This window comes from Pseudoalteromonas sp. McH1-7, assembly GCF_013366255.1.
Lineage (GTDB): Bacteria > Pseudomonadota > Gammaproteobacteria > Enterobacterales > Alteromonadaceae > Pseudoalteromonas > Pseudoalteromonas peptidolytica.
Map to the genome: position 1 here is coordinate 1 of NZ_JABWPQ010000001.1, position 57,671 is coordinate 57,671.

The 57,671-nt window shown below is 41.8% G+C and carries 49 protein-coding genes (1 of these 49 running past the window's edge); 26 read left to right on the plus strand and 23 right to left on the minus strand.

All coding sequences use genetic code 11. The annotated features are described in order from the left end of the window. The coding region (locus HUZ36_RS00005; RefSeq protein ID WP_176031674.1) for a hypothetical protein at window positions 1-219 on the plus strand (219 nt) is incomplete at its 5' end. A 125-nt stretch (window positions 220-344) separates the two neighbouring features. Here the strand turns inward: HUZ36_RS00005 and infA are convergent. The 4 genes from infA to trxB form a co-directional block, all read right to left on the minus strand. Further along, window positions 345-563 (minus strand): translation initiation factor IF-1, encoded by a 219-nt coding sequence (gene infA / locus HUZ36_RS00010; protein ID WP_058029687.1) that lies wholly within the window; start codon window positions 561-563, stop codon window positions 345-347. Window positions 564-872: 309 nt separating this feature from the next. Then, on the minus strand, window positions 873-1,583 hold the full coding sequence (locus HUZ36_RS00015) for an arginyltransferase (protein ID WP_125251470.1): 711 nt from the start codon (window positions 1,581-1,583) through the stop codon (window positions 873-875). Next, window positions 1,576-2,292 (minus strand): leucyl/phenylalanyl-tRNA--protein transferase, encoded by a 717-nt coding sequence (gene aat, locus HUZ36_RS00020; protein WP_125251469.1) that lies wholly within the window; start codon window positions 2,290-2,292, stop codon window positions 1,576-1,578. The genes HUZ36_RS00015 and aat overlap by 8 nt, the downstream gene beginning before the upstream one ends. Window positions 2,293-2,594: 302 nt before the next feature. Then, the gene (trxB, locus tag HUZ36_RS00025) at window positions 2,595-3,548 is read right to left on the minus strand and encodes a thioredoxin-disulfide reductase (protein WP_128730270.1); all 954 of its coding nucleotides are present in this window, start codon (window positions 3,546-3,548) and stop codon (window positions 2,595-2,597) included. A gap of 290 nt (window positions 3,549-3,838) precedes the next feature. On the opposite strand from trxB, the gene pssA reads away from it, so the two are divergent. Beyond that, window positions 3,839-5,164: a CDP-diacylglycerol--serine O-phosphatidyltransferase gene (gene pssA / locus HUZ36_RS00030; protein ID WP_147389747.1), complete on the plus strand. Its 1,326-nt coding sequence runs from the start codon at window positions 3,839-3,841 to the stop codon at window positions 5,162-5,164. A gap of 83 nt (window positions 5,165-5,247) precedes the next feature. On the opposite strand, the gene asnB is transcribed toward pssA, so the two are convergent. The 8 genes from asnB to HUZ36_RS00070 form a co-directional block, all read right to left on the minus strand. Further along, window positions 5,248-6,918, minus strand: coding sequence for an asparagine synthase B (asnB, locus tag HUZ36_RS00035; RefSeq protein ID WP_176031675.1), 1,671 nt, complete (start codon window positions 6,916-6,918; stop codon window positions 5,248-5,250). 186 nt (window positions 6,919-7,104) lie between these two features. Next, window positions 7,105-7,767, minus strand: coding sequence for a pyroglutamyl-peptidase I (gene pcp / locus HUZ36_RS00040; RefSeq protein WP_176031676.1), 663 nt, complete (start codon window positions 7,765-7,767; stop codon window positions 7,105-7,107). Next, entirely contained in the window at window positions 7,767-8,777 is a 1,011-nt protein-coding gene (locus HUZ36_RS00045) for a DUF979 domain-containing protein (RefSeq protein ID WP_176031677.1), read from the minus strand. Before HUZ36_RS00045 ends, pcp begins: the two co-directional genes overlap by 1 nt. Further along, window positions 8,774-9,529, minus strand: coding sequence for a DUF969 domain-containing protein (locus HUZ36_RS00050; RefSeq protein ID WP_176031678.1), 756 nt, complete (start codon window positions 9,527-9,529; stop codon window positions 8,774-8,776). Before HUZ36_RS00050 ends, HUZ36_RS00045 begins: the two co-directional genes overlap by 4 nt. Window positions 9,530-9,533: 4 nt before the next feature. Further along, the gene (locus HUZ36_RS00055; RefSeq protein WP_176031679.1) at window positions 9,534-10,460 is read right to left on the minus strand and encodes a biotin-dependent carboxyltransferase family protein; all 927 of its coding nucleotides are present in this window, start codon (window positions 10,458-10,460) and stop codon (window positions 9,534-9,536) included. Continuing rightward, window positions 10,454-11,104: a 5-oxoprolinase subunit PxpB gene (gene pxpB / locus HUZ36_RS00060; RefSeq protein ID WP_176031680.1), complete on the minus strand. Its 651-nt coding sequence runs from the start codon at window positions 11,102-11,104 to the stop codon at window positions 10,454-10,456. Before pxpB ends, HUZ36_RS00055 begins: the two co-directional genes overlap by 7 nt. Before the next feature lie 338 nt (window positions 11,105-11,442). Beyond that, a complete protein-coding gene (locus HUZ36_RS00065; protein WP_176031681.1) occupies window positions 11,443-12,957 on the minus strand; it encodes a leucyl aminopeptidase in 1,515 nt (504 codons plus the stop codon). Between the two features lie 86 nt (window positions 12,958-13,043). Continuing rightward, complete coding sequence (locus HUZ36_RS00070; RefSeq protein WP_176031682.1) at window positions 13,044-14,354, minus strand: MFS transporter; 1,311 nt, start codon at window positions 14,352-14,354, stop codon at window positions 13,044-13,046. Between the two features lie 223 nt (window positions 14,355-14,577). On the opposite strand from HUZ36_RS00070, the gene msrA reads away from it, so the two are divergent. From msrA to HUZ36_RS00100, 6 genes are all read left to right on the plus strand, one after another. Then, a complete protein-coding gene (gene msrA, locus HUZ36_RS00075) occupies window positions 14,578-15,870 on the plus strand; it encodes a peptide-methionine (S)-S-oxide reductase MsrA (RefSeq protein WP_444428299.1) in 1,293 nt (430 codons plus the stop codon). Between the two features lie 137 nt (window positions 15,871-16,007). Further along, window positions 16,008-17,312 carry a hemolysin family protein gene (locus HUZ36_RS00080; protein ID WP_176031684.1) on the plus strand — a complete coding sequence of 435 codons (1,305 nt, stop codon included), beginning with the start codon at window positions 16,008-16,010 and terminating at the stop codon, window positions 17,310-17,312. A 254-nt stretch (window positions 17,313-17,566) separates the two neighbouring features. Next, window positions 17,567-17,881 carry a hypothetical protein gene (locus tag HUZ36_RS00085; RefSeq protein WP_125251457.1) on the plus strand — a complete coding sequence of 105 codons (315 nt, stop codon included), beginning with the start codon at window positions 17,567-17,569 and terminating at the stop codon, window positions 17,879-17,881. Window positions 17,882-18,271: 390 nt separating this feature from the next. After that, complete coding sequence (locus HUZ36_RS00090) at window positions 18,272-19,471, plus strand: lipoprotein-releasing ABC transporter permease subunit (RefSeq protein ID WP_176031685.1); 1,200 nt, start codon at window positions 18,272-18,274, stop codon at window positions 19,469-19,471. Beyond that, window positions 19,464-20,153 (plus strand): lipoprotein-releasing ABC transporter ATP-binding protein LolD, encoded by a 690-nt coding sequence (gene lolD, locus HUZ36_RS00095; RefSeq protein ID WP_128730253.1) that lies wholly within the window; start codon window positions 19,464-19,466, stop codon window positions 20,151-20,153. Before HUZ36_RS00090 ends, lolD begins: the two co-directional genes overlap by 8 nt. Continuing rightward, window positions 20,146-21,375: a lipoprotein-releasing ABC transporter permease subunit gene (locus tag HUZ36_RS00100; protein ID WP_125251454.1), complete on the plus strand. Its 1,230-nt coding sequence runs from the start codon at window positions 20,146-20,148 to the stop codon at window positions 21,373-21,375. Before lolD ends, HUZ36_RS00100 begins: the two co-directional genes overlap by 8 nt. A gap of 41 nt (window positions 21,376-21,416) precedes the next feature. On the opposite strand, the gene sbcB is transcribed toward HUZ36_RS00100, so the two are convergent. Next, the gene (sbcB, locus tag HUZ36_RS00105; RefSeq protein ID WP_176031686.1) at window positions 21,417-22,886 is read right to left on the minus strand and encodes an exodeoxyribonuclease I; all 1,470 of its coding nucleotides are present in this window, start codon (window positions 22,884-22,886) and stop codon (window positions 21,417-21,419) included. Window positions 22,887-23,212: 326 nt separating this feature from the next. Beyond that, on the minus strand, window positions 23,213-24,445 hold the full coding sequence (locus HUZ36_RS00110) for an MFS transporter (RefSeq protein WP_176031687.1): 1,233 nt from the start codon (window positions 24,443-24,445) through the stop codon (window positions 23,213-23,215). Between the two features lie 107 nt (window positions 24,446-24,552). On the opposite strand from HUZ36_RS00110, the gene HUZ36_RS00115 reads away from it, so the two are divergent. After that, window positions 24,553-25,440: a LysR family transcriptional regulator gene (locus HUZ36_RS00115; RefSeq protein WP_176031688.1), complete on the plus strand. Its 888-nt coding sequence runs from the start codon at window positions 24,553-24,555 to the stop codon at window positions 25,438-25,440. A gap of 143 nt (window positions 25,441-25,583) precedes the next feature. Here the strand turns inward: HUZ36_RS00115 and HUZ36_RS00120 are convergent, their stop codons facing one another. Continuing rightward, entirely contained in the window at window positions 25,584-26,024 is a 441-nt protein-coding gene (locus HUZ36_RS00120; protein ID WP_176031689.1) for a MarR family winged helix-turn-helix transcriptional regulator, read from the minus strand. Between the two features lie 193 nt (window positions 26,025-26,217). On the opposite strand from HUZ36_RS00120, the gene HUZ36_RS00125 reads away from it, so the two are divergent. Continuing rightward, window positions 26,218-26,646: an organic hydroperoxide resistance protein gene (locus HUZ36_RS00125; RefSeq protein WP_147389721.1), complete on the plus strand. Its 429-nt coding sequence runs from the start codon at window positions 26,218-26,220 to the stop codon at window positions 26,644-26,646. Window positions 26,647-26,686: 40 nt separating this feature from the next. On the opposite strand, the gene HUZ36_RS00130 is transcribed toward HUZ36_RS00125, so the two are convergent. The 3 genes from HUZ36_RS00130 to HUZ36_RS00140 all read right to left on the minus strand — a co-directional run bounded on the left by HUZ36_RS00130 (window position 26,687) and on the right by HUZ36_RS00140 (window position 30,729). Then, the gene (locus HUZ36_RS00130) at window positions 26,687-27,130 is read right to left on the minus strand and encodes a hypothetical protein (protein WP_128730243.1); all 444 of its coding nucleotides are present in this window, start codon (window positions 27,128-27,130) and stop codon (window positions 26,687-26,689) included. Window positions 27,131-27,422: 292 nt separating this feature from the next. Further along, on the minus strand, window positions 27,423-29,573 hold the full coding sequence (locus HUZ36_RS00135; protein WP_176031690.1) for an ATP-binding protein: 2,151 nt from the start codon (window positions 29,571-29,573) through the stop codon (window positions 27,423-27,425). Continuing rightward, window positions 29,548-30,729 carry a sugar ABC transporter substrate-binding protein gene (locus HUZ36_RS00140; RefSeq protein WP_176031691.1) on the minus strand — a complete coding sequence of 394 codons (1,182 nt, stop codon included), beginning with the start codon at window positions 30,727-30,729 and terminating at the stop codon, window positions 29,548-29,550. Before HUZ36_RS00140 ends, HUZ36_RS00135 begins: the two co-directional genes overlap by 26 nt. 484 nt (window positions 30,730-31,213) lie before the next feature. Between HUZ36_RS00140 and tmk the strand changes: the two genes are divergently transcribed. From tmk to HUZ36_RS00190, 10 genes are all read left to right on the plus strand, one after another. Next, window positions 31,214-31,867 (plus strand): dTMP kinase, encoded by a 654-nt coding sequence (tmk, locus tag HUZ36_RS00145; RefSeq protein ID WP_176031692.1) that lies wholly within the window; start codon window positions 31,214-31,216, stop codon window positions 31,865-31,867. A gap of 1 nt (window position 31,868) precedes the next feature. Next, entirely contained in the window at window positions 31,869-32,768 is a 900-nt protein-coding gene (gene holB / locus HUZ36_RS00150) for a DNA polymerase III subunit delta' (RefSeq protein ID WP_176031693.1), read from the plus strand. A gap of 11 nt (window positions 32,769-32,779) precedes the next feature. Beyond that, window positions 32,780-33,103 carry a PilZ domain-containing protein gene (locus tag HUZ36_RS00155; protein ID WP_125251442.1) on the plus strand — a complete coding sequence of 108 codons (324 nt, stop codon included), beginning with the start codon at window positions 32,780-32,782 and terminating at the stop codon, window positions 33,101-33,103. A gap of 7 nt (window positions 33,104-33,110) precedes the next feature. Continuing rightward, on the plus strand, window positions 33,111-33,905 hold the full coding sequence (locus HUZ36_RS00160; protein WP_147391392.1) for a TatD family hydrolase: 795 nt from the start codon (window positions 33,111-33,113) through the stop codon (window positions 33,903-33,905). After that, a complete protein-coding gene (locus HUZ36_RS00165) occupies window positions 33,889-35,727 on the plus strand; it encodes an alkaline phosphatase D family protein (protein WP_176031694.1) in 1,839 nt (612 codons plus the stop codon). The genes HUZ36_RS00160 and HUZ36_RS00165 overlap by 17 nt, the downstream gene beginning before the upstream one ends. A 521-nt stretch (window positions 35,728-36,248) precedes the next feature. Next, window positions 36,249-39,887 carry a sensor histidine kinase gene (locus HUZ36_RS00170; protein WP_176031797.1) on the plus strand — a complete coding sequence of 1,213 codons (3,639 nt, stop codon included), beginning with the start codon at window positions 36,249-36,251 and terminating at the stop codon, window positions 39,885-39,887. Between the two features lie 159 nt (window positions 39,888-40,046). Continuing rightward, on the plus strand, window positions 40,047-43,031 hold the full coding sequence (locus HUZ36_RS00175) for a TonB-dependent receptor (RefSeq protein WP_176031695.1): 2,985 nt from the start codon (window positions 40,047-40,049) through the stop codon (window positions 43,029-43,031). Window positions 43,032-43,185: 154 nt separating this feature from the next. Beyond that, entirely contained in the window at window positions 43,186-44,274 is a 1,089-nt protein-coding gene (locus HUZ36_RS00180; RefSeq protein WP_176031696.1) for a M24 family metallopeptidase, read from the plus strand. 9 nt (window positions 44,275-44,283) lie between these two features. Beyond that, entirely contained in the window at window positions 44,284-45,228 is a 945-nt protein-coding gene (locus HUZ36_RS00185) for an ornithine cyclodeaminase family protein (RefSeq protein WP_176031697.1), read from the plus strand. Further along, window positions 45,209-45,469: a hypothetical protein gene (locus HUZ36_RS00190; RefSeq protein ID WP_147391029.1), complete on the plus strand. Its 261-nt coding sequence runs from the start codon at window positions 45,209-45,211 to the stop codon at window positions 45,467-45,469. Before HUZ36_RS00185 ends, HUZ36_RS00190 begins: the two co-directional genes overlap by 20 nt. Here HUZ36_RS00190 and HUZ36_RS00195 read toward each other — a convergent pair. Both HUZ36_RS00195 and HUZ36_RS00200 read right to left on the minus strand, forming a co-directional pair. Continuing rightward, window positions 45,451-46,617 (minus strand): putative manganese transporter, encoded by a 1,167-nt coding sequence (locus HUZ36_RS00195; RefSeq protein WP_128730224.1) that lies wholly within the window; start codon window positions 46,615-46,617, stop codon window positions 45,451-45,453. The two genes, HUZ36_RS00190 and HUZ36_RS00195, sit on opposite strands and share 19 nt — an antisense overlap. 70 nt (window positions 46,618-46,687) lie before the next feature. Next, window positions 46,688-48,313, minus strand: a complete 1,626-nt coding sequence (locus HUZ36_RS00200) for a M28 family metallopeptidase (RefSeq protein WP_176031698.1) — start codon at window positions 48,311-48,313, stop codon at window positions 46,688-46,690. Between the two features lie 464 nt (window positions 48,314-48,777). Between HUZ36_RS00200 and HUZ36_RS00205 the strand changes: the two genes are divergently transcribed. The 5 genes from HUZ36_RS00205 to HUZ36_RS00225 all read left to right on the plus strand — a co-directional run bounded on the left by HUZ36_RS00205 (window position 48,778) and on the right by HUZ36_RS00225 (window position 53,354). Continuing rightward, a complete protein-coding gene (locus tag HUZ36_RS00205) occupies window positions 48,778-49,578 on the plus strand; it encodes a DUF3025 domain-containing protein (protein ID WP_128729686.1) in 801 nt (266 codons plus the stop codon). 1 nt (window position 49,579) lies between these two features. Further along, complete coding sequence (locus tag HUZ36_RS00210; RefSeq protein ID WP_125251432.1) at window positions 49,580-50,365, plus strand: ABC transporter ATP-binding protein; 786 nt, start codon at window positions 49,580-49,582, stop codon at window positions 50,363-50,365. Further along, window positions 50,358-51,566 (plus strand): ABC transporter permease, encoded by a 1,209-nt coding sequence (locus HUZ36_RS00215; RefSeq protein ID WP_176031699.1) that lies wholly within the window; start codon window positions 50,358-50,360, stop codon window positions 51,564-51,566. The genes HUZ36_RS00210 and HUZ36_RS00215 overlap by 8 nt, the downstream gene beginning before the upstream one ends. 181 nt (window positions 51,567-51,747) lie before the next feature. Next, on the plus strand, window positions 51,748-52,908 hold the full coding sequence (locus tag HUZ36_RS00220; RefSeq protein ID WP_176031700.1) for a hypothetical protein: 1,161 nt from the start codon (window positions 51,748-51,750) through the stop codon (window positions 52,906-52,908). A 152-nt stretch (window positions 52,909-53,060) separates the two neighbouring features. Next, window positions 53,061-53,354: a hypothetical protein gene (locus HUZ36_RS00225; protein ID WP_176031701.1), complete on the plus strand. Its 294-nt coding sequence runs from the start codon at window positions 53,061-53,063 to the stop codon at window positions 53,352-53,354. 218 nt (window positions 53,355-53,572) lie between these two features. Here HUZ36_RS00225 and HUZ36_RS00230 read toward each other — a convergent pair whose 3' ends face one another. From HUZ36_RS00230 to tsaA, 3 genes are all read right to left on the minus strand, one after another. Next, window positions 53,573-54,373 carry a UDP-2,3-diacylglucosamine diphosphatase gene (locus tag HUZ36_RS00230; RefSeq protein ID WP_128729682.1) on the minus strand — a complete coding sequence of 267 codons (801 nt, stop codon included), beginning with the start codon at window positions 54,371-54,373 and terminating at the stop codon, window positions 53,573-53,575. A 129-nt stretch (window positions 54,374-54,502) separates the two neighbouring features. After that, on the minus strand, window positions 54,503-56,230 hold the full coding sequence (locus HUZ36_RS00235) for a proline--tRNA ligase (protein WP_176031702.1): 1,728 nt from the start codon (window positions 56,228-56,230) through the stop codon (window positions 54,503-54,505). A gap of 131 nt (window positions 56,231-56,361) precedes the next feature. Then, window positions 56,362-57,069 (minus strand): tRNA (N6-threonylcarbamoyladenosine(37)-N6)-methyltransferase TrmO, encoded by a 708-nt coding sequence (gene tsaA, locus HUZ36_RS00240; protein ID WP_128729680.1) that lies wholly within the window; start codon window positions 57,067-57,069, stop codon window positions 56,362-56,364. 327 nt (window positions 57,070-57,396) lie between these two features. On the opposite strand from tsaA, the gene HUZ36_RS00245 reads away from it, so the two are divergent. Further along, a protein-coding gene (locus tag HUZ36_RS00245; protein WP_125251425.1) for a hypothetical protein crosses the window boundary here: on the plus strand, window positions 57,397-57,671 show its 5' portion. Its footprint extends 13 nt past the window's final position; 275 of the gene's 288 nt are visible here — the first part of the coding sequence; the start codon lies at window positions 57,397-57,399; its stop codon lies off the right edge, out of view.

Below are 57,671 nucleotides of genomic sequence, written 5' to 3' on the forward strand. Positions count from 1 at the left end.
CAGAATTTGAAGTTTCTTGGGTATCAGCGAGTTTACGGCTTCAGCTTAGTACAAATCTACACACGCAGATTAACGAGTGGGGAAGACCATGATGCTGCTTTTGATGGGGAAGTGACAATGGAAGTAGGCGCTTCAGACGACAAAAAACCCAGAAAAACTGGGCTTTTTGTTACCATCGAGCTTAATTTACGATGTCATCATCAGATAAGCTCAATGTAAGTCGTTCGTGTGTACTAATGATATGAATGAACTTGGCTATACCTAAATAACATCAACAGGATTTGAAGTTTCTTGGGTATCAGCGAGTTTACGGCTTCAGCTTAGTACAAATCTACACACGCAGATTAACGAGCACGGAAGACAATACGTCCTTTTGTTAGGTCGTAAGGCGTCATTTCAACAGTAACTTTGTCACCTGTTAAAATACGGATGTAGTTTTTGCGCATTTTTCCAGAAATATGTGCAACAACCACGTGACCATTTTCTAGTTCAACACGGAACATTGTGTTTGGTAGCGTATCAAGGACAGTGCCTTGCATTTCAATTACGTCTTCTTTCGCCATGTGTAGCGTATCACCTCTTGGTTAAATTAAACGATGCAGATTTTGCCCAAAAGCGGGGAATAAGTAAAGTTACAAGACAATTTTTTGTTAATTTGTTCTTGTTTTAAGCCAGTACACTTCAATTTTCTGCTTGGATGCTACTACACAAAGCAACAATATGGATGAGTGGTAGCGATAAGGTGTGGATTCTACCACAACTATTTCGACTAGTAACGAGTGAATATTAGACTCTTTACGCTTTGGCTTACGTTTTTTGGCTATGATACGTTGAACAGCAGGCTTAAATGTATTGCAATACATAGTAAGGTATTAAGGTTCAATATCTAACCAAATATCTTTCACGAGTTTTTGAGCAGGCAAAAACTGTGTTTTATAACGCATTTTTTTACACTCATCAATTTGGTAACCCAAATACAGATAGGGCTTCCCCTGTTTTGCCGCCTGTTCAATTTGAGCCATAATCATAATCGATCCAATACTTAGTGATTCATAATCAGGGTCGAAAAACGTGTAAATGGCCGATAACGAATTAGGCATTGAGTCAGTGACTGCAACAGCGATAAGTTTATCGTGATGCCATAGCTCAACGAAAACAATATTCATCCACCTGCAAAACAAAAAACTCTCGTATTGTAAATGATTAGGAGGATACATTGAGCCGTCACTATGCCTCAGTGTAATGTACTTTTCATATAGTGGGTAGTATTCGGGGCGCTCTTGGTGACTTATAACAATCTGATAGTCTTGGTTAAGCTTTTTACGTTTACGGCGTTGAGACTTACTGGCTGTAAACTTCGCAGTTAACACTCTAACAGACTGACAAGCGGAGCATGAAGGGCAGTGAGGTCGATAAATTTGATCGCCACTGCGACGAAATCCCAACGCAAGTAGCTGTTCAAACCTATCTGGGCTGTAACAATTTGGGTCGAGAATAACCAGTAACTGTTCCTTCTGTTCAGGTAAATAACTACAACTAAATTGTTGGCTTAGTCCAATTTTAGAGGGAAAGTGTTCATTCATAGATAGCTTTCAGCTCCTGAGGCTGCCACATAGATGATGGGACCTGAAATTGTCCCGCCAATTTAAGTCTAGTCAAAAACTCAGGCCTTGGTATAACTTTTAACCCTAAACTTGTCAGATAAGGGTTTTCTAATTGGCAATCAATAAATGAAGCCTTATGCGCCTTTAGCCAATTAACCAGTGCCCACATCGCCATTTTTGATGTGTTGGGAACGGTATGAAACATAGATTCACCACAAAAAACACCAGACTGCATGATCCCGTATAAACCACCGACTAGCTTTTCCTCATGCCAGACTTCAACGCTGTGTGCGATCCCTTGAATGTGGGCTTGTTGATACGCAGATAGCATGGCATTGGTGATCCAAGTACCTTCAGCAGCCATTCTTTGATCACGGCATGCTTCTATCACTTGATTAAAGGCGGTATTGACTGTAACGGTCGGCTTCAATTTTCGCTGGGCTTTTTTTAATGTTTTACCACAATGAAACTCGTCAAGCTCGAGAATACCACGCTCACTTGGCGTCCACCACATAATAGGTTCTCCCTCGTTAAACCAAGGAAATACGCCATTCGCATAGGCTTGTTTTAATCGCTCAACGCGTAGACACCCACCAACTGCTAACAGTCCGTCAGGTTCTAATAAAGCGTAATGATTGGGTGGAAATCTGAAGTCATTTTTAGACAGGTGAAATAGCTGTTGGACCATCAAGCAAACTACGAATTTGTTATTTACGACAATATAGCAAATTAACCTGAGCTTCGGATAATTAATGCCTTTCTAGCAGCCAGTTTTAGCGCTAACTGCGTTGAATTCACATCCAATAGCCAGCTATTGGTACGTAAATTAACCTTGTTATCCCCAAAACTGTCTGGCTAGAGAAGGGATAACTTCATGTGGTCTTGAAAACAATGAGTCAGCTCATTCCTTATCCAAACCTCAGGTTAATTAAGATGAGGATAACAGGGGGCCGTGAACACAGACCCCTACTTTTTTACGAACAGAAAAGACTACTTTTGGCTATCAAGAAAGCGCTCTGCGTCTAACGCTGCCATACAACCTGTGCCTGCAGAGGTAATAGCTTGGCGATAGATGTGGTCAGAAACGTCACCGGCAGCAAATACTCCCTCAACACTAGTTTGAGTTGCATTACCATTTAGACCAGACTGAACCACCAAGTAGCCATCTTTCATTTCTAACTGGCCTTCAAACATATCTGTGTTTGGTTTATGACCGATAGCGATAAACACGCCTGCAAGGTCAAGCTGCTCAGTTGCATCAGAATCAGTATCCTTAATGCGGATACCTGTTACACCCATTTCATCACCTAATACTTCATCTAGTGTACGGTTTAGGTGAAGCACAACATTACCGTTCGCTGCTTTATCCATTAGGCGATCGGCAAGAATCTTCTCACTGCGAAATGAGTCGCGACGGTGAATAACATGTACTTCTTCCGCGATATTTGAGAGGTAAAGCGCCTCTTCAACTGCAGTGTTACCACCACCTACCACTGCCACTTTTTGGCCTCTGTAGAAGAAACCGTCGCAGGTAGCACAAGCTGATACACCACGACCTTGGAATGCGGTTTCTGATTCAAGTCCTAAGTACTTAGCTGATGCGCCAGTCGCGATAATAAGCGCATCACAGGTATACGTACCTTGGTCTCCTGTTAGCGTGAACGGACGCTTTGTGACATCAACCTTATTGATATGGTCGAAAATGATCTCAGTTTCGAAACGCTCCGCATGCTCTTTCATACGATCCATTAACGCAGGACCCGTCAAGCCATGTGCATCACCAGGCCAGTTTTCAACTTCGGTTGTGGTTGTCAGCTGACCACCTTGCTGCATACCAGTAATTAGCACTGGGTTTAAATTAGCTCGTGCAGCATAAACTGCCGCTGTATAGCCTGCAGGGCCTGAACCTAAAATCAACAGTTTGCAGTGTTTTGCGTCGCTCATGTAATTTTCCTAACTATATATTCTAAAAATTGCGATAAAGCAGAAGTTTGTTCGATTCTATGTAATTCAATAGCGAAGTAAATAAAAAACAGCAAACAGATTTGAAAGAAATTGGCAACTTGTCAAAAAATTTGTACTGTGTTGTTTTTAAATCGTCTATTGAGTAGACAGATTTAACTAAAGCAAACAAAAAAACTTCTCTATTTCATGACCTCTGGAGGTTTTTTTGATATGTTTTAGAGAATTTTGTTTTGCTATCACGAGTTGATAGTCTAATTGAAAAGGTACATATGGCATTTTGGCAAAATACCCCAGGCTTTGGGCTAAGTGCGCAAGATTGTGAGGTGCTAACTGATGCTAAACAATATCATCAGACACTCTTAAAATTAATTTCACAGGCAAAGACGCGCATCTACATAACAGCACTCTATCTTCAGGATGATGAAGCGGGCCGGGAAGTGCTACATGCGTTGCATCAGGCCGCACAACAAAATCCAGCTTTAGATGTCAAAGTTTTGGTTGATTTTCATCGAGCCCAGCGTGGTCTAATCGGAGCTGAAAAGTCAGAAGGCAATGCCAAACTATATTGCGATTTGAAAGCGCAGTTAGGCACGCAAGTTGAAGTGTATGGTGTGCCTGTAAAAGCAAAAGAGCTATTTGGTGTGTTGCACCTTAAGGGCTTTGTTTTAGATGATACCGTTTTGTATAGCGGTGCAAGTTTGAACAATGTTTACTTGCATCAAGACGATAAATATCGACTTGATCGTTACTTCTTAATTCAACATCCTGAGTTGGCTGATAGCTTTTGTGATTTTACGGATAAAGTACTGATTGCCTCGGATGCGGTACCAAGATTGGATATTAGACCTCTACCGACACTGCTTGATATTCGAACTGAGCAAAAGCAATTGATGAAGCAGCTTAAAAAAGCCAGTTACGATGTCTCTAAAGCAACAAGTTGGAGCGGGTTAACTGTGAGGCCTTTTTTGGGTTTTGGCCGAAGAACAAATAAACTAAACCGTTTAATCAAAGCGTTATTTGACACCACAGAGCAAGAGTTGGTGCTGTACACGCCATATTTTAACTTTCCTGCGCCTTTACTGCGCTCATTAAGACGTTTGTTAAAAACAGGTAAAAAGGTAACGATTGTTGTGGGTGACAAGACCGCAAATGATTTTTACATTAGCCCTGATCAGCCATTTAACCGTATTGCCGCATTGCCATATTTATACGAGACGATTTTGTATAAGTTCGTAAAATCGCAGCGTCGTTATATCAATTCAGGCTTGCTTGATGTTTACCTTTGGCAAGACGGTAATAATTCATTCCACCTAAAAGGTGTAAGCAGAGATGGCAATACGCATTTAATGAGTGGCCATAACCTCAACCCGCGAGCATGGGGGCTAGATATTGAAAACGGTATTTTAATTGAAGACCCTGAGCAGGCAATTCTTCCTCAAATCGAGCTAGAAAAGCAAGCAGTTCTGCAACATTGTCGACGTCTCAATGGTCATGAGGATCTAGAAACGATAGCAGACTACCCAGCGCCCGTTAAAAAGTTATTAGGGCAAGCGAAGCGGGTGAAGGTAGACTTTATTATTAAGCGTTTTATTTGATTAGTTTTTAGTTATATCACATTACAGTTTGCATAAATAAAAAGGGACGGTTGTCCCTTTTTATTTACCAGTTTATTACTCTGTTACTGTTGCTTGTACGCGTCATTGTGCGAGCTTGCTGCGCGACCAGAAGGGTCTGCATTATGTTGAAATGACGAATCCCAAGCGAGGGCTTCAGGGGTTGAGCATGCAACTGATTTGCCATGTGGCACGCATTTGGCCGCAGCCTCTCCAGGAAAATGTGATTCAAAAATAGTACGATAATAGTAAGCTTCTTTGCTGTCAGGAGTATTAATTGGGTAACGGTAATGCGCGTTTTCCAGATCAGAATCACTTACCTGTTGAGCGACATAGTCTTTCAGCGAATCTATCCAACTGTATCCTACACCATCAGAGAATTGCTCTTTTTGACGCCAAAGCACCTCATTTGGCAAGTAACCGTCGAAGGCTTCACGAATAATATGCTTCTCGATCCGTCCATCTTTACACATTTTATAGTCAGGGTTCGTACGCATTGCAATATCGATAAACTCTTTATCTAAGAATGGCACTCGTGCTTCTACGCCCCAAGCGGCCATTGATTTGTTTGCACGTAAACAGTCAAACATGTGGAGTTTAGAAACTTTACGGTTGAGTTCGTTGTGGAACTCCTCAGCGTTTGGCGCTTTATGGAAATATAAATAACCACCAAATAGCTCATCAGCACCTTCGCCTGACAGCACCATTTTAATACCCATAGCTTTGATATAGCGAGCCATTAGATACATAGGTGTAGAAGCCCGAATTGTGGTCACATCATACGTTTCAAGATGATAGACCACTTCTTTAAGGGCATCGATCCCTTGTTGTACAGTAAAGTGAATAGGGTGGTGTATCGTGCCGATTTTATCGGCTACCTTTTGTGCCGCGGCCAGATCGGGTGAGCCGGCTAAACCAATAGAGAAAGAATGGAGTTTTGGCCACCACGCATCAGAAGCGCCATCGTCTTCAATACGCTTTGCCGCAAACTGTTGTGTAATGGCTGAGATGACAGAAGAGTCAAGACCACCTGATAGCAGCACACCATATGGAACATCACACATAAGCTGACGTTTAACAGCTGCCTCTAATCCATTTTTAACCGCTTCAGGGCTAGCATCGTTGCTTTTAACTGCTTTAAAATCTTGCCAGTCGCGTTGATAATAAGGTCTAGCACCCCCTTCTTTAGAGTACCAGTAATGGCCGGGAGGAAACTCTTCGATTTGTGTACAAATTGGTGTGAGCGCCTTCATTTCGCTTGCAACATAGAGGTTTCCACTCTGATCTCTTCCAGTGTACAGTGGAATAATACCAATGTGGTCGCGACCAATTAAAAAAGCATCTTCGGTCTCATCGTAAAGACAAAACGCAAAAATCCCATTTAGGTCGTCTAAAAACTCAGGCCCCTTTTGTTTGTATAGTGCCAAGATGACTTCACAATCGGACTCTGTTTGAAATTCAAATGGCACAGTGAGTGATGCTGCGAGTTCTTTATGGTTATAAATTTCACCATTGACCGCTAAAATATTGGTTTTTTCTGGGTTAAATAGTGGCTGTGCGCCACTAGATACTCCAACAATTGCTAAGCGCTCGTGCACCAATATTGCTTTTTCACTTGAATAAACACCAGACCAGTCAGGACCGCGGTGTCGGAGCTTCTTGGACATCTCAATCGCTTGTTCGCGCAGCGCTAAGGGGTCGGTCTTGATATCAAGTACGCCAAAAATTGAACACATAATTCCTCATTCCTATTGATGTGTTGATTTTAATAATAAATTATTATTACCAATGCTGAAAAATCACATTGGGTTCTCTCTGTTCTATCAAAAATAAATTGATAAGTCACACAATGAAATAGGAAAAATGTGAATTTTTTGTGATTTAAAATGGTGCAACATTGCACCATTTCGGGGTATTAAGTGTTAGTGTGTTGTGCCTGCAACAAGCTTTATATCTTGCTTCTGAGTGATAGCGCTAGTTATAAGTATTTTTATCCCTTTAACAAGTGTATCGATTTCCATACTAGGTGCACCTCTGTGGTGCGCAGCTTGAGATGGTAAATAAGGGATATGGACAAAGCCTCCTCGACAAGCCAATTCGTGAGTGCTTAAGTAATGCAATAATCCATACATAACATGATTGCACACGTATGTTCCGGCAGTGTGAGAAATACTTGTAGGAACGCCCGCCTGTATTGCGCTCTTAAGCATGCTTTTAATAGGCAGTGTTGTAAAATAAGCATCTGGACCGTGTGCAACAACAGGGGTGTCTATGGGCTGATTACCTGCGTTATCAGCGATCCTTGCATCATTAATATTTATAGCGATGCGCTCGATAGAAATATCACAGCGACCACCAGCTTGCCCCAAGCAAATCACGACACTTGGATGATACTTATCAATCGCTTTGGTTAATGAGGCAATACTGGTATCGAACTCACAAGGGAGTTCTTTTGTGTGTATTATGTGCCCTTCAAGGGTTTCCCCCTCAAGTTGCTGTGCTAATTGCCATGAAGGATTGATTGACTCACCGTCAAAAGGGGTGAATCCGGTGATGAGGACACAGGGCTTACTGTAACTGGACATTAAAAAACCACTCCATACATCAGGAAAATATTAATTATCAATAAAGTTATAGCAGTGGGTATTTGCACTTTAATGACTTGGTATTTATCTTTTAAATCTAGCAGTGCCGCTGGCACGATATTAAAGTTAGCAGCCATAGGGGTCATGAGTGTACCGCAATACCCTGAGTACATGCCAATAGCAACTAAAGGCGCAGGGGCTGCTCCGTGGCCTTGAATTAAAAAAGGTAAGGCAACGCCTGCTGTCATCACAGGAAATGCCGCGAACGCATTTCCCATTATCATAGTGAATAACGCCATACCCACGCAATACAGGGCAACCAGCATAAACCGGTTATCAGGGGAGATAAACAGTGTAACTAAATCTTGAATTGCCGTGCCTGTATTTGCAACAATAAAGACACCGCCAAGCATAGCAAGCATTTGCGGCAGAATAGCAGCCCAGCCTATGGAGTCGACTAAACGGCGAGATTCAGACAGCGCTTGCAAAGGACTGCCCTTAGTAATTTTCCAACTTATCAATAATGCTACAGTACAAGCCAGTGTTAACGCTGAAAGTGTCACATGACTTTGGTCAAAAAAGTACAGCGTACCTAAGTGAAGATCATCAAGAATAATGGTGCAGATCACAGTAACAATTGGAATAATTACAGCTGGGATGAATAATTTGTTGCCAAAGCGTTTGGCATCTAGCGCCTTGAACTGCTCATCAGGTACGTCGTGGGTGCCTATTGAGACCATATTCATTCCCGCTAACAGGGCAATAACAATCACGCTCACACCAACCCATAAATAGGTGATCTGTTCACCAATTAAAGTGATAGAAACATCGCCAAACATAAAAACAGAGCCAAAAAGAAACCAAAACAGCGCAGTGCTTAAACGCTTTGGGTGGGCGCTATCTTGTAGGGTTTTTATCACCAAAAACATGACGATAAAACCGATGAGTAAATAAATATTGTTAATAGATAGGAGTGCTAGAGGCTCTGGCGCTTGCTCTACAGACTTCATAACGAGCCCTCCTCAAACATAGTGGTGCTATCGTCAGTAGCACTGGCTTGCTTAGTTTGCTGCTGGCAACGGGCGATTTCGGTACGAATTTTTGCCTCAAATCGCGCAAGGCGAAATAAGTGAACCACTAACGCGGCAATCGCAGTGGGAATTGCCCAAAGACCAATATGTAATGGCTCTATTCCGGCGATGCCATTTTCTTTTAAAAACGCGTCCATTAGCAATACGGCGCCAAAGGCAATAAAAATATCCTCGCCGAAGAATACGGCAATATTATCACAGGCTGCAGCATGGGCACCTATCATATCCTTAACGGCTTGTGGTAAGTCACCATACTGGTTTGCTGCTGCACCTACTGCCATAGGCGCAAGTAGAGGGCGTACGGTTTGTGCTTGACCAGCTAAATTAATCAGTCCAAGTGCTGCTGCACATTCACGTACAACAAAATAGATACTTAAGATCCGCGAAGTCGTGGCACCTTTGATACTGGCTACCCAAGTTTTAGCGCGTTGCTGAAGCCCATAGCGCTCAAGAATAGCAATGACGGGTAAAATAAGTAGGAAGCTTGCTAGTTGACGAGAGTTCATAAACTTTTCACCAAATGTGGCTATTAAGGCGATAAAATCAATACCAACGGCAAATCCGGTCACTAAACCAGCGGCAGTGACAACCAACAGAGGGTTAAAACGCATTGCAAAGCCAAGAACAATGACTGCAATACCAGAAAGGGGAAGAAAGTTAATCTCATTCATATTGTTATTCTTTTTTATTGAGTGCTAACCTTAGCTGATTAAGGTGTGATTTTACTCTATGTCGCTGCTTGGCAGCATGAGTTGTAGACGTTGATTTTAGATGCAGACAATCACCGGCACTCAGTTGGCTGAGATGGCGCATATCTGCTTCTGTGATCACACCAATAATTGGATAACCACCTGTAGTCTGGCAATCATTCATTAAAATTATAGGCTCACCACTTGGAGGAAGCTGAATGACGCCTGGGTGAACGGCTTGTGTTGCAATGCTGTGATTATGTGTTAGTGCCTTGTGACTGCTGAGCCTGATACCCATACGATTACTGTTAGCATGCACTTTCCAGATGGTTTGGTTCAATATATCAAAGACGAGAGGTGAGACTAGTTGTGCATGGGGGCCAGGAGTAAAATGAATGAGCTTTTCATAGCTCGGTTGCAATGCACCAAGAGCGGGTTTTGCCTGCGCTTGTTGATAATACAGTTTATCACCCACCTTTAATGCTCGACCATGCAGCCCACCAAAGCCTGCCATGAGATCGGTGGAGTAGCTGCTAAGCTGCTGGTCAATATTAAGAAATCCACCTTCAACCAGCAGGTAAGCACGTACGCCATCTCTACTTTGCTTAAAGCTTAGTCTATCGCCAGCTTTGGCGCTGTAGCGCCAACATGGATATATATCTGTATCATTCAAGCAAGCATTAAGATCTGCGCCAGCAATAACAAAATTAGCCGGAGCGTGAAATATAAATTCGCATAACCCTATTGTGATCTCAATGGCCGCTGTATTTTCATGATTTGCTAGTAAAGCGTTAGCAAGACGTAGTGCTAGAGGGTCTAATACGCCAGCTTGACTAACACCGAGGTGGCGCATTCCACGCCTACCAAGATCTTGTACACTCGACAGTGGCCCTGGTTTAATAACTTCTAACATGACTTCTCCACAAAACGCACTGTATCACCAGGCTGCAACAAACACACTGATTCTGACTCTGCGTCAAATAATGTTGAGTCTGTCTGCCCCAACAGATGCCACCCGCCAGGTGAGCCACAAGGATATACAGCAGTGTAACTATCTGCAATTGCGATGCTACCTTTGGGAACATGAGTTATAGGGGTTGATTTTCTGGGAAGGTGGAGTTGAGCTGGCAGACTTGAAAGATAAGCAAATCCGGGTAAAAACCCCATAAATTGCACTTGATAATCGACACTGGTGTGGAGGCGAATAAGTTGTTCATGCGTCAGTGCTAATCGGTTTGCTACATCGCCAAAGTCTTGACCAAATTCACCCCCATAATTCACGGAGATATGGTGCAGCTTGGACTCGAACGAATCCATCTCAAGGTCATTCCATTTTTCTACGATTACTTGTTGCCATTGCTTTATTTTTTCTGGGTTGATTAGATATGCCGTAATTGAAGACATCGCGGGAACGACATCAATAAAGGCATCGCTACTATCTAGCCATTTTTTTAATGCAAAAAGCTTTTGATTAAGCTTTGGTTGCGTCGCTATGTGGCAAGCCACATCAATTACAATCGCGCGCTCTCCCAATAGATAACAGCTGACATTGGTCATAGAAAACAAAGTATTACTTTAGTAAAAATTATGTTTCTTATAACACACCTTGTAATTTAAACGAAGCGATTACGTTTACTGAGTACTTTTCGATGAATAACCTGAACTAGGGGTGAGAAGTGACTGAATTAGCTAGGATACCAAAGCGCAAAAGGCGTAATGCCGCTTTAGCCAGACTAATATAAGGCAAACTTATTCGCCAATAGCTAGCCTATTGGCAGTGAACTCTACGTGGTTAGAGATACAAATTTTCTAAAAAGCTTTAATTATTAGTAAATTAGGTTAAATAATAAAGCCGCGATATTCGCGGCTTTACTTTAGCTTAACTAGAAGTAAGGCTATTTATTATTGAGTAACCATTGGCTTAAAAGACGAACGCCATATCCAGTACCACCGGTTGGGGTTTCATCTTTAGCTGAGCTTGATAATGCGTTTCCAGCAATATCAAGGTGAACCCATCTAGTATCACCAGCAAATTGCTGTAAGAAAGTAGCAGCAGTTGTGGCACCTGGGCCACCAGAGCCCACGTTTTGGAAGTCTGCAATGTCAGACTTTAGTTTTTCTTTGTAGCCAAGCGGTAAGCGCCATACGTTCTCGTTAACTACTTTACCAGCATTAGTGAATTGAGTGATTAACGCATCATCCTCAGAGAATATCGCAGAGTAATCATTGCCTACTGCACGGATCTTTGAGCCTGTTAGTGTTGCAACATCAACCATGATCTCTGGACTATAAAATTTACGTGCGTACCACATCGCATCAGACAGCACTAATCGGCCTTCAGCGTCAGTGTTTACGACTTCTACACTGATCCCCTCAGCGGTGCGAAGTACATCTCCAGGTGCGATTGCATACTGGGAAACCATGTTAGCAGCCATACCCATTACGGCTACAACGTTAACATCTGCTTTGCTAAGTGCCATTGCTTTTACGGTGCCAAGTACCGCTGCAGCACCCGCCATATCTGACTTCATGCGTGCTATAGAGGCACCCGTTTTGATGCTGTAACCACCAGAGTCGAAGGTGATCCCTTTGCCCACAAGGGCAATCGGTGTTTCGTTGTTTCCCTTATAATGTGCAACAACCAAACGTGAACCGTGCTCACTGCCTCGACCGACACCTTCAAGTGCGCCCATGCCCAGCTCTTTTAGCGCTTCAGGTGCAAGAATTTTTACTTCAACACCGTATTGCTCAAGCTCTTTTGCCGCATTTGCAAAGTCAACAGGAGTCATTTCAGTGGCAACTTCAGACGTCAAATCACGCGCTAAAAATACGCCTTGTTGAATGTGTGCAAGCTTTTGATAATGCGATTGAGCAGCTTTTTTATCTGCAACATCTAAGTGATAGCTGACGTTGAAGGTCTTTGGTTCTTTTTTATAAACTTCAAAAGTATGGTCACGTAAGTTTGCACCGTGCGCAAACTGTGCGGCTAGTTCAGCATTAGAGAGTTTGCCGTTCACCTCATCAAAAGCGATTGCAACATTTTCAAGCTTTTTAGCTTCAAACTTAGCATGCAAGTTACCGCCAAGCTTGGTCAACTTACTTGCATCAAGTTGCTCTGATTCACCCAAACCAACGATGAAGATGCGTTTATAATCAGAGTCTACGGGAGCTAGTACCTCTACCGTTTTGCCATAAGCACCTTTGAAATCTTCAGCAGCAATTGCACGCTGTAATTGCTTGCGAGTATCTTTGTCTAAAAACTTTAAGTTACTTTGATTTTCGCCTGCTTGAAAAATAACCAGAGCATCAGCGTCTGAAAGTGTTGAGTTAAACTTAAAGTCAGCAGCATTTGCTGAAGCTAGGCTGGCAACTGCTAGCGCTAGAGCAGAAAAGCGCGTAGTCAATGACATATTTTTATCCTCAGATAACTAAAACTGCGCCGTTTTTACCTTAAATAGATAAAATTAGACACTATTTGTCGTTGAAGTAACAGGTTTTACCGTTCAGTGACATTTGGTAAGCGGCTTGTCATTCCAATACCCAAGAGCGTAATAAATATGTATAAACCAAGTAACGCATTAATTGAGAATACTGAAGCGATAATCCCAAGTAGGCTTGTTAATAATAATATGATACCGATCATCGTATTGCTCAACGTAACATAACTAGTCCGTTTATTGCCGTCGGCCATGTCTACAACATATGTTTTTCGGCCAACTCTGACGCCTTGGTGAGCAATTGCAATTACAAAGTAGCAAAGTGGAATAAACCATACTTGTGTTAAAACGCTAGGGTAGAGTACAGAGGCGATGAGTACTGTTAGCGTTACGACAATGGTGAGTATTGCACCGAGTATCATGACTTGTTTGCTCGACTTGTCTGCAAGACGCCCCCAAAAGGCCCCACTGGTTAGGCTTGCAACTCCTGAAACACCTAACAAAATTGCTAACACCCAGACTGCATTACTGATATTTTGTTGCGCCAACACAGTGAAGTAAGGAGGTATAAGTGCAGAGCTTAATAATAACCCCCGCGCAAATATAAAATTTCTAAGCATACGGTCTGTTTTCAGTAGTGTAAGCTCTTGTTTGATCTTGTATAGGCCATTTTCACCGCCGTCTGTCGCACCTGCATACTCATTAATTTGCGCAAAAATAAATGCGCTAATAATCCAAAAAACGGCTGCAAGCAGCAAAGTGAGGACAAAGTTAATGTTGCCAAACTCGGTTGCAGCGTAAAATAAGCCAACGCCAAAAGTGACGGTGACAAGTCCACTAATGGATGCGGCTTGACCACTTAATTGCCCGCGTTTTTGTTTTGGGATCGTTTTCCCTAACACATCTTTTGAAGATACTGAACTTAGGCTTCTTGCGACACTAAAAACTATTAATAGCCCAAGTACAAGCCACGGATACAGTAAGTTTTCAGTTTGTTGCCATGCCAAGGCTGCCATTAAAATAACACAACCCGACTGTATCAGTGCACCGAGTGACCATAGCAATTTGCGTTTTGCATGTTGTCTTACCCATTGTCCAATGAACAGTTGAGGGATAAGTGAACCTGATTCTCTAATCGGCACTAACGCTGAAATCATAAAAGCGGGGGCTCCGAGGGATTGCATCAGCCATGGCAGGGTTATTTTTGGGTTGAGTAGTGCATCCGCTAATTTGCTAAAAAGTTGACTTAGTAAGATTAGAACATAGTTGCCAGGCACCTCTTTACACGCTTTGTCGTCGATGGCCTTACAAGCTCGGGCTTCATCGTCATTGGTCAATTTTTGATAGATACTTTCACTGAACTTATCCACACCGTTTTCCTTGTTATTGCCGCTGCTATAGCGGCTGCTATAAATGTAATACTCAAATCATGACAGAGGGAAGATGAAAGAATCATTAACTTCTGTCGGTCTGATCCAATACGTAAGAAATAGCATTTAGTTTATATCTACTTTGTGTACTTACAGCGAGAAAGGTGCTCGTTATTGCAAGGTTAGTTAATAGCGCATGTATTGTGAGAGGTGAAAAATGAAAATGGTGTATCTTGCTATGGCAGCAGGGGGGTTGATTTTGGCGGGCAGTGCAATCACTGCAACCGCGGGCACTGGTATGCCAGAGCCTAAAGTAGATGGCGCGAGTAACCATATAAAAACGTTAGTCCTTGGCTCAGGTTGTTTTTGGGGGCCTGAAAAGCGTTATGAGAAAATGACCGGTGTGATTGACGCTGAATCAGGTTATGCTGATGGCAAAGGCTTTACCCCAACATATAAAGAAATCATCAAGGCAAGTCGACGATTTGATGAGAATAATTATGCTGAGGTAGTGAAAGTTACATACAATGCAAATTTATTGACGACAGAAGCCTTGTTGAAATCGTATTTTGAGAGCCATGACCCTACCCAAAGTAATCGACAAGGAAATGATGTGGGAACTCAATATCGCTCGATTATACTGTATTCAGATACGCAGCAGGGTGATACGGCTGAGGCACTAAAAGTGCAGTTTCAGCAACGCCTGAGTAATGCGGGTTTTGGCAAGATCCAAACTTCTATTAAGCCACTCAGAAAGTTTTACCCAGCTGAGGAGTACCATCAAAACTATTTAGCTAAAAACCCGAATGGCTATTGCCCAGATCACAGTACTGGCGTGACCTTTGAAAAAGCTGAAAAAGCTGAGGTTGACAACAGCTTGCTCTTAACGGGAAAGCATATTGTGATTATCGACTCTAGGAGCTACTGCCCATACTGTGAAAAGCTTAAAAAAGAGGTCATTAATGATTATCAAGGTGATATTCCGCTGCATTTTCGCTTTGCAGATCAACTCCAAGGTTTAACCATCAAGACCGCAACCTGGGCAACGCCAACGATTCTTTTTACGGAGAATGGTAAAGAATCATATGGTTTCCAGGGGTATATGAAAAGGAGTGACTTCTATAAAGTACTAGGGGCTTTTAAACTAGGGCGCTCTGAGGCTTTTAATATTGCCTTTCAAAAGGGAACAGAACGGCCGTTCTGTAAACAATACGATATTTTTAAAAATACTCCAGATGGCGTTTTTGTGGATAAACTCAGTGGCAAAGCATTATTTGATACTCGAGATAGATTTAACTCAGGTACTGGTTGGCTCTCTTTTACTCACCCAGTAGAGGGAAGCGTCACCTATCATGAAGACTTTAGTCACGCCATGGTAAGAACCGAAATTCGGTCTAAAAGTAGCGGGATCCATTTAGGTCATGTTTTTAAAAATGAAGGGCCAAAGGGAGAAGACCGTTATTGTATCAACGCCCAAGTACTGGAGTTTAAATTGAGAGATAAGTTCAGCGAATAGCACTCAGTGATAAGCAGATACTTAATATATTTTCATCTAGTAGTGAGCGTATTGCACTTGGTATAAATTAGATTGCCAAAGAGCCAAAATAAGCGTATACATCGCGCTGAATGACAGTTTTAATTTTAGGCATATTTGTGGACTTTTTTTGGGTACTTTTACTCATCACTTTGAGTGCGGTTTTCGCACTCTGTGAAATTTCATTAGCTGCGGCGCGTAAAGTGAAATTACAAACTTTATTTGATCTTGGTGATGTCAGGGCAAAGAAAGTATTGTACTTACAGGCAAACGCGCATCAATTTTTTGCAGCAGTGCAAGTTGTGTTGAACGCATTGGCAATTGTTGCAGGTATGATTGGTGAGTCTGTTTTCACTCCCTATATCCTGCAATTACTCAATTGGGTAGCCAGTTTTATTTTTGCTGATGTTGCAGTGTATGCGTCGATTTTGCTGCAAATTTCCACCGTGCTCTCTTTCTTATTGATCACATCGTTATTTGTACTTTTTGCTGACTTGCTACCCAAGCGAATAGCGATGGTCATTCCTGAAAACATTGCGATGCGCTTTATATCCTTGATGTTAGCAAGTGTTTGGCTGTTTAAGCCGATTATTTGGTTGTTTAATGTCTTTGCTGACTGGATCATTAAATTATTTAATTTACCCAACGAACGAGATGAACAAGTAACACGAGATGATATTTATGCTGTGGTTGACCAGAGCGCAGAGCAAGGTGAGCTGTGTGGACATGAGTACAATATTATTGGGAATGTGCTGGATCTTAACCAAACCAATATTACCCAGGCGATGATCAATCGTGATGCGATTGTGTGGCTGGATGTTCAAGAGTCAGAAGAGAATCTAAGTAGTCTTATCCAGCGTCATAGTTTCCAACAGTATTTACTCTGTGATGGTTCGTTAGATAAAGTGGTTGCTGCACCTGAGGCGAAGCAATTATTAAGTAATATACTCGCTAATCGGCCACTGTTGGATGGTCACGACCATGACTTCCATAAGCCTGTCATATTGTTGGATACATTGAGTCTATCTGATGCACTGGATGGTCTGAAAAGTCATGAAAGCAATTGTGCTGTTGTGATTAATGAGTTTTCTACTGTAGTTGGTATGGTCACACTTTCGAGTATTTTTAATCTGATTGCATTAAAGGATGATCAAGCGATAGAGGCGCAATTTAGACAAAAAGACAACGCTCGTTGGTTGGTACAAGGTGATATGTCGATTAAAGACTTTCAAACTTCAGTGATTGAATATGAGTTCGAGCCAATAGAAGCGATAGAAACGTTAGCAGGATTTGTGATCCATAGACTAAAACATTTTCCAGTGGAAGGAGAGTCACTTCAGGTCGAGGGATTTAAATTTAAAGTAACAGAGCTCCAAGGTTTATCAATTAAGCAGATTGAAGTGATAAAAGAGCCGACAGTGTAAACTCGCTTAATCTTTAAGTATGGATGATAAGCAAACCTTGAAAGCCAATAATGTTGTCCATTATTACTAAGACCTAATATTAAGTTAGATATCTATTGAAAATAACGGGATTATTTTTTGTCGCAACATTTTCATTAATGAAATTTTAATTATTATATTCTTGACCTTGATTATTTTCGGAATAGAATGGCTGCGTTTACGAAGTTCTGGGATTAGATCTTCGTAAACCAAATTAATAATTAAGGATGAACAAAATGAAAAAGTTAATCACTGCACTTGCTGCATTCGTAGCACTATCTGTATCAGCGCAAGAAACCCAAGAAGCAAAAGTACAAGTTGCACAGCAAAATATAAAAATTGTTGCAATTGGTCAAAGTGGCTGGGATCCAATTTGGAGAGAGCCAACTTGCAGCATCCAAAAAACAGATGAAGATGCTGTTGGTAACGCATACATGATCAACCATTATGACATGTGTTTATGCCAAAACAGTAAGAAGGCGAGTTATTTAATTGAAGATACGCAAAGTAACCCAAAACAAGCTGCTGTTATTTGTTACTTAGAGCAATAAGATCTAACCCACTTAATATTGAGTCTGTTTGAGGCATCAAATCTTATTTTAAAGACCTAACTCAAAATAGATAACGACATTAAGTAACTAGTTATAACTAAATTTATTGAAAGCGGAATATTATTATGCTCCGCTTTTTTCGTTTTGTTAGAGTAACCGATATGTATCAAACGGCTAGATATAGCTTTTATCTTTAAAGCCGTTACGTCACAATGTTGATTTAAATAATACGGCAACCCAAAGCAAGGTCTTACGCCTCAACTAGGACTGCACTTTTTCTATCCAAGGCCACAAAAATTTATAGTTTGTCACATTTTTTATCGTTTTCCAGCCATCAATCTGTTTTTGAGTATGATAGTATCCGTTCAGCAGTTTTTTACGAGATAGATTATGTTTCAACCAGTTAGCCTCTTTGTTGGGTTAAGATATAGCCGCGCAGCTAAAGGTAATGCGTTTATATCGTTTATCTCATTTTTCTCTATTGCGGGTATAGCACTTGGGCTGATGAGCTTGATCACGGTAAGTTCGGTTATGAATGGATTTGAGCAGACCCTCAAAGCTGCGATGCTTGATCTGATCCCACATGTGCAAATTAAGGAAAGTGAGCAACTCGATCAGACAAAACTAAAGGCGATAGAAGATCACCCATTAGTCAAGCAAGTATCACCCTATATTACCAGTGATGTGATTTTACAAACCAATCAAGACTTGGTAGGCGTGCAGTTACAGGGGTTGTTTGAAGGGTACGAAAGCGTCCTAGATGATGCTATTCGTGGCGGGAGTCTAACGCGGCTACACAAGCACAAGTACCAAATTGCATTGAGCCGTTATTTGGCAAACAAACTAGGTGTAAGTATTGGTCAGCAAATCCGTATAATTATGCCAGAGTACACCACATATACCCCACTTGGTCGTACACCAACGCAACGTTTATTTACGGTTGCGGCTATTTATGATGGTCAGAGCGAAGCCGATACTTACCTGGCATTTGCAGATGGCAAAAGCTTGCAACGGCTAATGCGCAAAAAGCCAGAGCAATATGATCTCAATATTCAATTATTTGATGCGTTTAATCTACCAGATTTTTATCAACAAGCAGGTCATTTGTTGCAAGGGTTTGATACCCAGGACTGGCAAACTCAGCAAGGTACATTGTTTGCTGCAGTAGCGATGGAAAAGCGCATCATGTCATTGTTATTAGGGTTGATAGTGATCGTGGCGGTGTTCAATATCATCTCAGCGTTGTCAATGATGGTAAGTGAAAAGCAAGGAGAGGTTGCGATTTTACAAACACTTGGCTTCACACCACAAATGATTGCTAAAGTCTTTATGGCACAGGGCATGTATAACGGTATTTTTGGAACGATACTAGGGATTTTTGGTGGGTTATTACTCTCTAATTACATAAATGAAGCATTACATCTTGCCGGTCTTCAGTTGCTTGGCGGCGCTGAACTTCCTGTCAAAATAGAGCAAACAGAATTAATGATCATGGCGATGGGTAGCATTTTACTTAGCTTTTTAGCCACTTTGTACCCAGCCAAACGCGCGTCCAGTGTGCTGCCAGCAGAGGTATTAAGATATGAGTGATTTAGTTATTGACTGTCAAGGTTTGGTTAAAAGTTACCAAGATGGTAAATCCGAAGTAACTGTGTTAAAAGGGGTTGATCTTACTGTCACACAGGGCGAAATGCTAGCTATAGTGGGTAGCTCAGGCTCGGGCAAAAGTACCTTACTACACATTCTAGGCACCTTAGATAAAGCATCTAAAGGTAGTGTGAAAATTAAAGGTGTCGAAGTTGGTCAGCTGTCACGTGCAAAACAAGCTGAATTTAGAAACAAACATTTGGGCTTCATTTATCAGTTTCACCACTTGTTGATGGAGTTTAGTGCGTTAGAAAACGTAGCAATGCCGTTATTGATTAAAGGTTTGAAAACTAAGCAAGCACAAGAAAAAGCATTAAATATGCTCGATAAAGTTGGCCTTAGCCATCGTGCTAACCACAAACCTTCGGAGCTCTCAGGTGGAGAGAGGCAGCGAGTTGCAATTGCCCGAGCGTTAGTAACTGAGCCTGATCTGGTGCTTGCAGATGAGCCTACAGGGAATCTCGATAAGCACAATGCACTTAAAATTTATGATCTCCTGGCTGAGCTTAATCATCACCTTAAAACCAGTTTTGTTGTCGTAACCCATGACTTAGAGCTAGCTGACAAGCTTGGTCGTGCGGTGCAACTGGATGACGGTAAAGTAGGTGTATATCAGGATGCTTAGTTACTTTTTGAGCAAACGCTTTAGAGAGTCTAAGCGTCAGCTTGGCTTTATTGGTTTTCTAACAAGGGCCTCAACTCTTGGCGTCATGCTGGGCATGGCGGTGTTAATTATTGCGCTATCAGTGATAAATGGGTTTGAAGAACAACTAGAGCAGCGGCTGCTTTCTGTGGTCCCGCAAGTGAGTTATCAAGCACCTTATGACCCCATTCAGTCATGGCAACAAAAGGTTGATATTTTGGAAGATCAACGAGGCGTTGTCAGTGCGACTGCTGAAATCAATTTAACCGCAATGGTACAGTATAAAGGTACGTTGAAAGCTACCCAGTTGAAGGGGGTTGTACCGCATAGGCATCACGCAGTCTCAAGTATTGGCGAATTTATCCAAGGAACACAGCTACCAGCGTTGAAGCCGGGTGAAGTCATTATTGGGAAGGGGATCGCAAACAAACTGAACGTCGCGATCGGAGATAATGTGCAGCTATTGGTCGCAAACAAGCACTCCGACAATCCATTGGCTGCACCAAAGCGATTAACTGCCACTGTGGCCGGACTGATTGCCATGGGTGGGCAAGTTGACCAAACATTAGCTTTAGTGCCACTTGGCGCACTGCAAGAGGCGATGGGATTTAGAGAGGATCAGGTAACGGATTTACGAGCGAAAGTGAGTGACGTATTCCAAGCGCAATACATTGCGACATCTGCGGGCAGAGCGTTGCCCGATTTGGTCTATGTATCATCGTGGTTCAGAACACAAGGTGGGCTATATCAAGATATTCAGATGGTACGCACCATTGTTTATCTTGTCGTATTTTTAATTATAGCGGTAGCTAGCTTTAATATCGTGTCTTCCATGGTGATGGAAGTGAAAGAAAAACGAGCCGATATTGCTATTTTAAAAACCATGGGCGCACAAGACAGTACGATTTTTTCGACATTTGCGCTACAAGGCGTGACCTATGCTGGGATCGGTGCACTGCTAGGCACGGTAATTGGCATTTTTATCGCCATCAATATTCCCGATATTTTTAAAGCTTGGATTAGCATGAGCGACGATAACCCGCTGGAAGGTGTTTACTTTATCGAGTACCTGCCTAGTAAAATTATTTGGACTGATATTTACATCAGCCTACTAGCGACGTTTTTTATGGCGGTAGTTGCAAGCTTATATCCAGCTTGGCAGGCTACAAAAACCGATCCTGCCAAAGTACTTGGAAATGGCTAATCGGCAAGAGCAATAGGCGGCCAAAGGCACGCCTATTCCAACTATAAGCTTTGTGCGTAATGATAAAGCGCTTTTAATATTTGCATATTGCGCTCATTACCTTCATTCTCAGCAACAAGGTTTTCTAGCTCAAGCATAAAGTCTTCAGCCGAAATGGATGGGTTGTCATCATTGTGCATTAACTTGTTTTGGCAGTATTTACGCCATTTATCAAGCTCTAAAGGTGATAGTGACTCTGGCCAATTTCTCGCACGGTAACGAAACAACATTGTGTTGAACTTGTTATCTTCAAAATCTAGCTCCATAGTTGCGAGTTCTTGTGGTGAGGCATTGCGAATTATTGCAAACTTGGCTTTGTCTGCTTTGCTAGTAAAGCCATCATAGAGTTGATAATCTGGATTACTCGGCTTTTCAAAACCTTTGTCATCGCTGAATACGTCTGCAACCTTATCTCTTAACTCTGGTCGCGCTTTGAGATATTTTAAGTTTTCAAGGCACTGTTCACGATCAATCCCTAGCCTTGCTGCGTTTTCTGGCAACAAGGTTTTAGCGGGGGCCACTAATGGGCACTTATTGATATGAAGCAATTTAAGCCCGACCGGCAATTCATCATCGCCCAGCTCACTGCGTTTTGTGTACAGCCGTTCTTTAAGCGCCTCAACGTCAAGATCGTTCAGTACCTCAGGCGACTGAGTCAAGTCAAAGCAGATCACGGCATTGCTATTAATAGGATGGAAACTCATCGGGGCAATCCACGTAGTGCAACCTTGCTGAGCTGGAAACATCGAAGAGATATGCACTAAAGGCTGCATATTAAAGACATCGATAAGGCTCGACACGGCCTTTTTATGTCTGTGGTTAAAGTAAAAATCGTACAGTTTAGGCTGTTTAGTTTTAATCAATTTTGCCAGTGCAATGGTTGCAGTAACGTCACTTAGTGCATCATGAGCTGCGCCATGTTCAATACCGTTGGCAACGGTTAGATGCTCGAGTTTAAAGCTGGGGCTACCATCGTCTTTGGTTGGCCACTCAATCCCTTCAGGGCGCAGTGCGTAACATGCTCTAACAAGATCGATAATGTCCCATCGACTATTGCCATTTTGCCATTCACGCTCGTATGGATCATAAAAGTTTCGATACAGGCTATAACGGGTGAGCTCGTCATCAAAGCGGATACTATTGTACCCAGCAACGCAAGTTTGCGGTTTTGCAAATTCGGTGTGGATCTTAGCCATAAACTCTGCCTCAGTGAGGCCTTTTTTTAGCGCTAGTTGCGGCGTGATCCCAGTGACCAAACATGCTTGAGGGTGAGGGAGGTAATCAGGAGCTGGTTGACAATACTCAATCAAAGGTTCACCGATAATGTTGAGATCTAGATCCGTTCTGATCCCAGCAAATTGGCTTGGTCTATCTTTTTGCGGCGTAGCCCCCCAACTTTCGTAATCATGCCAATAGATGGTTGGGATATTCTGAGCGTTATTTGGTGTTTCCGATTGGTTTTTATTTGTCATAAAGTCCAGGTGCTATTTAACTATTTTTGTTTTGGCCAACATCTGCGGTGATGGTATCACAACTGTATAAGGTCATGTGTATATGGTGGTAAATAAGTTACCACCATAAAGGAATCGTATTCACGAGTATTATCGCATAGGGGGGCGTGTAGAGTAATACCAATTAGCCTGAATACTTGCTCAATTTGAAGGAGTAAATCTGACATTAATTGCGTTATAAATTTCTTATTTAGAACAACAAAATAGCAAAATCTTTGTCTTAAAATAGGCCTTTTAATCAAGATAATTGGTACAAGATTTATAGAATCGAGTTATCTAATACTCAATTACTGACTCTCGCTGGTGAAATTATGGCCTAATCTATTAACATGTTTCCACATGACTATCGTCACACTGATTAATAGGGTAGCTACAGCGACTAGGGTGTTAAAATTCAGTGTTTGATTGTCTTCAGTTTTGACCAATAGACTTGCGAAGATGCCGCTTGCAGCAATTGCAAAGTGTTGAATTGCATTTTGTAAACTAATAAAGGCACTACGTTCTTGCGCTTGTAAAGCAACAATAAGTTCTGTTACCAAAATCATTGAACGACAAGAGCTCGCAATGATAAAGAGTATAAAAAGTGCCGCTGAGAATGTACTTCGACTCGTATTAAAGCCAACCAACACAGTCAGTAGCATAACCCCACTTAGGAAGTAAACTAAATACGATGTGGTTCTATTACTAAACTTACTTCTCGCATATAGCTGAATGACAATAAATGAGCACACACCGCTGAGTAGGTAGCAATAACTAAGTGACGTATTGGAAATGCTGAAGTTGGTTATTAGCATGACGGGAAACTGAGTTGAAATGATAAATGTGCTCATCACAACAACAAAGCTAAAGAGTAGGGCAAAGCTTAACTTTTTATTAAATAGATGGATGTTGTTTTGTTTTATTTGACAATCATGATTGACACTCGCTGGTATATTTCTTTTATGCTTTTGCATAAAAATTAACAGAAACAGCAGTGCAGTGATAGCCAAGCAGCAGCCTAATAGAAATATACTCGACTGCCAGCCGACATGTTCGGTGATAAATAAAAGTACGGGTATTCCTATCGCAAGGGCACAAGGAAATGTGCTTAGTAATATCGCTGTATTTCTTTTTTTGTTGTGGTGGTCGCTGAGCAAAACAACAAGATTAAGATTAAGTACAAGTGCTGCACCCGCGCAAAGGCCGGTTAATGCTCGTACAACTAGAAGCGAGTAAAAACTATTGAGCAACGCAGTGCAAAGCGTAAAAAACGCGGCTGCGAGTAGTAGGCTAATGAGTTTGCGACTTTCGTTACCAGCGTTTTCACCGCCACGAACCCATAAACAAACGAGTGAGGCAGTAACTGCATAAACTGCAACTAATAGTCCTGAATTTGCAGGATTGGTATGAGTGCTAAGCGCCATTTGCGCGCTAAAAGGAACAATGATTAAAGCATCCAAAGCGAGTAGAAAATGTATGGCAAAACATAATCCAAATGTGGCACTTGAGTGCACTGAGTTGTTTAACGAGGCTGAAAGCATGTATATCCATAATCAAATTAACAAAAGAGAATATGATTGTATTAACCTCAGTAAGGTAATAAAGTGCGTTATATTGGATACATAAACCCACTTTTTGGGCTAATAAAATGACTGACCAAGTAGATCATCAGTGGTTAAAGAGTTTTCATTGTGTTTATGAATGTTTGAGCTTTAAACAAGCCGCCGAGCTTTTAAGGATCCCGACTTCAAATGTAAGTAGACATATCGCCTTACTAGAGGAAAAGCTTGATACAAGATTATTGGAGCGCACAACAAGAAGGATTTCTGTCACGGAAGCTGGTGAGCAACTGTATGAGAGTACAAAGCCGCTGCTTGAGTCATTATCAGATGCGGTGCAAGAAGTAACTAGACATGCAAGCACGCCGACAGGGCATTTGCGCATATTGATGCCCGATATTCCAATACTTGGTAGGGCAATCGTGACATTTTGTAGCGCTTATCCTTCAGTATCAATCAGCTGTGATACTAGCCTTAGTCCAAGGGAGAGTTTACTCGATGGATTTGACCTCGTGCTCTACTTCCATCGTGGGAACCTTGAAGATAGCAACTGGGTGGTAAGAGCGCTTGCGCGATTACCAAGCGTTGTAGTTGCAGCACCTAACCTACTTAAAAAACATGTGCCCCCATTTACTTTATCAGATATGCAGGGTTTACCTTGCATCTCAACACTCTCCGCGTTAAACGGAACACCTTGGATATTTAAATTAGAAGATGGGCAGTTAAAAACGCTACATGTTAATTCAAGTTTTAGAGTAAACAGTGGAAGCGTGGCCAAATTAGCAGCGCTAGAAGGACTTGGTTTTGCTATTTTACCAGTAGAGGCATGTAGATCTGAAATCGAAAAAGGCGAACTTATACCAATAAACTTGGAGCATCCGCCAGAAGATCTCGTGCTCTATGCGCTGTACGCGGGACGAAAACACCTTGCAAAAAAAATCACGGCATTTTTGCAGCACTTGCAAGCGACTTTTTAAACGTTATCAACTTTGAATGATAATTGCATCACTGAAGTAAGGCTATCTTAGATGCACTGCATTCGAATACACCGAGAAAGAGAGCGTCAGTTTGAGACCACTTTTATGGCTTATACAGATGAACACCCCTCATAAAAATATGTTTATTCAGCGCTCGCTAAATCTTGATTGATCAAATCTAGTAGCGCAATAAGTGCTGTTGCTTTGTCCTCATTGATACTCGGAAATTTACAGCGAATTTGTTCTGGAATACTCGCTGCTTGATGTCGTAACTCGTTACCTTTAACTTGCAGTTTTACAACCCGTTTGCGTTTATCTTGCTCATCTTTAACGATAGTAAGCAACGCTTTGTCAGTCATTTTCTTTAAAATCTGTGTCATTGCGCCGCCATCGATAGCCGTCTTTTTTAGTAACTCAGCAATGCTGATTTCGTCTTGCTCCCACAGCGCCATCATGACCACATATTGCGGATAAGTGAGTTGAAGCTCAAGCAGAGATTCTCGGTATGCTCGGGCAATGCCATTTGAAGCCATGTATAAACGATGACAAATTTGTCTATCTAAATTTAGTTGTGCGTAATTCATCGTATTCTTTTATTACTGTATTGATAAGGTATTTTAATTTGCACGCAAAGTATTTGCAATTCTAAATGCTTTCGCATATTATTTTGTGTGCAAAATAAATTGTTGGCAACATGCATGACTTCATCTGGAGTACAGGCTGTGTTTGCTAGCATTTGAGTGATTATCCAAATGGTATGAAATTGAGGAGAACAAGATGAAAGCACTTCAGAGTATAGCGTATACAGCTAACGCGACCGCGACTGGTGGACGAGAAGGCACTGCAAAGTCTGATGATGGTCGTCTTGATATCGAGTTATCAACACCCAAAGCACTTGGTGGCGATGGCGGTCAAGGTACTAATCCAGAGCAATTATTTGCAGCAGGTTACGCAGCATGCTTTATTGGTGCATTAAAACTAGTTGCGGGAAAGGCAAAAGTGACATTGCCAGATGATACGTATATTAATGCCGAGGTTGCTATAGGGCCGATTGAGGGAGGTTTTGGGATTGCAGTCAAGTTAGCTGTTTCAGTTGGGGAATTAGACAAAGAAACGGCGCGCGCATTGGTCGACAAGGCTCATGAAGTATGTCCTTATTCAAATGCTACGCGCGGAAATATTGCAGTTGAGTTATCTGTGATTTAAGTCCATGCTGCTTTGTTGGGCCAGTTTTTTCAATATTGGCTCAACCTGTTGTAAGTGGGAGGGTGGTTTTAAAATTGTGAACCGCTCCACCGGTTCGAAAATCAATCTGTTTGACCTGCTCAATAATTTCAACGGTATCAAAACCGCTGAGAAGGCCAAACATCGCTGCTTGCTGACCAGAGCCAATAGCATAGGATTGTGTTAGTGGCTCTGATTTGCAGGTGCCATGTTTCACATAGCCATACCACACCCCTTTGTGTGGATGATATTTTATAAATTCTAAACTCTCTATTTTGTCAAACTGGCTGTTGGTAAAGTTGTGCTCTAGGTTATGTATATCGCACGTTTGACCTGTGCAAAATACCCTCCAGCCATTGTGGTCAAACCATTTTTGGGCATTATCTGTAACAATAATCTTGTCTGTAGTGGTTCTGCTATCACAGGCTATCTCTGCTGTAATGGCGTTATAAACAATGGTTGTCATTCCTTCTGACTCCTATGAAGTTGAATATCTGGTCAATTAGTAATTTTGAATGCTAAGGGGTGAATCTGGGCGTTGGCTGCGTGATAAGCTTTAAATTTGAATGCCAAGTTTCTTAATTTTATGATTTATTTTGAGGCGATAAAACCCTGTCGATAATATCACTACTGTTTTTTAGCCACACCACAAGTTGATTACCGGAGCGTGACACATTCAATGTTTACCTAATGTGAATATATTGAAATTATTATGATCTTAATACATGTTTTTGTTTGAAGGAGGGCAAAAGTGCCCTTTACTGGATGAGTGTATTAATTACTTCATAGAGCTTTTTCATATCGATAGGCTTTGCAACGCAGGCATCAAAGCCAAGCTTTTGATAACTTTCAAGCTCTCCTGACATTACATTTGCAGTCACCGCAATTAATGGAATCTGCTTGTTATCAAGCCTAACTTCTGCGCATACCTCCAAGCCGTCTTTTTTTGGCATCTGAATGTCGATAAAGAAAATATCGGGCTTTCTTTTTTTATATAGTTCTATCGCTTCCTCACCATCTTTGGCGATAACTAGCTGGGCTTGAGTTGGCTTTATCATTGCGCTAAATATTTTCTGATTTAACGGGTTATCTTCGGCCAACAATAAGTTTTTATCTTTGAGTTGGGGGACGGCATGTATATCTTGGTGTGCGTGCAGCAAAGGTGTAGCGCAAATACTTAGGTTTAGCTCAAGCTTAAATTCACTACCAACACCTTCTTCACTTTGTACACAAATGGTGCCACCCATCAGCTCAGTAAGTTGTTTTACGATGGCAAGTCCTAGCCCTGTTCCAGCATATTTTCTCGTTGTAGAGGGATCCGCTTGTTGAAAGCGCTTAAATAAGCTGTCGACGGTCGCTTTATTAATGCCTGCGCCGGTATCAATAACTTGTATAGATACTAATTTTCCAGCATCTTTCATGACTATACGGATCTCTCCAGAACTGGTGAATTTGACCGCATTTGAGACCAAATTACGGAGGATTTGTTTTAGCCTCAAAGGATCTGCCAACCTGTGAGGGGAGGTTAGTTTTTCACAATCAACTATCAAGGGTACCTTGAGATTGTCAGCCGTGTGAATAAATTCATGTTTAACTTCCGTTGCGATACGGATCAAATTAACTGCAACAGTCTCCACTTTTAATTCACCCGCTTCAATTTTTGAGAAGTCGAGTAAGTCGTTTAATAAACTGAGTAATGTTTTTGTTGATGTCATTCCTTGAGTGATCAATTCGTTTGAGTTGATCGCATCGCTATGATGTTTCATTAGCTGAAATACGCCATAAATACCGTTAAGTGGTGTCCTTAATTCATGGCTCATATTGGCTAGAAAGAAGGCTTTGGCGCGTTCAGAGCTTTGCGCTTTTATTTTTTCATGTTCTAAAGAGCTAATTTGCAACTTAATTTGCTTGGCTAATTGGTTAAGCGTAACTTGTAATGTTTGCAATTCCTTAAATTCAAAGTCGTGAGTAGTTGTTACATAGTTGCCTTGCTTCAACCGATCACAGTGGCGCTCCAACATCAACATTGGATTAATGAGCCGTTTTGACAACTTTCTTAAATACCAAACTAGTAGCGCAACTAAAATCAAACCAAAAGATATGATGAGTAATATTGCTCTGATGATGTCATTTGAAAAAGGGGTGGATTGACGATGTAGTAACAGCTCTAGTTTTATCCTGTCCTCATCAGCAGAATATATAATATCTTGATAATCAGTTTGGTCATGTCGCAGCTCTGCGCTCCCTTCTAACGTTAAATCGCCACTTTTTAACGAGATAATACCGCTATTTTCGCTCGCTTCGAAGAATGGCTGTAAATCAAGTTCAAGAAAGAGTACGCCAGTGTGGTTATACGGGCGCATCAAAGATGACTGCTTTTGTCTGAGCGGTATTTCTAAGAATAACTTTGCTTCTTTTGTTTGGGAGCCGTTAATATCGGCCATCGATACGACACGTTTTTTAATTTTGAGTGTTCGCATTTGCTCTGATAGCACTTGATTAGTGTATGCAGAGAAAACTTTGCTGTTCCATTTTAAGGTGTAAAACGGGTATCCCTCTACTGTAAAAATAGAGCCATCATTAATAAAAGCGGATTTAATCATCGCGTTATTATCAACAACCTGTGTGAGTACCTTGATCGCATGCTGAGTGTATAATAAGTTGTTGGGCAAACTTGACAGTATGTAGTCTTCACTTATCGGTGCGAGCTGATAGATCAATTCATTGATTTGTGCTTTAAAATCGTTGATCAGACTGTTTCCTTTTCTTTTAAGGTCTTCCTGTATGAGTGCTGCTTGTTGTTCTAACAGAGCAAAGCTAACCATCGCGACTAGAATCAATAAAAAAATTGAGAATAATGTCGTAATTTTTCTTTTTATTTCTTTAACGATGCTGTGCTTTTGTTTCATTTTTCTGCGACTTTGTGACGATAAACTGCATATACTCAGTGGTATCTTCAACGCTATACACCCCACCTAAATAGCGTGTTAGGCCTTTGAGTATGGCTTCCCAAATATAGGCCATAATGGGTTCATTAGGTTGTGGGTAAGTATGATTAAGTGAGGCGATTAACTGTATTAACGCAATATCTTTTCGCTTTGTTAACTTGTCTAGGCTGTCAGAATTTGTTGGTAGCGCTTTTAACTCATCCCAAAGACGATCTTGAACACGTTGGCTTTGCATAAATTCAACTAGTAATTTCAAATGCGGCTTTTTTTCCGATTCGACTGCGTTCGCAGGAAAAGCCAAAACGTGGGATGATGCAAACGAGATGAGCTGATGTCCTCCCCATCTTGGTAAGGAAGCGATTGCTAAGTTATCTTTTAGAGTATCTTTGAGTTGTTGATACGCCCAAATGCCATTCACAAAGTAGCGTAATTGCGCACTTTTAAAACGATTCATTAAACACTGGTACGCACAATCTGCGTCAATAATGCCACTGTTTAGCAGTAACTGGTAATTTGATAAGGCCAAACGCATCGCTCTCGTGTCGAGATGAGGCAGATCAGATAAAATAACCTCTTCCTGTAGAGCGTTCACAAAGGTAATAAACCAATACATTTCATAAAAATTCCATCCTAACTCGGGCGCTTTAAAGTGGCCTTGCTGGATGTAGTGTTGGAGATCTGTTATTGGCTCGGGTACAAGCGAGCGATTATAGTAGAGTACTAGATGATTACCATACATGAGGGGGATGCCTTTTATTACTCCGCCCACTTTACTCGTGTTTTTGACGCGCAGTGTGAGTTTATCTGCAAGCCAACTTGACGGTATAGTTGAAAACCGTAATTCAGACAAGCCCATATAGTCACTGGGAATAATTAGAGCATCGGGGAGTTGCATCGCATCTGCGTATTGTAATAGCTCACTTTTTAGTTGGTTATTATTGAAAGCTAAAATGTTTATTTTGATGCCTGTCTGCGCACTAAACTCTTCAAAAAGTGGCTGAAAATCAAAATTTTCTAGGCCAACTGCAATGTCAATGCTGACATTGGCTTTCGCTTGGATAGCACCACTGTGAAGACTCAAGAGCAGAAAAATAGTACAAATTAATCGACCTTGCATAAAATAACTATTCCGTAGTGAGTTTAATAATACCAATTTTCTTAATTAAGTGGTCTATTTTGAGGCGAGAAAATCTTGTCGATAACGAGGCAAAAAATTCGCTATTTAGTTGTTCTAAATAAGAAATTTTTAACGCTGTTAGCGTCAGATTTACTCCGTCAAATTGAGCAAGTATTAAGTCAAATTGATATAAGTATGTCTCTATCGCGCAGGTATTGGTTCTTTGTCAGTGTAGTCTATATTTCTGCGCTTGGAATCAATACAGGTGAAATCGGCAAAGTAGGGGATGGTTTTTATCTATGTCTATAAGTCTTAGTGAATTCTTCAATCACTGCTTTGCCTAGCAAAATGATGATAGGTACTTATCCGAAGCTCAGGTTGAATAGTCATGTTATTGTGTTAATTATAATGAAAACAGCGATGAATAATTTCCAGAAACACGATAAAATACACAGCAAATAAGAATGATGAGTACAACCTTGTTATGAATAAAGGGTTTATGCTGGCCTGTGATGGCAGCAATGGTGCAGGTAAAACAACTGTTATCTCAGGCATAGAAACGCACCTAAAACAACGTGGTATTGAAGTTGTGATGACTCGAGAGCCAGGTGGAACAAAAATATCTGAAAAAATTCGTGAAATCATTCTCGATCCTTCGACACCCGAAATGACTGAAATGGCAGAATTGATGTTGTTTGCTGCAGCACGAGCACAGCATGTGCGGGAAAAAATCATTCCAGCCCTTGAACAAGGTAAAGTGGTTATTTCAGATCGATTTGACGCCGCGACGTTTAGTTTCCAACACTACGCACGAGGTCTGGAACTCAACACCATAACGACGATTAATCGGCTCGCGTTGGGAGATTTTAAAGCAGACATGAACCTCATATTAGATCTTGACCCCCAAGAGGGACTAAAGCGAGTCAAGTCAAGAGGGGAAGGGTTAGATAGGCTAGAAGATGAGCAGCAACAATTTTTGCAGCGTGCCCGGGAAGGTTACTTGCTACAGGCAAAAAATGACCCAACGCGCTTTACTGTAATTGATGCAAGTCAGAGTAAATCAACCGTGCTTGCGCAGAGTATTGAACTTGTAGATAAGCTTATTGATCAACATATTAAGTTAAGCTCGAGAGTGTAATATGCTTGCAAGTTGGCATCATACTCCCCTTAATCAACTAGCCCAAGCGCAGCAAGCTGGCCGTTTGCATCATGCACACTTGTTGTCGGGTAAAAAAGGCGTAGGCAAAGGCGTACTCGCTAGACATTTGGCTAATGCCTTGCTTTGCAATAGGGCTGAGACACTGACTGCCTGTGGGAGCTGTAAAGCATGCAGCCTCAATCTTGCCGGTAGTCACCCTGACAAACTTATTGTCGCGCCTGATGGTAAATCGATAGGTGTAGATGAGATCAGAGATATCACCAACTTTTTAAACCACTCAGCTCAGCAAGGGGGGAGTAAAGTTGCGCTAATCGAGCAAGCACATCTGATGACACATTCTGCGGCAAATGCGTTATTAAAAACACTGGAAGAGCCTAATTTTAACAGATATTTACTCATAACCAGTGATGATGATAGCAAATTGCCAGCGACGGTGTTAAGCCGCTGCAACAAAGTGACAATTCACTCACCGAGTTTGACAGAAGCTGCAAAATGGTTAGCAGAGCACGATCTCGGGTCTAACCTTCCTTGGATCCAAGAGTTTTCACTTCAGCCCTTTGTGATTTCAGGGTGGCAAAAGGAAGGGCTTATCGATGAGGTAACACAGTTATTTAACGCAGCGAATAAGCTCGATGGCGAGAGTGCATTGCAAGTTGAAAAGATACTATTAAAACACACTTCGTTGAGTGATGTATTTGCACGCTTTTTGCTAAGTCGTGTTAAGTCTGCGATGCTATCAGAAGCAGGCCTCAGCTTTACACAGTATCAAGCGTTATTAAACCTTATACATCGTTTTATGTATGAACAAAAAAATGTGTTAGGGTTAAATCAAAGCCTTAGCATTTCAAATTTGCTTTTTGCCTTACAAAAACAGTTATAAAGAGGTGGTACATGCAAGAGTTACTTGCGGATTTTGAAGACTTGGATGAGCTCTATCGCTGTTATATGCCGTTCTTGAAGTCAGGGGGCATATTCATTAAGTCAAATGCCCATTTTGAGATGGGACAGGAGTTAACACTACGAGTCACGCTTCCTGATGCGTTAGAAGCTGATGAGGTGGAGGTCATTGTGGCATGGTTAACTCCACAAGGAGCGCAAAACTCTAACCCCCCAGGAGTTGGCGTGGCGTTTGTTGATGCGCCAGCTTTAAACGATAAAATAAATAAACTACTGGGTGCAGCCTTGAACTCAGATAAACCCACTTACACAATGTAGAGCCAGTATGATTGTAGACTCTCACTGTCATTTAGATAGATTAGATTTTGATAAATTAGGCTTAAGCCTTGAAGAAGTATTACATAATGCGAGACAAAAACAGGTCGAACACTTCCTATGTGTTAGCGTTACTCTAGAGCAATTCCCCGCTATGCTCGAGAAAATTTCTAGATTTGACGATGTCTCAGCTTCTTGTGGTGTACACCCCCTAGACCAAAAAGATAAACTAGATATTGATAAGCTCCGTAACTTGGCTAATAACGAAAAAGTCGTTGCTATTGGAGAAACTGGCTTAGATTATTATTATTCCAAAGAGACTCATCAAGTGCAGCAAGAGAGCTTTGCTGGGCATATTGAGGTGGCAAATCAGTTACAAAAACCACTTATTATTCATACTCGTGACGCCAAAAGCGATACAATCGATATTATGAAAGCGCACAATGCGCAAAATTGTGGTGGCGTATTACATTGCTTTACTGAAGACTGGCCAATGGCCAAGCAAGCTTTGGATTTGGGCTTTTATATCTCGATTTCTGGTATTGTGACATTTAAAAATGCCAGAGCATTACAAGATGTGGTAAAGCAAATTCCTATGGATAGGCTGCTGATTGAGACTGACTCTCCTTATTTGGCTCCTGTTCCACACAGAGGCAAAACTAACCAGCCTGCATATGTGCAAGATGTGGCGTATTTTATCGCGGATCTAAAAGGGGTTAGCTATAAAGAACTGGCTCAGCAGACTAGCAATAATTTCTATTCGTTGTTCAACTTGGTAAACCGCCAACATGGCAGCACAACGTAATCAGCTGCCACTGGTATTGATGGCGCCTTTACTTAGGCGCGTCGATAAAAGTACAGTTTGTATTCAATTTGCCTCCAGCGAAGCGGTTAGTGCTGACGTAAAACTCACGGGCTTTGAAAGCGATTGTGACGTTGAAGAAATACAGCTGGGCGGTGCGTGCTTCTTGTACACACTTCTGGTACGCCCAAAAAATAGTTTGCCAACAAATACACTCATAAGCTATGTGTTGTTAATCAATGAAAATACTTTTAGTCCAGAGTATTTGCGTTATGGCGAAACGTTGCAATTTGCGGTTCCTGATAAGTTAACTCACATTTTACACGGCTCTTGTCGCAACCCACACCACCATTCGAAAGACAGCTTGCATACAGCCGATCTGTGGCAAGCACAGCAACGTGAACTAGGAGAGATAGGGGCTGACTTATGTATTTTTTCAGGTGATCAGATATATGCAGATGACGTTGCAGGAGCCACACTCCTCGCTATCCGGCAGCTGATCCAACGTCTAGACCTCTTCACGGAAACAAGACTGGAGATTGAGCTACCAGATGATGCGCAAGCTCAGTTATATCAGCGTCATCAATACTTACCAAAAACGCCTTGGCAATCACGTTCAAAGTTTTCTGCAGGGTATTGGTTTCGAAAGGATGAAGCACACTTCTCAAGCGTGAAAGCGTTTAATCACCTTATCTTCTTCGAAGAGTTTGTAGCTTGTTATTTATTAAACTTTTCTCATACTGCGTGGCAGCTTGTCGACTTTGATGCGCTAGTCTATGAGGGAAATAACGAGCGCAATAAACGAGTATTTGACTCTGAGCTTATTGCCATAAAGGACTTTGTTAATACCTTATCAAGCGCCGAGCGTCTTTGTGCAAATGTCCCCATTCTGATGATGTTCGACGATCATGATGTGACGGATGACTGGAACTTAACAGCAAAGTGGGAGCAGGCCATTGCAAATCATAAAGTGAGCCGCAGGATAGTGAATAATGGTGTGATCAGCTATTGGTTATTTCAAGGGATCGGAAACGATGCTTTTGAGCAAAGTCGTGCGCTGCTTGACGGTTTTAAAAACAGCTTACATGAGAAAAAGTGGCAATTTGATGCGTTCGATAGGCAAGTACGCCGTTTTACCCGTTGGCATTATTGCCTAGATACCTTTCCAAAGGTAGTGGTATTAGACACCCGTACACATCGTTGGCGCAACGAACAAAACTTTAATGAACCAAGTGGCCTTCTAGACTGGGAAATGTTGATGGAGCTGCAAGATACGCTTATCGACCATCGTGCAGTATTGATGGTCAGTCCAGCCCCTGTATTTGGCGTTAAAGCGATTGAGACGATTCAAGCTGTCTTTAATGCCTGTGGTGAGCCTTTAATGGTGGATGTTGAAAACTGGATGGCACACGAAGGCGCTGCAAGAAAGCTAATTGAAATCTTCAAGCGTCCTGATACCCCGAAAGAAACAATTATCTTATCTGGTGATGTACACTATTCATTTTGTTTCTCGGTTCAAGCGCGCTTTGGCCGTCATGATAACCGAATTTGGCAACTTACTGCTTCCGGTATCAAAAATGAATTTCCAAAGCCATTGATCAAGGTGTTAGACAAACTAGATACCATTTTGTATGCCAAATATAGTCCGCTAAATTTATTTACTAAACGTTGGCAACTGTCTGTTAGCAAACATCCTTCATCTATCAAAGACCATGGTTATTTGGTCTCAGACTCGGCAATTAGTTTAGTCACACTGGATAACGGCTTACTTGAAAAATACGAACTGCTTCATGGCACTGGTATCCATAGCCATTTTGAACTCTAACTATTTTACCTTTAGGGCTCAAAACTTGAGTCCTAAGTTTTTCAGTTAAACTTTTACTACTTACCGAATTTAAAGAAATCAATCGGGCGCGAGTTATACCAATTTTCTTAATTAAGTTGTCTATTTTGAGGCGAGAAAAACTTGTCGATAACTCCGCTACCGCGTCCTGCTATCGCTAAGGTACCTACATCCATTTAGGCAAGGCAAAAATTTTGCTATTCAGTTGTTCTAAATAAGAAATTTTTAACGCTATTAGCTTCAGATTTACTCCTTCAAATTGAGCAAGTATTAAGTCAAATTGGTATTACGTTGTAAGTTTTTTGTGCCGCTACTTCAGCTATTTCTGTTTACAAACTAACTCATTTACGCGATGTAAATAAAAAATGATGCGCTTTTTTTGCTTTTGCTATAGTTAGTGTAATGAAAGCAAACATCAACAAAATATGATCCGACTTAGGTATCAATTCACAGCAACTGCATTGACGAATAGAATAGGCCGAATTGGTGTATTGCTATTGAGTATGTTGTTGAGCTTACCTAGCATCGCTAGCTTTCCAGAATTTAGCGATACAGCACAAGTGATGCGTCGTTATGATTACAGCTCTGGTTTGAGCCAAGTGACAATTACAGCAATCACACAAGATCAACTTGGCTACATTTGGGTTGGAACACAATCTGGGTTGAACCGGTTTGATGGCCATGATTTTATCCAATTTGAAGTAAAACAAAACTCTAAAAATCACCTCTCTGGAGGCTTTATCACCTCTCTTTGTCATAGCGGCAAATACATCTGGATTGGAACGAGTACAGGGCTTAGCGTGTATGACGCGGAGGCTGGATTATTTCGATCTATTTTGGCTGCCTACAATGATGCGATTAACTCAGATAGAGTAAAAAAAGTTGCTTGTTATGGCGAATCGGTGACGGTGTCAACGGAAGAGGGGGATGCCTATCGTGTTAACTACCAAACTCTTGAACCTGAGAAGTTATATTTAACTGGCAAGTTTGTCCGCGATGTACAAGAAACAAGGAACGCATTTGTTTATCTTAATGCCGACGGCCTAGTTAGCCAGCCAAAAGATAAAGTCGGTGCAAAGGTTATTTTAGACGGTGAGTTTAAGACGTTATCGCTGTCTCATGGACGTATATTCGCGGTTGATGATGAAGAACAAATAATTGCTTTTGACACTAAGTTCAATAAAGTGCTTTGGAAAAAAGTCATTAGCGACAAAGTAAACTTTAGCATTTTCCAAGTTAAAGTGCGTACGAATGAGATTTTAGTCGCGTCAAATAATGGTGTTTTTGTACTGGATCTACAGGGGAATATCAAACGTCATTGGTATCGTCGCGCCGAACAAAATGATGGCTTACAAGATAATAATATATTAAGTGTACAAAGAGATCGCAATGGCGATTTATGGATTGGTACTGAATCTCAAGGGTTACATTTTTTCAGCCAATTGAGCGAGTCATTTGGTCACGTTGGAGAACAAAACTTCCCCCATGCACCGCTTGGCCACCCTGATGTGCGCAACTTTGCACTGGACAGTAGTGAACGACTTTGGATTGGCACTTCATCAGGGTTATATATTTATCAACAGTCTAGTTTTATTGAGGCCTATCGGCTATTTCCTAGCCTTTCAGCGATAAAGGGTAGTTTTATTACTCAAGTAAAAATCTATGACGATACCTTGTGGCTAACGACCAGAGGAGACGGGGTGATAAAATATGGCTTATTGCAAGGAGAATATCTGCATTTGCAGCCAGACTCGGAAAACGGCCCTGAACTAAGCTTTAATGATATAACAAAGTACCAATCACAAATATTAGTCAGCTCAAGAACGCTTGGCCTTATGCGTTTTGATAACGAGTCCAATCGTTTATTACCATTTTTTGAGAATCGTCCAGATACACCCTCACATGTTTCTTCGTTTAAAGTCGTAGGTCAAGACCTGTGGTTTGGCTCTATTGGTGAGGGGTTATTTAAATATAGCAAAGGTCAGTTACATAACATCACGACTCAAGATGGCCTGAAATCAAATTTAGTTTTTATGATTGATGAAGACCCTTGGCAACGGCTTTGGATTGCAAGTGAAGCAGGAGTAAGCCTTGTTGATAAAGATATGCAAGTGGTAAAAACTATTGGCGAACAAGATGGGTTAGGTAATCAGGCTGTTTGGGGGCTTGTGCATGATGACTACGAATATATGTGGCTGGGTACAAGCGGCGGGTTATCCCGTGTGAATGTGATGGACTTTGCAATAGATAACTTTTTACCTATTGATGGTGTACAAGCTCATGAGTTTAATTATAACGCGGCATGGAAAGCCCCTGACGGTAGAATTTTTATGGGGGGAGCCAAAGGCTTCAACCAGTTTTTCCCTCAAAATGTATCTATTTCAAATAGTGCGAGACCTATTTTGGTTTCAACAATAGAGTTGCTTGGGGAGCCAATAAAGCCTAGCCCAAATGGGATATTGCCAGTCGCACCGGAATTGGCCAGTGAACTGCACTTGCGTCATGACCAAAATATTATTTCTTTACAGTATTCGAGTCTCGATTTTGGTTCTGAAAAATTAAGCTTCTATTATCGGATAAAGGGGCTGAGTGACAAATGGTTAAAACTTGCAAATGGTGCACGGCAAATTAATTTACTTCAGTTAGAGCCTGGGGTATACCGAGTTGAAACTTACACCGTCAATCGTTTCAATATGCAGTCCCCGGTGCATGAGTTCAGTATTTATGTTGATGCACCGCTTTGGTGGAACACATATTCAAAAACATTATACGGCCTAGTTATTATTTTTATTATTGTCGGGTTTGTTAGAGCGCGGCAGCAACGCTATCGAAAGGTGCTTAGAGATAACCAAGCCATGTCTGCCCTGCAAGAGCGTTTGGAATTATCACTGTGGGCAAGTGGCGATGAACTATGGGATTGGCATGTCGAGTCTGGCTGCATATATCGCTATAGTGTCAACCCAAAAATTAACTTTGGTGAATTGCAAGACAAACTTATTCTAAGCGAGCTAGACCAGTTTGTGCATCCTAAGGATTGCGTATTGTTGGAAGAGCGCTTACTAGCCTGTGTAGATGGTAATGAAGATGTATACGAGTTAGCTATTCGAGTGAAAGGGCAAGATGGTGAGTGGGTTTGGGTGCTTGACCGCGGGAAAGTGGTGGCAAGAGATGAAAATGATAAGGCACTTCGCATTGCAGGTGCTTTGAAGGATATAGCTGATCTCAAAGCACATCAACAGGCCCTGCAATCGCTAAATGAGCAATTAGAGATTAAGGTGGCGATGAGAACAGATGAGCTTTACAAGAAGAATCAAAAGCTTGAACAAGCTATGATTGAACTAAAGCAAACTCAAGAAGAGCTGATTGAAAGTGAGAAAATGGCTTCTTTGGGTGTGGTTGTGGCAGGTGTCGCTCATGAGATTAACACCCCTTTGGGTATAGCAATCACAGCGCTGTCTCATAATGAAGATTGTTTGTCTGACCTAGTTGATAAACTAGAAAATAAAACTCTAAAGCAAGCTGATTTAGTCGCTTCCATTGCATCGCAAAAAGAAGGCTACTTATTGGTCACACGAAATTTAAGACGAGCTGAGAGTTTGATCAGCAACTTTAAACAAGTGGCAGTGGATCAGTCCAGTGAAGTAGAACGTGATATTAACCTGCTTGAGTATATCAACGATGTTTTTGACTCATTAAAGCCACTTGCCAAAAATAAAGAAGTGCAATTGGAAATAGATGGAAATAGGTCGATAAATATTACTACTTTTCCCGGTGCGATTTACCAGATAATGGCAAATTTATTTAATAACTCAGTCATCCACGGGTTTGAAGATAGCGCCTCAGGGTGTGTACGAGTAACAGTAGAGGAAAACGGTTCACATTGGAGTATTATTTATAGTGATAATGGCGTCGGTATGGACGAAACAATGGAAAAAACGTTATTTGAGCCATTTGTAACAACCAAACGAAATCAAGGTGGCTGTGGTTTGGGAATGCACATTGTGTATAACCTAGTAACGCAATTATTAAAAGGGGAGATCCGTTGTAAAACCGCGAAGTTCGAGGGTGTTGAAATTACTATTCGTGTACCCCTTACTCGTTCTGCCACTATTCAATCAGACACGTCTTCCTCTCCTTCTTAATACCATGACTAAGGATAGTCCTCCTCAGTACCATTAAAAACAAATAACTATAAAATCAGCAATAATTGAATAATTAATATTGTATACAATATATCTATTGTGTATTGTTTGCTTGTTACCTAAAAACACACTCATCAATAGGAACATAAGGACAACACAATGCGTAATAACAAAAACACAACGCACATTCTAAGTAAAACGCTCCTGGCATCCGCACTATCAATGGTAATGGGGGCATCAACAGCTGTCGCTGCTGATGGTAATAGCACAGTAAAAGGCAGTATCAAAAGTGGTCAAGGTATTGAGTTGGCACAAGCTCAATTGACTTTTACGCACAACACCAAAGGATTAAAGTTTAGCGTTAAGACAAATACTAATGGTGAATATACTATCCGTAACCTCCCTGTTGGCACCTATACTGTGTCTATTAATAAAGCTGGATTTGAAACGCTTTTGGAGAAGAATGTCGAGCTTAGTATCGGACAGGCAATTATTTTAGACGCGCAACTGTTAAAAGAAGGACAAAATATAGAAAGAATAGCAGTGACAGGTACAGCTATTCGCAGGGTTGATATGGGGTCATCGACTGCGGGGGTCACGTTTACTGACTCTGAGCTAAAAGTTATGCCAGTTAACACAGGCTTTGAGAGTATCGCTTTACTGGCCCCAGGCACTGCGCAGCCCGGTGGTGATGCGTTTAAAGGCGCATCAAGCTTTGGCGGTTCATCGTCAGCAGAAAATGGTTATTATTTTAATGGTCTTAATGTAACAAGCATTCGCTCAGGCTTAGGATCTATTCGCTTGCCTTGGGAAGCAATCGCGCAAACTCAGATAAAAACAGGTGGGATCAGCCCTGAATTTGGCGGAGCATTAGGCGGAATAGTGAACGCAGTATCTAAATCAGGGGATAATGAGTTTACACTTGGCGCTGAATTACGAATAGACCCCTCGTCATCACATAGTTATCACGATTCTACTTACCTAGATAACGGCACAATCCATCTCAATACACAACAGAATTATGATTCATTTAAAGCACTTCAAGTTTGGACAAGCGGTGCGATTATTGAAGATAGCCTGTTTTTTTACGGCTTATTTGCGCCCCGCAGAGAAGGCAGTCGCTGGGCAGGACAAACGACCTACAATGATAGGAGCCGAGATGAAGACCGTTGGTTCACAAAGTTAGATTGGTTCATTAATGAAAACCATTCTGTTGGTATTTCAGCAATGAACAACAAGCGAGAATGGACAAGGCAAACTTACACTTATGATTGGCAGCGTAATACCATAGGTGATAAGCAAGGTGTGGCAGCCCCGGGGGAGGATGGTGGTAAAGTATATAGTGTTAACTATAACGGTTATCTGAGTGACTTCTTCTCGGTTTCAGCAGTGGTAGGCCGAGTGACTGAAAATGTCGAAAATATAGTCGCATCAACGGCTCCTGGGGTCTGGGACGAACGGGGAAGTACAGTAACGCTATCGAGCCACACCGCCAGTGGCGTGTCTGAACAAGAATTTATACGCGATCAAGCGCGGCTAGACTTTAATATCGATTTAGATTATCACGCAATTTTGTTTGGGGTTGACTACACAAAAGTACAAGTAGAGTATTTTGAAGGACAAAATGGACTCGCAGACGCACAAGGGTGGTGGACGGTAAAGACCGCAGGGGAAAATAGCATATCAGGCGCTGCACTTGGGCAAGACTATATTGAGCGTCGGGTCAGGACACGCACAGTTGACTCCGAGGTGAAATCATTGGCGTTTTATGTCAACGATTCATGGCAAGTAACAGAGCAACTGGTTTTCAATTTAGGACTTAGGTACAGCCAATTTGAGAATACGGTTACAGATGGCCGCGCATTTGTTGATATGGACAATCAACTTGCACCAAGGCTGCAAGCAATTTATGACCTAAATGGTGACGGTGAGTCTAAGGTGTTTGTAACCTATGGACGGTACTTTCAGCCTGTTTCCGCGAATATGAATATCACTCAAGGCTCGGCATCAGTAGAGTGGTTTGAGTATTTTGACCTAGACCAAATTGATGGTAATGGTTACCCCGTTTTGTTGCAAGATGGTTCACCAAGTCGTGGAGAAATGCTACGTGACAGGCGATGGCGACAACGGGGTATCACAGAGCCGGGGCTAATTGCGTCATCTTCTCTAAAGCCTATGTATTCCGATGAATTTACTTTGGGTTATCAAACCTCAATTTTTGATGATATGGCTTTTGGTGTGAGGGCAATTTATCGTGATCTTGGTCGTAGTGTTGAAGATACTGATGTCGGCCCTGTTCTTGCGAAGAAGTTGGCAGAGCTAGGTATACAGGACAATGTAGGGCAGGGGTCGTACTATGTGTTAAACAACCCTGGTGAAGCTATCACCATGAGTTATGACTTTGATGGCGACGGGCAGGCTGATGATATTACGCTAACGGCTGAAGAACTAGCACTTCAGCAGGCCGTTCGTAAATATCTTGCACTTGAATTCACTTTGGAAGGAAATATTTCCGATAAGCTGAGAATAAACGCCTCTTATACTTGGTCTCATAGTTACGGCAACACCGAGGGGTTGGTAAAGACAGACAATAACCAAGCCGATCCCGGTTGGACAACATCGTATGACTATGCTGATTTGATGGATAACGGCTATGGTAATTTGCCTAATGATCACCGCCATTCAATAAAGCTATCTGGATCGTACGACATTACTGATGAGTTTACATTGGGATTGGTTGCCCGTACCACCTCAGGACGTCCGATGAACTATTTTTCAAAACACCCAGTTGGTGTGGATAGCTGCCGAAATGGCAGCCCATGGGATGATTGTGTAAGTAAAGATTATGGCCATGTTTCTCATTATGATGAAAATGGTAAGGCCATACCTCGCGGTAGCGTTGGCGAATTACCGTGGGCGACAATAGTGGATGTATCATTGAGTTACTCTACTGACGTACTTGGGCATGATTTATTGCTGAAGGGAACAATTTATAACTTACTTAACAGTGATAAGGCATTGGACATCAACGAGCAACGCTCATTAGATGGAGACAATGGATTGGTGGTTAACCCCGACTATGGCCTAGCGACACTGCGTCAAACAGAGCGTTACGCTTCATTAGTTGCAAGGTTTACATTTTAGTTTTCTTAAAGATGCCAAAGCCAAACAGGTTTGTTTGGCTTATTTTCTCGACCAAAATTTGATACAGAGTGGACTTACGGGTACGGTTCACTCGCTTTATTTTAGTGAACATGACTTTTATTAAAACAGATCAATAAAAAGGGTGCTGACTTCTATGCAGGTTAACTATTCAGCCAGACAACAACGTTTAATTAAGAAGTTACAACAACATCAAAGTGATGCTCTTATTGTTTATGGCTACGAAAATATTGTGTATTTGACCGGCTTTACAGGCCACGCAGCAACATTACTCGTGCGAGCTAATGGACAACATCAACTGATCACCGATTACCGGTATTTTGAGCGTGCAGGCAATGAAGCCGTCGGCGTTGAGGTTGTGCTAAGAAATCGTGACGAAGAATCTTTGCCCAACTGTATTTTCAGGTTGCTGGGTAAGGTACGTCAGGTTTCATTTGAGGCGCATCACATTAGTCACGCAGATTTTTTGTCATTAAATACCAGCTCAAAAAGTCAGATGCTGATAGCCGCGCCGCTATGGGTGGAATCGCTTAGACAAGTGAAAGATGAATATGAAATCCACTGTATTCAACGGGCAGCAGAGATTGCAGACTCTGCACTTGCGCATACATTGCGTTTTCTCAAAGCGGGAGCTACGGAGCGAGAAGTTGCGATTGAGCTTGAATATCAGATGCAAAAATTAGGCTCTGAGGGCGTCGCTTTCGATACTATTTTACTATTCGGCGCGCGCTCATCTCTCCCTCATGGAAACCCAAGTAATACTAAACTCAACCTCGGAGACTTAGTGCTCATCGATTTTGGTGCTGTAATAAACGGTTATCGTTCTGATATGACAAGAAGTTATGTACTTGGTGAATCAAACCAACAGCAACAATCAATGTTTGAAACAGTGCAAGCAGCTCAGCACGCAGCGCTTGAGCTGATAAAACCTGGGGTCAATTGTAGCGAGTTGAATACAGCTTCGCATCAAGTGCTCAGTAATAGTCCATTTGCACAATACGCAGGTGAAGGTTTGGGACATGGTGTTGGATTATTTTTGCATGAACAGCCATTTATCAAACCTGGCGTTGACCATCAATTAGAAGTTGGCAATATCATCACCATTGAGCCGGGCATTTATATTCCAAATTATGGCGGCATAAGGCTTGAAGAGGATGTCTTAGTGACAGAAAGTGGGTCTAAATGTTTAACCCATGCTCCGCAAAACTTTCAGCTCGCGAGCTAAGGAGTCAAGATGCAGATTATCTCTCGTCAAGAAGTAATAAATAACCTTAACTACTCAACGCTAATACAGGCGCTTAAGCACGGTTTTGCACAAGCCGCGGGCACCCCTGCACGACAAGTTTTTGAGTTGGATGATAGCCGTAATAATCATGATGCGTTTGCTGTTTTGCCCGCGTGGAATGCAGACGTGATAGGGGTCAAAGCATTTACGTATTTTCCGAGCAATCCCCAGCATGATAAAGCGACACTTTACTCTAAAATCATGCTATTCGGGCGCGAGTTTGGTGAACCGCTGGCATTGGTGGACGGCACTGAGGTAACGTTATGGAGAACATCTGCAGTGTCAGCATTAGCAGCAGATTATCTGGCACCGAAGGATGCTAAGCATTTGGTCTTTTTCGGGTCAGGAAATTTAGCGAGTTATATGATAAACGCTCATTTAAGCGTCAGAAATTATTCTAAAGTTTCCATAATTGCACGTAATGAACACAAAAGTGGTCAGTTAGTAGAGTTGCTATCATCACAATATCAAGATATTGAGTTTGTGCGTTACAAGCGGGCAACTGCATCTGTTATTGCATCAGCAGATGTGATCAGTTGCGCGACTGGTAGTCACTCGCCACTATTTGATGGCGAGTGGCTAAGCGGGGGGACGCATATAGATTGTATTGGTAATCACCATAAGCATTGTCGAGAGTGCGATACAACAACAGTGGTGAGAAGTCGAGTATTTGTTGACAGTCGCGCTAATGTATTAAACGAAGCCGGCGAACTATTATTGCCGATCAGTGAAGGCAAATTCAGCGCCGAAAAGATAGTTGCAGAGCTTAGCGAAATGGCTAAAAATAATCTCAGGCGAAGTGATGAGCATGAAATTACTTTGTTTAAGTCTGTAGGAACAGCATTAAGTGATTTAATAGGAGCAAAATTAGTATATGACTTGGTTCAAAAGTAAAGAGCAAGGCAAAGTATATGAGGTCACCGCAGTAATTAAAGCCGCAGACAAACGCTTGGTTAATCCCTTAATATGTCACCAGTGCCACATGTTAGTCAGCTATCAAGGGGCGGGCGGTGATACAAAAAGTGAAAAGCTGTTGTATGATGACACCTTTTATAAAGCGTTCCAAAATCGTGATAGCTGTTACGTGATGGTGGATGATAATGGCATTCGGCATTATCATCCCAGTGAGAAATAAAATAAGCCGTAGCCCACAATAAATGCGGGCACTGCTGAGTAGAAAGTAGCAAATAGTGCTGCTCTTGGCGCCAGTGCAATTGCAGGAAATAACGCGTCACCATCGTTAGCTACAGCATTTGCTGCAAGTGCACTAAAGGGCACCACACCTTGAAGATACAGAGTCGTCACAACAATCTGTGGTCCACAACCAGGCAACAGCCCGACAAGTATAGCTACAAGTGGTGCATAGATAGCGTAGTCTTTAAACCACATAGCCAGATCAAGCCCTAAATATGCGGTAGATAATTCGTAGAGTAAGAAGCTTGCAACCACCCAAGCGGTGACAAAATGCGTGTCCTGTAAAACCCGAGTAAGCTTAGAAGGCGGGTCGCATTCACCCTCTTCACAGGTGATGTCTTTATAACTGACACCTTTTGAACTTAGTGCCCAAACACTGACGGCGAAAAGGCACAGTATAGCGCCTAGCCATATTATTATGTTTTCAAATGGTGCCATGTCAAAGTTAAACGCGATAGCCAGTGCAATTACCAGACTTGGAAGTAAACATAATTTCCAAACCTTACGGCTGATACTGAAAGCACGACTGACATGAAGGGCTTCTTCTTCGACTTTGTTAACACGCTGTGGTACACAAAAGTCGGGTTTATGAATTAAGTGCACAGCAACTCCGCTTGCAATGCCCACACCGACGCCCATTGTAATGATTATGACGGCTGTAAGCGGCTCCTTAGCCAATAGCAAAAACGCGGCATCTCCCATCGTTGCTGTAAGCACTGCCACAACAGAGGCAAAACTAGCTTGCTTTTTGGTAAATTGAGTAACAACGATGATTGCACCACCACAGCCGGGTAAAGCGCCTAATATTGACGCCATGATAATTTCAAGAATAGGTGATTTAGCACTGAGATAATTCAGGTTGAGTTGTGGGATCTTATCAACTAAAAAGTAATAGATAAGTAAAGTGGCCGCAACGAAGACGCTGACTTGAAAAAAGGCATCACTTAGTGCGCCAAGAACAATAGGTCTGGCTGTTTCAAATGCCAAAAGTACGATGATGAAAATCGGTAAAACCAGACGTTTGTTAAACAATAAACTCACCTTAGCTATGTGTGCTGGTTGAGAGTATCGAAGAAGAGATGAAAGCATAAAGTGCAACCCGTGTATTATCTAAGTTGCACTTTAGATTTAAATTAAATGAAAATCAATATCATTTGTATTATTTTCTTTGGAACTCGGCGGTTGCTTTCCATTTTGGCCATTCATTTTGTTGAGACACATCATAGCCAACTTTAAAGAAAAGTTGCAGGTCTTGCACCGCACCGCTTAGATCCCATTCGTCACGGTAGCGATCACATGGCTGATGATAACAACCACGCAATACCAGCCCCATGCGCTTGCGATACTTTTCAGTAGCGGCATCTCGAGCTTCAGTTCCGCCACCTGCATACATTGCTGGTACGCCCATGTTCGCAAACGCGAAATGATCCGAACGGTAGTAACCACCAGCCGCTGGGCGAGGATCGCCTGAGACTGCACGGTCTTGCGCCTTTGCAGCTATTTCTAGCATTTCGTCAAGCTCTGACTTTCCAATACCCACAACGCTGATGTCTTTTACTTTACCTAAAAGGTTTAGGCTATCCATATTGATGTTAGCAACAGTTTGCTTTGCAGGGATCACTGGGTTTGCAGCATAAAACTTAGAGCCTAGCAGGCCTTGCTCTTCGGCCGTCACCGCTAAAAATGTAATTGAGCGGTCAGGGCGTGTTGGTAGCTTAGTGAAGGCTTCAGCGACTTCAATCATGCCACCCGTACCACTTGCGTTATCATGAGCACCGTTATAGATTTGGTCGCCTTTACGGTTTGGGTCGATACCTAAGTGATCCCAGTGTGCAGAGTAGATGATGTGCTCATCAGATTTTTTACTGCCAGGAAGGGTAGCAATAAAGTTATATGAAGTAGATTTTTTAATCGTGTTCTTGACTGTGACAGAGGCACTGAGGTCGCCCATATCGACATGATATGCGCCTTGCGCCGCTTTTGCCTTAGCGGTCTCGAAATCAAGCCCTGCTTTTTCAAATAATTCTTTTGCGACGTCAACGGTTACCCAGCCTTCAACAGCCACACGATCCATATTATTATTTTCTTTTTGGAAACCAAATTGTGGTCCACTCCAAGAGTTTTCCACTACGCTCCATGGGTAAGAAGCTGGTGCGGTTTCATGAACAATAATAGCGCCAGCAGCACCTTGACGAGAAGCTTCCTCGTATTTATACGTCCAGCGGCCGTAATAAGTCATTGCTTCACCAGTAAACTTGCCTGAATCAGGATTAGCAAACCCAGGGTCGTTGACTAGCATGACAACTGTTTTACCCTTAACATCTAGCCCTTCATAATCATTCCAATCGTACTCAGGCGCGTTAACACCGTAGCCAACAAATACAAGCTCTGAATCTGTAATTGATTCAAGCTCGCTGATCCGAGCAGAGCCCATCACCATATCTTTTTTATATTCGTAGCTTTTGCCACCAATTTCTAACGTCATATTAGGGTCTGCTTCCAGCGAGACAAGGGGAACCTCTTGTAGGAAGCTATTGCCATTACCAGGCTCATAGCCAAGTGCTTTAAAATGTTTGGTTAAATAGGCAAGTGTTAGCTCTTCCCCTTTAGTTGACGGTGCGCGGCCGCCAAATTCGTCAGATGCGAGTGTTTTGATGTGAGCTCTTAGTTGAGCATCATTAATACTGTTATACGCAGTGTCGATGTCTTGAGGGCTATTGCTTGTGCTAACACAGCCCGCAAGTACAGCAACAGAGAGTGCGCTGAGCGCCAGTCTAAGTTTCATAATTGCCTTTCTTTTACTTGTTAGGAACCCGTAACTTGTAACACAAAATACGGTAAAGTTCGAGAATAAGGAGACGTTCATCACTTTATAGAAGCGACTTACTAGTAGCTTGTAGGGTCGTTTTCAATCAGGTATCACCATCGCGATGTTATACCAATTTGACTTAATACTTGCTCAATTTGAAGGAGTTAATCTGACGCTAACAGCGTTAAAAATTTCTCACTTAGAACAACTAAATAGCAAAGTTTTTGCCTTGCCTATATGGATGTAGGTACCTTAGCGATAGCAGGACGCGGTAGCGGAGTTATCGACAAGATTTTCTCGCCTCAAAATAGACTACTTAATTTAGAAAATTGGTATTACTTGCGTTGTGTGCAGTTACGGTCATTTACAATTGACTTTTGCCAAGTATCGAACGCTTAAGTAAAATAGCCAGCTAATTGCATGTTAAGTATTTCAATCCTATGAAAAAGTTTACAGCGCCTGAGGCGTGGCAGGTTACATGTTTAAAGGCCGAACCCTTTTCCCATTTGAATCAGCTGTTTGATTTAAAAAGCCAATCAGACTGGCCAACACCTCAGTGGCTATCATCACACGCAAACACCATTAGCTCACAACAATATAATACTCGGTTTGTGGCCGACGAAACGCTGGACTTTGGTGAAAAATACTACGAAGAAATTATCTATGAAACTCACCAAGTACCAACACGCAGTCAAAATTGGCATGATTTATTTGGCGCGCTTATTTGGTGTTTATTCCCAAAAACAAAAGCACTGTTAAATGCGTTACATATCGAAGAAATAGAACAGTTTGGCTTAAAGCAGAGAAGTAAAAAACGCAATGCCCTTACGTTATTTGATGAATGTGGTTTGGTATTAGCAATAGATGATGACATGTGGCGAGATGCGTTTAAAGCCCACGATTGGCAGCGTGTATTTTATGACAACAAGTCCCAGTGGCCGCAAAGTTTAAAGCCTTTTGTATTTGGTCATGCAAATTATGAAATGCTAACGGATCCCTTTATTGGGTTGACGGGAAAGCTGGTGTGTATCAATGTTGATGCTGCTTTTTGGCAGCTTTCACTTGCTCAGCAATATATTTGGCTCGATACCAAACTGGTTGAACTTATTAGTGACGGTTTACTTGAGGACAATACCAAAATGTCGCCAATTCCACTGCTGGGGATCCCAAATTGGTATGAACCACAAGACCTTGCATTTTATCAAAACACGGACTATTTCAGACCGAAAAGAAGGAAATAGCATGATAGCTATTAGCGGACTAAAAAAACGTTTTGCCCTAACTCGCGAACATAAAAAGAAAAAGAGTCAGACAGATCCTCGAGAGCGAGATGGCTTTTTCCACAGTGTGGAGGAGGTGAACCTACACTGTGGTGAGGGAGAGGTACTGGGTCTACTGGGGCCAAATGGAGCAGGAAAGACCACAACTTTGCGTATGCTCTCTACTGCACTAACCCCAGACGATGGCACTATTTTGGTTGACGGTCAGGATATTGTAAAAAAGCCAGTTGTGGCGCGTAAGGCAATAGGCTTTCTCTCTGGTTCAACGGGGCTATACGGCCGTCTTACAGCCAAAGAAAATGTAGAATACTTTGCTCGACTTCATGGATTAAAAGGAAAAGCGCTAAAAGCCAGATGCGATGCACTGTTTCAACGCTTGGAAATGGAAACTTTTCTAGATAAAAGAGCAGAGCATTTGTCGACTGGAATGAAGCAAAAAACAAATATTGCACGAGCAGTAGTGCATAACCCCAAGGTGGTGGTGTTAGACGAGCCAACTACGGGGCTTGATATTATGACTACGCAAACCGTAATCTCATTTATCCGTGACCTTAAATCAGCTGGCACACCCGTTATATTCTCAACTCATCATTTAGATGAAGTGGCACTGTTGTGTGACCGAGTGTCTGTAATTGACAAGGGGATAACCTGTTTCGATGGCAGCCTTGCAGAATTTAAAACCAAAGGCCAAAGTCACGAGCTAAACCAAGCATTTTTGAATTTATTAACGGGAGCTGCGCATGTTTGAAGTATTTTTGAAAGAGCTCAGGGAGCTTCTGCGCGACCGTAAAACACTATTTTTCGTGATAGCCCTACCCATGCTCGTGTTTCCCGTGATCATGGCATTAGTAGGGTTTATGGCATCACAAGCCGCGATGGAAGCAAAACAGGAAGTGCATACGTACTATATTGTGAACGAGTCCTTTGCCGAAAAGTTTTCAGAACAAGTTTTTTATCATAAAAGTTTTAAAAAATATAATGGAGAACTAGCACTTGATAGTGTTGAAGCGCTCAGTGACGCTGTCCGTAATGGTGTGATTGATGTGGGGATATTTATCCCCGCTGATCCTGCGAAAAACTTAGAGTCGGGCATTAAAAGCGAATGGAAAATAGTGTTCAATGATGCCCAATCGATTAACTTTATTTATGACCGTTTATCTAAACTGGCAATGTCATTTTCCGATGAACTTAGAGCATTGAAATTAGCCGCTTTGGGATTATCTCAAGAGCAGCAAGCTGCTGTTTTACAACCTATTTCAATTACCAAGGTAGATACTGCGGATAAGCGTGAAAACTTAGGTGAAAAGTTAGGTGCATTTATCCCTTACATGCTTATCCCATTAGTGCTGATGGGTGCGAGTTATCCGGCAATAGACTTAGGTGCAGGAGAGAAAGAGCGTGGTACTTTAGAGACGCTATTATTGACCCCAATTTCTCGCACTGAATTGGTATTAGGAAAGTTTTTAACTGTACTGAGTAGTTCAATATTCTGTGCCCTTATTACGGTCTCTAGTATGGCGTTGTGGATTGGGATAGCGAGTCGTTTCGTCGAGCTTGATGTCATTAAAATTGCTTTTTCTTCGGTGGCCATGATGGACTTTGTCTTAATTTTTGCATTGCTACTGCCAGTTGCAGTTATGCTGTCATCACTGACATTGGCTATTTCCATTTACGCAAGAACCTTTAAAGAAGCACAAAACTATATGGGGCCACTGAGTATGGGGATTTTTATTCCCATAGTGATGTCTTTAATGCCAAATATGGAATTGACGGCTAAGACGGCCTTGATCCCCATAACTAATGTTGCGTTGGCCATAAAAGAAATCATTAAAGGCACCGTTGATTATAGCTATGTTGCTCTGATATTTGGTGCATCAGCGGTATTAGCAGCAGGTCTCCTTGTCTGCTGCGTCAAGTGGTTTAATAAAGAAACTGTACTGTTTAGGTAAAGTACAAGGCAGCAGTAATTATTGAGAATTATGGCGTTTTTCTGTACGATTAGCGCCTTAATACATGCCGGAGTTGTAGTTAACTTAAACTCGTCATAATGTTTACCCCGACTTCAGGTTAGTTTCAGGATAGCGGGCGGAAGTTTTAAGCTTCAATATTTGTCACTCAAGGAATGTAAAGATGACATCAACCACAGAACTAAAGTCTGTCAGTGAAACAGTAACTAGCGGCATTGCAATGTTATTGTTGTTATCGTCAGTGCTGCATTTTTTCACTTCAAGTTTCATCGAAGCGCTGGTCTACTTAATCATTGCCTTGGTGCTATTTTCATACTGTCATCGCTTAACGTTTGATCCTTTTAAAAAACAAGTTGTGATCACAAAGCAACTGTCGGTGCTAAGTAGAAACATTTGGACAATACATCAATCTCTAATACCACTTAAAACGGTAACTGACATGTCAGTGGAGGGGAATAAACAGCTCAGTTATTTAGGCATTAGCTACCTTGCTAATGGTAAGCGGCCTGCCATCTATTCGTTTTCGTGTTTGAAGCAAACCAGCCAACTTGACGAGATATTGTCAGGAGTAGGTTTTGATCAAAACAAAGGTCAAACTGGAGCTTCCTATACTGACGGAGCAGCGCGTGAGACCCCAGTAACTCTTGCTGAGTTATTTCCTTCATTTATGAGAAATAATAGAGCGATTGAGGCGTGCTTTCCAGTATTACGATGCGCACTACCAACACCACGGGAGAAGCGCCATATTGCTTGGATGGTAGTAGGGGGCTTTGGTTTTATGACTGGCGCTGTGCTTTACTCATCTCAAAATTATGTAGCGGGTTTAGTATTGTTGGTGCTCACCTATTTGAGCTACTGGTTGACGTGTGTGCTTATCAGTAATAAACACTATTTTGTTTATCATTCTCCCTGTAACGAAATTGAGGTTGAGAAAGACAGCCTATTGCTACCCGCGTTACTGTTTAAAGATAAACAGCCTCGAAAGGTAAACAAGGGCGAAGTTAAAAGTATTAAAGCACACTGGAATACATTCACGGTCAGTGACCTAGATAGATTAGCCGCTTCTACTCGTCGTAATCATATTGTTGAGTTAGTATTTGACACAGAATACGGCACGACGGTCTCACTCTCTGGCATGAGCGTAGAAGCCGAGCCACTTCTGCTAGCGTTAACGCATTGGCAGTATCCGCTGTCGGTAGCGCATACGAATAAAGCGGTTTTCCCAATAGTGAAACACTTTAAATATGGTATCCTTGTCTTTATTTTAGGTATAATTGTTTGGGCAATGACGACATATGTAATACCAATCATCTTAAATAAGTGAGCTATTTTCTATCGCCAAAATAAACACTTTGCTGTTTATTCGTTTTTTCAAACTAAGCAAGCATGAAGACTAATATAATACAGCCAACATGGCAAAAAGCTCAGATAAGTGCAAAAAATGCACTGTGCTAACACTAGGTATAAACACTAAATATGAAACACAATCAGGATTATCCTCAGGCTTTGGCTGAGGAAATGTTGCAAAAGGAAGCGACACTAAGAGAATTTATCTCGCTGCGGCCTAACAATAAACAGCGATTCTATCAAAGTGCAGGTATGCTAACGGCAGTCGTATTTTTGGTATATTGTTATCCAGAAATTATCGAAAAACCTATTTTATACATACTGCTGATCCTGATGATGAGCTTAAACGCTCAGGCATACGTGCAAAATAAGCGTACTAATAAGCGCATCGATTTACTGCATAAGCTATTAAAGGATGAGTGATTAAAAAGAAGCCGCTAATTAACCTGAGGTTTGGATAAGGAATGTTTCAACTCATTATTGTCAAAGCACAACTTAGTTTTTTCCTTGTCTAGCCAGAGAGTTTTAGGGAAAACAAGGCGAAGTTACGCACCAATAGCTGGCTATTGGAAGTGAATTCAACGCAGTTTGCGCTAAAACTGGCTGCTAGAAAGGCATTAATTATCCGCAGCTCAGGTTAATTAAGCGGCTTTAACATTATTGGTTTCCATACTTTCCATTTCAACGACACTGAGGACAGATTGTACGTCTGACCAATGCAGCAACTCGATACGACCAGCTTGGTTTTCTACCAATGCTGTGCAGTTCTCTATCCAATCACCATCATTACAATAAACGATGCCGTCTACGACACGGATCTCAGGCTGGTGGATGTGCCCGCAGATAATACCGTCAACGCCTTGCTTTTTCGCTTCATGAATAGCGGCATTTTCAAAAGCTGCAATAGCTTCTCTCGCCTTATGTACACGTTGTTTAAGCCAAGATGCCAGTGACCAATAATGGCCTCCGTATAACCGTCGTACACGATTGGTCCAACGATTTAAAAACAATAAAAAGTCATAAGCGGTGTCACCAATGAGGCTGATCAGTTTGTTGTAGCGAGTTGCTGAATCAAAGTCATCACCATGTAGCAGTAAAAAGCGTTTACCTGCCGAAGTGGTATGAATGAAGGTTTTGTGTACTTCGACTTTAAAGAGTGTTTGTCCGCCATAATGCCTAAAGGTTTCATCGTGATTACCGGGAATGTAAATAACGCGAGTACCAGCTTCAGCTTTTTTTTGTATACATTCCAATACCTGATAATGAGAGGGATCCCAAAAGAATTGGCGTTTCATTGACCATAGATCAACAATATCACCCACTAGGTATAGTACATCACATTCTGTTTTGTTGAGGAAATCTAACAAGAACTTTGCTTTACAGTCCTTGTAGCCTAAATGGACATCTGAGATCCAAATACTCGGATAGTACGTTGTTTTCATGGCCTGACTCTTTAGCGTAATAATAATAATGCTAAGAGGTAAAGGTGACAGATACAGGGCAATTAGAAGAAGGTAATATGACAAAGGGGCAGACAAAAGAATGCCCCTCTATTGGAAACTCAAGCGTACTTATTTGCTTTTAATTGCATTAACGATAGTGTCTACCGCAGACTCAATATCAAGCATTAACTTTTCGCCAGTATGGCGGTTTTTCAACTCAACCTTATTTTCATCAAGGTTGCGCTCACCTATTACTAAGGTATACGGTACGCCAATAAGCTCCATATCGTTAAACATAACGCCAGGACGCTCCTTACGGTCGTCAAATAATACATCTATACCCTTAGTTTGCAGATCTGTATAGAATTTCTCTGCTATCTCAGGGATACGGTGAGACTTGTGCATGTTCATTGGCACGATAGCAAGTTCGAATGGCGCAATGGCAACAGGCCACTTGATACCGTAGTCGTCATTATTCTGCTCGATTGCCGCGGCAACGATGCGTGAAACACCAATACCATAACAGCCCATGGTCAATGTTTGGTTTTTACCTTCTTCACCGAGGACACCGGCTTTCATCGCTTCTGAGTACTTTGTACCAAGCTGGAATACGTGACCAACTTCTATACCGCGTTTGATCAGGATTTTACCCTTTCCACAAGGGCTTGGATCGCCCTCGACTACGTTACGTATGTCTTCAACAGTATAGTCGTTTACGTCTCTGTCCCAGTTGATACCACTATAATGAACACCATCTTTGTTTGCACCAGCTACAAAGTCTGCCATTACTGCGGCACTGCGATCTACGATAATAGGCATTGAAAGACCAACAGGGCCCAGTGAACCAGGTTTTGCACCAATTGCCTTGACGATATCTTCTTCGCTCGCCATTTCAAGTGGTGAATCGACTAGTGCTAGTTTTTCAGCTTTGAGTTCATTTAATTCATGGTCGCCACGAACAATAAGCGCGACAAGACCACGATGACCATCTTCATTTGGTGCCCCATACACAATAAGTGTTTTGACGCCACGGTGCGGTTTCACGCCATGCTTTGCTTTTAGCTCTGCGATGGTGAAAGCTTCCGGCGTGTCAAATTTATTGAGCTCTTTATTTGGGGCTGGACGAGCTTCAGTTGGCGCTAGCGCTTCAGCCTTCTCAATGTTTGCCGCATAATCACTATCGTCACTAAATGCGATAGCATCTTCACCAGACTCTGCAAGTACATGGAACTCGTGCGATAAGTTACCACCAATTGAACCGCTGTCTGCGATAACTGGGCGGTAGTCAACGCCTAAACGATCAAAAATGTTACAGTAAGCTTGGAACATCTTATGATAGGTTTTTTCAAGACATTCATCACTCATATGGAATGAGTAAGCATCTTTCATGGTGAATTCACGTGCACGCATTACGCCAAAGCGTGGACGAACCTCGTCACGCACTTTTGTGCTCACTTGGTAAAGTGTGATTGGAAGTTGTTTATAGCTATTAATTTCGCGACGTACAAGATCCGTGATCACTTCTTCATGTGTTGGGCCCAGCGCAAAAGGGCGGCCGTGACGGTCATTAATACGTAAAAGTTCAGGACCAAACTGCTCCCAACGACCAGACTCTTCCCATAACTCTGCTGGCTGGATCACTGGCATGAGAAGCTCAATCGCTCCCGCTTTGTCCATTTCTTCGCGGACAATTCTTTCGACTTTGCGGAAAACTTTTAAGCCTGATGGCAGCCAAGTATAAAGTCCAGATGCAAGTTTACGGATCATACCCGCTCTAAGCATTAACTGATGGCTTACCACTTCGGCATCAGACGGCGTCTCTTTTTGAGTCGCCAATATATATTCACTTGTACGCATTCTTATTCCAGTATAAGTTACTTATTGTTCTCTTATTAGCGGCTATTCTAGCAGTGCTATTGCCGCTTAAAAAGCTTTAATACCTAAACATTTTCATAATTTAGTAGTTTATTGGTAAGCTGCGGTGTTCACTATTTAGCTGACGAAATCTCAGTGACATGATTGTGCTCACCATCTACGCTCCAGCGGATATTATAATCATATAAACTCATACCATAGCTCTGTTGTGATGCACGTTTTTTCTTGTATGCAGGGCGAGGATCTTGTTTAAGTACGTTCGTAATAAACTGTTTTAGTTCTGGGTATTGTTTTTGCTTTTCGATAAAGGTTGCAGCATCATCTGAAAAACTGACTGACATTTGTGTTTCAGGTCTGGTGTCTGCAAAGCCTGCGGTAGCATCCACCAAGGCATCTGAGTATGGAAGGTATGGCTTGATGTCAATAATGGGTGTACCATCTAATAGGTCAATTCCAGATAATAATAAATCTAGTTGACCATTTTTGTATTCAATACCCTCGAGTTTTACTGCACTCATGCCAATGCCATTAGGTCTAAAAGTTGCCCTAGTCGCAAATACACCTTTGCGTTCATTACCACCTAATCTTGGTGGACGAACGAGAGCAGAATAACCTTTATCAGCCGTTTCATGGAAACGAAATAGCAGCCAAATATGCGTAAACTCATCAATCCCACGAACAAATTCTTCGCGATTAAATTCGCCGACAAAGCGCAACTTGGCTTTTGCTTCAGGGACAAGCCTTGGTTGTCTTGGAATAGCGAATTTTTGTTTGTAAGGTGATTGAATATAGCCAATGGGCTGAATTTTGACAGGTTCCACCGTTTTCTCTATCTAAATCTAAGTAGCGTGAGTTTACTATCAATTGTGTTTTTCACAAAATCTCAAAAGGGTGCCATCGCTGTAATGTGGTGTAATTATTTTATTTTGATTTTTAGTATAAAGTTGTAAACAAAATAAGATTGATTCTCTCTCTATGGATAAGCAACAGTTATTTTACCAACTTAATGACAATTCACAGCATCAGTGCGATAAAATTCTTGGTACCCGTGCGCACGAATATAAAAAACTCGTCGCTGAGATTAAGCCTATTCAAGGGCTAAAGGAAAAGCTTCGAGCGCAAAAAATAAGAAATGGTATATAGTTGTCATGGAATTTTATAAAAAAGTTCATCAAAGCTGCCAACAAGCCCTATGCCATTCGTCGCCACTCAGACCTATACTGATAAGCGCAATTTCAAATCGTCGCGCATCACTACAAGCTATCGTGTCAAACTTATCCGATGGTGTAGTTAGTCCCAAAGAATTAGATACTTTACTCAGTCAAGAAGCAGAAAAAGTGAGCGTACAACTACTAAAAGAAGGGAATTTAAGTAAGCAAGAGGCTATTGCTGCAAGTGAAAAGGTGATATTTACACTAGCGCG

Coding starts and splice junctions, on each gene's coding strand:
- HUZ36_RS00055 (WP_176031679.1), bottom strand. CDS start 10,460: ATGTTAGAAGTTATTAAACCAGGGCCACTGTCGAGTGTACAAGATCTT.
- sbcB (WP_176031686.1), bottom strand. CDS start 22,886: ATGACAAATAAAAACCAATCGGAAACACCAAATAACGCTCAGAATATC.
- HUZ36_RS00210 (WP_125251432.1), top strand. CDS start 49,580: ATGATAGCTATTAGCGGACTAAAAAAACGTTTTGCCCTAACTCGCGAA.
- HUZ36_RS00235 (WP_176031702.1), bottom strand. CDS start 56,230: ATGCGTACAAGTGAATATATATTGGCGACTCAAAAAGAGACGCCGTCT.
- HUZ36_RS00050 (WP_176031678.1), bottom strand. CDS start 9,529: ATGAATGAGATTAACTTTCTTCCCCTTTCTGGTATTGCAGTCATTGTT.
- trxB (WP_128730270.1), bottom strand. CDS start 3,548: ATGAGCGACGCAAAACACTGCAAACTGTTGATTTTAGGTTCAGGCCCT.
- pxpB (WP_176031680.1), bottom strand. CDS start 11,104: ATGACCAATGTCAGCTGTTATCTATTGGGAGAGCGCGCGATTGTAATT.
- pssA (WP_147389747.1), top strand. CDS start 3,839: ATGGCATTTTGGCAAAATACCCCAGGCTTTGGGCTAAGTGCGCAAGAT.
- HUZ36_RS00115 (WP_176031688.1), top strand. CDS start 24,553: ATGACTGACCAAGTAGATCATCAGTGGTTAAAGAGTTTTCATTGTGTT.
- msrA (WP_444428299.1), top strand. CDS start 14,578: ATGGTGTATCTTGCTATGGCAGCAGGGGGGTTGATTTTGGCGGGCAGT.
- HUZ36_RS00125 (WP_147389721.1), top strand. CDS start 26,218: ATGAAAGCACTTCAGAGTATAGCGTATACAGCTAACGCGACCGCGACT.
- HUZ36_RS00195 (WP_128730224.1), bottom strand. CDS start 46,617: ATGCTTTCATCTCTTCTTCGATACTCTCAACCAGCACACATAGCTAAG.
- HUZ36_RS00200 (WP_176031698.1), bottom strand. CDS start 48,313: ATGAAACTTAGACTGGCGCTCAGCGCACTCTCTGTTGCTGTACTTGCG.
- HUZ36_RS00015 (WP_125251470.1), bottom strand. CDS start 1,583: ATGAATGAACACTTTCCCTCTAAAATTGGACTAAGCCAACAATTTAGT.
- asnB (WP_176031675.1), bottom strand. CDS start 6,918: ATGTGTTCAATTTTTGGCGTACTTGATATCAAGACCGACCCCTTAGCG.
- HUZ36_RS00120 (WP_176031689.1), bottom strand. CDS start 26,024: ATGAATTACGCACAACTAAATTTAGATAGACAAATTTGTCATCGTTTA.
- HUZ36_RS00140 (WP_176031691.1), bottom strand. CDS start 30,729: ATGCAAGGTCGATTAATTTGTACTATTTTTCTGCTCTTGAGTCTTCAC.
- HUZ36_RS00160 (WP_147391392.1), top strand. CDS start 33,111: ATGATTGTAGACTCTCACTGTCATTTAGATAGATTAGATTTTGATAAA.
- HUZ36_RS00085 (WP_125251457.1), top strand. CDS start 17,567: ATGAAAAAGTTAATCACTGCACTTGCTGCATTCGTAGCACTATCTGTA.
- HUZ36_RS00155 (WP_125251442.1), top strand. CDS start 32,780: ATGCAAGAGTTACTTGCGGATTTTGAAGACTTGGATGAGCTCTATCGC.
- pcp (WP_176031676.1), bottom strand. CDS start 7,767: ATGTCCAGTTACAGTAAGCCCTGTGTCCTCATCACCGGATTCACCCCT.
- HUZ36_RS00045 (WP_176031677.1), bottom strand. CDS start 8,777: ATGAAGTCTGTAGAGCAAGCGCCAGAGCCTCTAGCACTCCTATCTATT.
- HUZ36_RS00190 (WP_147391029.1), top strand. CDS start 45,209: ATGACTTGGTTCAAAAGTAAAGAGCAAGGCAAAGTATATGAGGTCACC.
- HUZ36_RS00100 (WP_125251454.1), top strand. CDS start 20,146: ATGCTTAGTTACTTTTTGAGCAAACGCTTTAGAGAGTCTAAGCGTCAG.
- HUZ36_RS00185 (WP_176031697.1), top strand. CDS start 44,284: ATGCAGATTATCTCTCGTCAAGAAGTAATAAATAACCTTAACTACTCA.
- HUZ36_RS00170 (WP_176031797.1), top strand. CDS start 36,249: ATGTTGTTGAGCTTACCTAGCATCGCTAGCTTTCCAGAATTTAGCGAT.
- holB (WP_176031693.1), top strand. CDS start 31,869: ATGCTTGCAAGTTGGCATCATACTCCCCTTAATCAACTAGCCCAAGCG.
- HUZ36_RS00230 (WP_128729682.1), bottom strand. CDS start 54,373: ATGAAAACAACGTACTATCCGAGTATTTGGATCTCAGATGTCCATTTA.
- HUZ36_RS00205 (WP_128729686.1), top strand. CDS start 48,778: ATGAAAAAGTTTACAGCGCCTGAGGCGTGGCAGGTTACATGTTTAAAG.
- HUZ36_RS00220 (WP_176031700.1), top strand. CDS start 51,748: ATGACATCAACCACAGAACTAAAGTCTGTCAGTGAAACAGTAACTAGC.
- lolD (WP_128730253.1), top strand. CDS start 19,464: ATGAGTGATTTAGTTATTGACTGTCAAGGTTTGGTTAAAAGTTACCAA.
- HUZ36_RS00165 (WP_176031694.1), top strand. CDS start 33,889: ATGGCAGCACAACGTAATCAGCTGCCACTGGTATTGATGGCGCCTTTA.
- aat (WP_125251469.1), bottom strand. CDS start 2,292: ATGGTCCAACAGCTATTTCACCTGTCTAAAAATGACTTCAGATTTCCA.
- HUZ36_RS00130 (WP_128730243.1), bottom strand. CDS start 27,130: ATGACAACCATTGTTTATAACGCCATTACAGCAGAGATAGCCTGTGAT.
- HUZ36_RS00215 (WP_176031699.1), top strand. CDS start 50,358: ATGTTTGAAGTATTTTTGAAAGAGCTCAGGGAGCTTCTGCGCGACCGT.
- HUZ36_RS00090 (WP_176031685.1), top strand. CDS start 18,272: ATGTTTCAACCAGTTAGCCTCTTTGTTGGGTTAAGATATAGCCGCGCA.
- HUZ36_RS00110 (WP_176031687.1), bottom strand. CDS start 24,445: ATGCTTTCAGCCTCGTTAAACAACTCAGTGCACTCAAGTGCCACATTT.
- infA (WP_058029687.1), bottom strand. CDS start 563: ATGGCGAAAGAAGACGTAATTGAAATGCAAGGCACTGTCCTTGATACG.
- tmk (WP_176031692.1), top strand. CDS start 31,214: ATGAATAAAGGGTTTATGCTGGCCTGTGATGGCAGCAATGGTGCAGGT.
- HUZ36_RS00135 (WP_176031690.1), bottom strand. CDS start 29,573: ATGAAACAAAAGCACAGCATCGTTAAAGAAATAAAAAGAAAAATTACG.
- HUZ36_RS00065 (WP_176031681.1), bottom strand. CDS start 12,957: ATGTCATTGACTACGCGCTTTTCTGCTCTAGCGCTAGCAGTTGCCAGC.
- HUZ36_RS00175 (WP_176031695.1), top strand. CDS start 40,047: ATGCGTAATAACAAAAACACAACGCACATTCTAAGTAAAACGCTCCTG.
- HUZ36_RS00225 (WP_176031701.1), top strand. CDS start 53,061: ATGAAACACAATCAGGATTATCCTCAGGCTTTGGCTGAGGAAATGTTG.
- HUZ36_RS00180 (WP_176031696.1), top strand. CDS start 43,186: ATGCAGGTTAACTATTCAGCCAGACAACAACGTTTAATTAAGAAGTTA.